The 43,973-nt window shown below is 68.5% G+C and carries 42 protein-coding genes (1 of these 42 only partly in view); 13 read left to right on the forward strand and 29 right to left on the reverse strand.

Annotated features, from left to right (window positions below; all coding sequences use genetic code 11):
• Positions 1–685 carry the 3' portion of a TOBE domain-containing protein gene (locus AC6LJ5_RS06785; protein ID WP_103273689.1) on the forward strand. The gene continues 110 nt to the left of window position 1, outside the view, so only the last 685 of its 795 coding nucleotides appear in the window; the start codon falls outside the window, past its left edge; the stop codon is at positions 683–685.
• Positions 686–773: 88 nt separating this feature from the next.
• On the opposite strand, the gene AC6LJ5_RS06790 is transcribed toward AC6LJ5_RS06785, so the two are convergent.
• From AC6LJ5_RS06790 to AC6LJ5_RS06825, 8 genes are all read right to left on the reverse strand, one after another.
• A complete protein-coding gene (locus AC6LJ5_RS06790) occupies positions 774–1,460 on the reverse strand; it encodes an ATP-binding cassette domain-containing protein (RefSeq protein ID WP_103273688.1) in 687 nt (228 codons plus the stop codon).
• Positions 1,457–2,140: a molybdate ABC transporter permease subunit gene (gene modB, locus AC6LJ5_RS06795; protein ID WP_498140089.1), complete on the reverse strand. Its 684-nt coding sequence runs from the start codon at positions 2,138–2,140 to the stop codon at positions 1,457–1,459. Before modB ends, AC6LJ5_RS06790 begins: the two co-directional genes overlap by 4 nt.
• 22 nt (positions 2,141–2,162) lie before the next feature.
• Positions 2,163–2,933, reverse strand: a complete 771-nt coding sequence (gene modA, locus AC6LJ5_RS06800; protein WP_498140090.1) for a molybdate ABC transporter substrate-binding protein — start codon at positions 2,931–2,933, stop codon at positions 2,163–2,165.
• Positions 2,934–3,055: 122 nt separating this feature from the next.
• Positions 3,056–3,406: an adenosylmethionine decarboxylase gene (speD, locus tag AC6LJ5_RS06805; protein WP_103273685.1), complete on the reverse strand. Its 351-nt coding sequence runs from the start codon at positions 3,404–3,406 to the stop codon at positions 3,056–3,058.
• Positions 3,403–3,564 (reverse strand): hypothetical protein, encoded by a 162-nt coding sequence (locus tag AC6LJ5_RS06810; RefSeq protein ID WP_199770830.1) that lies wholly within the window; start codon positions 3,562–3,564, stop codon positions 3,403–3,405. The genes speD and AC6LJ5_RS06810 overlap by 4 nt, the downstream gene beginning before the upstream one ends.
• A 4-nt stretch (positions 3,565–3,568) precedes the next feature.
• On the reverse strand, positions 3,569–5,038 hold the full coding sequence (locus tag AC6LJ5_RS06815; RefSeq protein WP_498140091.1) for a DUF4178 domain-containing protein: 1,470 nt from the start codon (positions 5,036–5,038) through the stop codon (positions 3,569–3,571).
• Between the two features lie 32 nt (positions 5,039–5,070).
• Positions 5,071–6,090, reverse strand: a complete 1,020-nt coding sequence (locus tag AC6LJ5_RS06820) for an SPFH domain-containing protein (RefSeq protein ID WP_498140092.1) — start codon at positions 6,088–6,090, stop codon at positions 5,071–5,073.
• 38 nt (positions 6,091–6,128) lie between these two features.
• Entirely contained in the window at positions 6,129–6,515 is a 387-nt protein-coding gene (locus tag AC6LJ5_RS06825) for a DUF350 domain-containing protein (protein ID WP_103273682.1), read from the reverse strand.
• Between the two features lie 79 nt (positions 6,516–6,594).
• On the opposite strand from AC6LJ5_RS06825, the gene AC6LJ5_RS06830 reads away from it, so the two are divergent.
• Together AC6LJ5_RS06830 and AC6LJ5_RS06835 are read left to right on the forward strand one after the other, a co-directional pair.
• Positions 6,595–8,106 (forward strand): polyamine aminopropyltransferase, encoded by a 1,512-nt coding sequence (locus tag AC6LJ5_RS06830; RefSeq protein ID WP_498140093.1) that lies wholly within the window; start codon positions 6,595–6,597, stop codon positions 8,104–8,106.
• Complete coding sequence (locus tag AC6LJ5_RS06835) at positions 8,106–9,743, forward strand: FAD-dependent oxidoreductase (protein ID WP_498140094.1); 1,638 nt, start codon at positions 8,106–8,108, stop codon at positions 9,741–9,743. The genes AC6LJ5_RS06830 and AC6LJ5_RS06835 overlap by 1 nt, the downstream gene beginning before the upstream one ends.
• A 67-nt stretch (positions 9,744–9,810) precedes the next feature.
• On the opposite strand, the gene AC6LJ5_RS06840 is transcribed toward AC6LJ5_RS06835, so the two are convergent.
• The 3 genes from AC6LJ5_RS06840 to AC6LJ5_RS06850 all read right to left on the reverse strand — a co-directional run bounded on the left by AC6LJ5_RS06840 (position 9,811) and on the right by AC6LJ5_RS06850 (position 12,941).
• Positions 9,811–10,605: an ABC transporter ATP-binding protein gene (locus AC6LJ5_RS06840; RefSeq protein ID WP_103273679.1), complete on the reverse strand. Its 795-nt coding sequence runs from the start codon at positions 10,603–10,605 to the stop codon at positions 9,811–9,813.
• A 127-nt stretch (positions 10,606–10,732) separates the two neighbouring features.
• Positions 10,733–11,608 (reverse strand): ABC transporter permease, encoded by an 876-nt coding sequence (locus tag AC6LJ5_RS06845; protein ID WP_103273678.1) that lies wholly within the window; start codon positions 11,606–11,608, stop codon positions 10,733–10,735.
• 361 nt (positions 11,609–11,969) lie between these two features.
• Positions 11,970–12,941, reverse strand: a complete 972-nt coding sequence (locus tag AC6LJ5_RS06850; protein ID WP_212321203.1) for an ABC transporter substrate-binding protein — start codon at positions 12,939–12,941, stop codon at positions 11,970–11,972.
• Between the two features lie 289 nt (positions 12,942–13,230).
• Here AC6LJ5_RS06850 and AC6LJ5_RS06855 point away from each other — a divergent pair, with 289 nt between their 5' ends.
• Positions 13,231–14,190 (forward strand): aldo/keto reductase, encoded by a 960-nt coding sequence (locus AC6LJ5_RS06855; protein WP_498140095.1) that lies wholly within the window; start codon positions 13,231–13,233, stop codon positions 14,188–14,190.
• A 12-nt stretch (positions 14,191–14,202) separates the two neighbouring features.
• Here the strand turns inward: AC6LJ5_RS06855 and AC6LJ5_RS06860 are convergent, their stop codons facing one another.
• The 14 genes from AC6LJ5_RS06860 to AC6LJ5_RS06925 form a co-directional block, all read right to left on the reverse strand.
• Complete coding sequence (locus tag AC6LJ5_RS06860) at positions 14,203–16,632, reverse strand: TonB-dependent siderophore receptor (RefSeq protein ID WP_498140096.1); 2,430 nt, start codon at positions 16,630–16,632, stop codon at positions 14,203–14,205.
• A gap of 84 nt (positions 16,633–16,716) precedes the next feature.
• The gene (locus AC6LJ5_RS06865; protein ID WP_498140097.1) at positions 16,717–17,685 is read right to left on the reverse strand and encodes a FecR domain-containing protein; all 969 of its coding nucleotides are present in this window, start codon (positions 17,683–17,685) and stop codon (positions 16,717–16,719) included.
• Positions 17,682–18,182, reverse strand: a complete 501-nt coding sequence (locus tag AC6LJ5_RS06870; RefSeq protein ID WP_498140098.1) for a sigma-70 family RNA polymerase sigma factor — start codon at positions 18,180–18,182, stop codon at positions 17,682–17,684. The genes AC6LJ5_RS06865 and AC6LJ5_RS06870 overlap by 4 nt, the downstream gene beginning before the upstream one ends.
• Positions 18,183–18,265: 83 nt before the next feature.
• A complete protein-coding gene (locus AC6LJ5_RS06875; protein WP_103273675.1) occupies positions 18,266–19,237 on the reverse strand; it encodes a Bug family tripartite tricarboxylate transporter substrate binding protein in 972 nt (323 codons plus the stop codon).
• Positions 19,238–19,418: 181 nt separating this feature from the next.
• On the reverse strand, positions 19,419–20,960 hold the full coding sequence (locus AC6LJ5_RS06880) for a malonate--CoA ligase (protein ID WP_392409060.1): 1,542 nt from the start codon (positions 20,958–20,960) through the stop codon (positions 19,419–19,421).
• 5 nt (positions 20,961–20,965) lie between these two features.
• Entirely contained in the window at positions 20,966–21,757 is a 792-nt protein-coding gene (locus AC6LJ5_RS06885) for an enoyl-CoA hydratase/isomerase family protein (protein ID WP_498140099.1), read from the reverse strand.
• A 104-nt stretch (positions 21,758–21,861) separates the two neighbouring features.
• Entirely contained in the window at positions 21,862–23,160 is a 1,299-nt protein-coding gene (locus tag AC6LJ5_RS06890; protein WP_498140100.1) for a malonyl-CoA decarboxylase domain-containing protein, read from the reverse strand.
• Complete coding sequence (locus AC6LJ5_RS06895; protein ID WP_103273672.1) at positions 23,117–23,866, reverse strand: GntR family transcriptional regulator; 750 nt, start codon at positions 23,864–23,866, stop codon at positions 23,117–23,119. The genes AC6LJ5_RS06890 and AC6LJ5_RS06895 overlap by 44 nt, the downstream gene beginning before the upstream one ends.
• 197 nt (positions 23,867–24,063) lie before the next feature.
• Entirely contained in the window at positions 24,064–24,834 is a 771-nt protein-coding gene (locus AC6LJ5_RS06900; protein WP_392409062.1) for a class I SAM-dependent methyltransferase, read from the reverse strand.
• 263 nt (positions 24,835–25,097) lie between these two features.
• Positions 25,098–26,279, reverse strand: a complete 1,182-nt coding sequence (gene bktB, locus AC6LJ5_RS06905; protein WP_103273670.1) for a beta-ketothiolase BktB — start codon at positions 26,277–26,279, stop codon at positions 25,098–25,100.
• Positions 26,280–26,424: 145 nt separating this feature from the next.
• Complete coding sequence (locus AC6LJ5_RS06910) at positions 26,425–26,799, reverse strand: tautomerase family protein (RefSeq protein WP_103273669.1); 375 nt, start codon at positions 26,797–26,799, stop codon at positions 26,425–26,427.
• Positions 26,800–27,004: 205 nt separating this feature from the next.
• Complete coding sequence (locus AC6LJ5_RS06915) at positions 27,005–28,285, reverse strand: quaternary amine ABC transporter ATP-binding protein (protein ID WP_103273668.1); 1,281 nt, start codon at positions 28,283–28,285, stop codon at positions 27,005–27,007.
• Positions 28,282–29,139 (reverse strand): ABC transporter permease, encoded by an 858-nt coding sequence (locus AC6LJ5_RS06920; protein WP_392409064.1) that lies wholly within the window; start codon positions 29,137–29,139, stop codon positions 28,282–28,284. Before AC6LJ5_RS06920 ends, AC6LJ5_RS06915 begins: the two co-directional genes overlap by 4 nt.
• A 283-nt stretch (positions 29,140–29,422) precedes the next feature.
• The gene (locus AC6LJ5_RS06925) at positions 29,423–30,424 is read right to left on the reverse strand and encodes an ABC transporter substrate-binding protein (RefSeq protein ID WP_498140101.1); all 1,002 of its coding nucleotides are present in this window, start codon (positions 30,422–30,424) and stop codon (positions 29,423–29,425) included.
• 512 nt (positions 30,425–30,936) lie between these two features.
• Here AC6LJ5_RS06925 and AC6LJ5_RS06930 point away from each other — a divergent pair.
• The 8 genes from AC6LJ5_RS06930 to AC6LJ5_RS06965 all read left to right on the forward strand — a co-directional run bounded on the left by AC6LJ5_RS06930 (position 30,937) and on the right by AC6LJ5_RS06965 (position 38,346).
• Positions 30,937–31,296 carry a type II toxin-antitoxin system prevent-host-death family antitoxin gene (locus AC6LJ5_RS06930; protein WP_103273665.1) on the forward strand — a complete coding sequence of 120 codons (360 nt, stop codon included), beginning with the start codon at positions 30,937–30,939 and terminating at the stop codon, positions 31,294–31,296.
• A gap of 71 nt (positions 31,297–31,367) precedes the next feature.
• Positions 31,368–31,976 (forward strand): ATPase, encoded by a 609-nt coding sequence (locus tag AC6LJ5_RS06935; protein WP_233772398.1) that lies wholly within the window; start codon positions 31,368–31,370, stop codon positions 31,974–31,976.
• Positions 31,977–32,130: 154 nt separating this feature from the next.
• Complete coding sequence (locus tag AC6LJ5_RS06940) at positions 32,131–33,327, forward strand: Bcr/CflA family multidrug efflux MFS transporter (protein ID WP_498140102.1); 1,197 nt, start codon at positions 32,131–32,133, stop codon at positions 33,325–33,327.
• 477 nt (positions 33,328–33,804) lie between these two features.
• Entirely contained in the window at positions 33,805–34,041 is a 237-nt protein-coding gene (gene rpmB, locus AC6LJ5_RS06945) for a 50S ribosomal protein L28 (RefSeq protein ID WP_006390601.1), read from the forward strand.
• Between the two features lie 37 nt (positions 34,042–34,078).
• On the forward strand, positions 34,079–34,246 hold the full coding sequence (gene rpmG / locus AC6LJ5_RS06950; protein ID WP_003810296.1) for a 50S ribosomal protein L33: 168 nt from the start codon (positions 34,079–34,081) through the stop codon (positions 34,244–34,246).
• 223 nt (positions 34,247–34,469) lie between these two features.
• A complete protein-coding gene (locus tag AC6LJ5_RS06955) occupies positions 34,470–35,693 on the forward strand; it encodes an ABC transporter substrate-binding protein (protein ID WP_103273662.1) in 1,224 nt (407 codons plus the stop codon).
• Positions 35,693–37,588 (forward strand): ABC transporter permease, encoded by a 1,896-nt coding sequence (locus AC6LJ5_RS06960; protein WP_498140103.1) that lies wholly within the window; start codon positions 35,693–35,695, stop codon positions 37,586–37,588. Before AC6LJ5_RS06955 ends, AC6LJ5_RS06960 begins: the two co-directional genes overlap by 1 nt.
• Positions 37,585–38,346, forward strand: coding sequence for an ABC transporter ATP-binding protein (locus AC6LJ5_RS06965; RefSeq protein ID WP_498140104.1), 762 nt, complete (start codon positions 37,585–37,587; stop codon positions 38,344–38,346). Before AC6LJ5_RS06960 ends, AC6LJ5_RS06965 begins: the two co-directional genes overlap by 4 nt.
• 147 nt (positions 38,347–38,493) lie before the next feature.
• Here AC6LJ5_RS06965 and AC6LJ5_RS06970 read toward each other — a convergent pair whose 3' ends face one another.
• The 4 genes from AC6LJ5_RS06970 to AC6LJ5_RS06985 all read right to left on the reverse strand — a co-directional run bounded on the left by AC6LJ5_RS06970 (position 38,494) and on the right by AC6LJ5_RS06985 (position 43,023).
• A complete protein-coding gene (locus AC6LJ5_RS06970; RefSeq protein WP_498140105.1) occupies positions 38,494–40,272 on the reverse strand; it encodes a SulP family inorganic anion transporter in 1,779 nt (592 codons plus the stop codon).
• Positions 40,273–40,338: 66 nt separating this feature from the next.
• Entirely contained in the window at positions 40,339–41,226 is an 888-nt protein-coding gene (locus AC6LJ5_RS06975; RefSeq protein ID WP_498140106.1) for a phosphonopyruvate hydrolase, read from the reverse strand.
• Between the two features lie 82 nt (positions 41,227–41,308).
• Positions 41,309–41,857: a hemerythrin domain-containing protein gene (locus tag AC6LJ5_RS06980; protein WP_498140107.1), complete on the reverse strand. Its 549-nt coding sequence runs from the start codon at positions 41,855–41,857 to the stop codon at positions 41,309–41,311.
• A gap of 32 nt (positions 41,858–41,889) precedes the next feature.
• Positions 41,890–43,023: a D-alanyl-D-alanine carboxypeptidase family protein gene (locus AC6LJ5_RS06985; RefSeq protein ID WP_103273656.1), complete on the reverse strand. Its 1,134-nt coding sequence runs from the start codon at positions 43,021–43,023 to the stop codon at positions 41,890–41,892.
• 442 nt (positions 43,024–43,465) lie between these two features.
• Between AC6LJ5_RS06985 and AC6LJ5_RS06990 the strand changes: the two genes are divergently transcribed.
• A complete protein-coding gene (locus AC6LJ5_RS06990) occupies positions 43,466–43,924 on the forward strand; it encodes an HU family DNA-binding protein (RefSeq protein WP_103273655.1) in 459 nt (152 codons plus the stop codon).
• Positions 43,925–43,973 lie beyond the last annotated feature (49 nt).

Consider the following 43,973-nt stretch of genomic DNA (forward strand, 5'->3'; position numbering starts at 1 on the left):
CGCCGCGCGCGCCGTGGGCATGAGCTACAAGGGCGCGTGGGACGCCATCGACGCGATGAACAACCTGGCGGGCGAACCGCTGGTGCTGCGGGCGGCCGGCGGCCGGGGCGGCGGCGGCACGCAGCTGACCGACCGGGCGCGCCGCCTGATCGCGACCTTCCGCGCGCTGGAGGCCGAACACCGCAAGTTCATGGAAAACCTGACGCGCGCGGGCCTGGACGCCAGCGGCGACATCGACCTCATGAGGCGCTTCATGCTCAAGACCTCCGCGCGCAACCGCCTGCTGGGCACCGTCATCGGCATCACGCCGGGCGCGGTTAACGACGAAATCCGCCTGCGCATCGCCGGCGGCCAGACCCTCACCGCCACCATCACCCGCGAAAGCACCCAGGAACTGGGCCTGGCCGACGGCAAGGAAGCCATCGCCCTGATCAAGGCATCCTCGGTGATCGTGGGCGTGCCCGGCAAGGGCCTGCGCCTGTCGGCCCGCAACCAGCTGCCGGGCGCCGTCTCGGCCGTGCGCCCCGGCGCGGTGAACAGCGAGATCCTGATCCAGCTCGACGGCGGCGCCACGGTGGCCGCCATCGTCACCAATGAAAGCGCGCAGGAACTGGGCCTGAAACAGGGTTCGCCGGCCGTCGCCATCTTCAAGGCCTCGAACGTCATCCTGGGCGTGCTGGATTAAGCGTCTCGCGCGGGCCCCGGGAACCGGCCCACGGCGGTCTCAGGCCAGCGGGCCAGCGCTGATCAATCAGACGGCGATCCGTTCGCCGTCACAAGCCCACGTCTTCATCCCGGCGGCGCACGCGGCCGTCGCGCAGCTCGAACACCTCGTCGGCCAGCGCCTCGACGTCGGCCGGATCGTGCGTGATCAGCAGCATCGGCACGTCCAGCCTGCGCTGTAGCGCGTCCAATTCCTGCCGCATCTTGCCGCGCAGCTGCGAGTCCAGCGCCGAGAACGGCTCGTCCAGCAACAGGATGTCGGGTTCCAGCATCAGCGCCCGCGCCAGCGCCACGCGCTGCTTCTGGCCGCCCGATATCTCGCTCGGATAGCTGCCCACGATGGCGCCCAGCTCGAAGGCGTCGACCCAGCGCCGCGCCTGCTCGCTGACCTGCTTGCGCGGCGGATTGCGCCAGCCGCGCCGCATGCCGAACGCGATGTTCTGCGCCACCGTCAGGTGCGGGAACAGCGCGTAGTCCTGGAACAGATAGGCCACGCGGCGCGACTGCGGCGGCAGGCATATGCCTTGCGCCGAATCGAACAGCGCGCGGCCGTTGATGTCGATGCGTCCGGCATCCGGCCGCAGCAGGCCGGCCACGGCCCGCAGGGTCAGGCTCTTGCCGGCGCCGGACGGGCCGAACAGCGCGATGCGCTTGGACCTGGACGTGACATCCACGTCCAGCGCGAAATGCCGGTCGCCGGACACCATGCGCTTCCGGATCTGTATGGCGACGCTCATCGTGCCCCCGAATCACGCCGGCCGGACACCGGCACCAGCCGTCCCGCCAGCAGCAGGACCACCACGCAGGTCACGGACGTGACCAGCACCAGCAGGTTGGCGGTGGCGTCATCGCCGGCCTGCACCGCCTCGTAGATGGCGACCGACAGCGTCTGGGTGCGGCCCGGCAGATTGCCGGCGATCATCAGCGTGGCGCCGAATTCGCCCAGCGCCCGCGCGAAGGCCAGCAGCACGCCGGCGACGATGCCGCGCGCGGCCAGCGGCAGCGTCACGCGGAAGAACACCCCCGTCTCGCACACGCCCAGCACCCGCGCCGCGTTCTCCAGCTGCGCGTCGACGTTCTCGAAAGCCGCGCGGGCCGATTTGAACACCAGCGGAAACGCCACCACGGCGGCGGCGATGACGGCGCCCTGCCAGGTGAAGACCAGCTCAATGCCCCAGCCCGCCAGCGTCTCGCCCAGCACGCCGCGCCGACCCAGCAGCACCAGCAGGTAGTAGCCCAGCACCGTGGGCGGCAGCACCAGCGGCAGCGTCAGCAAGGCGTCCAGCAGGTCGCGGCCCCGCCAGCGCCAGCGCGACAGACCATAGGCGGCGGCGGTGCCGGCCACCGCCGCCAGTAATGTGGCCCACCCCGCCACTTTCAAGGAAAGCAGCAGGGGCACCCAGACAGAATCACTCATCGACGCATGCGCTCAAGCGGAATCAGGGCTTCTGGAAGCCGTAGCGCGACAGTATCTCCTGGCCGGCGGGCGAAAGCACGTACGCGACGAAGCTCTGGGCCTCCTTGGCGGCGGCTTCGCGCGCGGTCACGGCGATGGGATAGGTGACGGGCGTCTGCGACGGCACGCGCACGGCGACCTTGACCTTGTCCGCCATGATGGCGGCGTCGGTGGCGAACACGAAGCCGGCGTCGACCTCGCCGCGCGACACATAGTCCAGGCTCTGGCGCACGTTCTGCGCCAGCACGCTCTTGGCCTGCACGGCGTCCCACAGGCCGGCGGCCTGCAACGCGCCCTGCGTGTAGCGGCCGACCGGCACCGAGGCCGGATTGCCGTAGGCGATGCGCTTGACGTCGTCGCGGGTCAGGTCCTTCAACGCGGTGATGTTGGCGCGGCTGTCGGTCGGGACGATCAGCACGACCTGGTTGGCGGCGAAGTCCACGCGCGAGGCGGGCTTGACGGCCTTTTCCTCGACCGCCTTGTCCATGGCCTTCTGGTCGGCCGAGGCGAACACGTCGGCCGGCGCGCCCTTGACGATCTGCTGCAGCAGCACGTCGGAGGCGCCGAAGTTCAGGACCACCTTGGTGCCGGCATGCTCTTTTTCATAGGCGGCGGCCACGTCCTTGAACGCGTTGGTCAGGCTGGCGGCGGCGGACACGACCAGCTCGCCGGCGCTGGCGTTGGCGCCCCACAGGGTGGCCAGCGCGAAGGTGGCGGCCAGGGTCGGGCGCAGGGTCGGACGGTTGACGGACATCTTGCTCTCCAGAGCGATCGGGTTGTCTATTGGTCACGAAATATATATAGGTATATAACGAACGTCAATTTGAACCCTGTAGCGCCTTGAGGCATGTCAAACAAGGGAAAAAGCGCCGCGCGTCAGCCCCGGTCGACGACCGTGACGCGGACCGAGGCCGGCGCCAGCGCGGCGCGCAGGCTGTCCAGCGCGCGCTCGGGCCGGGCCGCGCCGCACATGAACACATCCAGCGCCGCGTAGCCGTGTTCCGGCCAGGTATGGATGCTGATATGGGATTCGCTGAGCATGACCACGCCGGTCACGCCCGCTCCTTCCCCGAAATGATGGAAATGCGCGCTCAGCACGCGCGCGCCGGCGGCGTCGGCGGCCGCCAGCAGCTGGCGCTCCAGCGCGGCCGCGTCGGACAGGCCGGCGGCGGCCACGCCGTGGAAATCGGCCAGCACATGGCGGCCGGGCGTGGCGTGGACCGTCACTTGTGCGACCCGCTGGACCAGCCGGTGCTGCTGGAGGAACCGCCGCCCCAGGTGCTGCCGCTGGTGCCCGTGCCGCCAAAGCGCGCCCCCGGCGCGCTGGCGCCGGTGGTGGCCAGCACCACGATCACGGCATAGACGGTGTAGATGAACTTGCCCATCGTCTTATTCGCCTCTTCCGGAAAGCTTGTCCGCCAGCTTGGCCGGCAGCCACAGGAAGGCCAGCCCGATCAGCGACGGCAGCAGCCGGCCTTCAAGGATGTTGTCGAAATTCAGGAAAGCCAGGACGATGGTCGCGATCCAGGCCCAGCCGGCGTAGGCGCCGGACTTGCCCCCGCCGACCGACGACTTCAGCGCCGCCAGCTCCGGCCGCTTGAACCATTCGGCCAATTGCGCGCCCGACACCGGCGAGGACGCGGACCAGCCCAGTTCGGCCTCGCCCTGCTCGCGCGTGAGCTTGAAATTGCCGGTCTGGTAATCGGTGATCTGGGTGCTGTCGCCGACCTTGACGCGCCAGTTGAACGCGCCCAGCGCCAGATCCACTCGCGACGTGTAGTCGTACAGCTTGCGGTACTGGCGCGATTGCCAGCGCACGGTGGACGCATTGACCTGGCTGGGCCAGGTATCGCAGACCTTGACGCGCTCCCAGCCATCATCGGTCTCGACCAGCCACAGGAAGCCCTTGGCCGGGTTGAACATCAGGTATTCGATCCACTGCGACGGTTCCTCGGGATCCGGGTCCGCGCATTTCATCAGGCCGATCAGGCTGTAGTCGGCGCCGTCGATGCTGGCCGTCTCGCCCAGCGCCAGCGTGGTCTTGATGGACTTGAGCTTGCGCGCCTTCTCGATGACCTCGGCCTTCTCGCCGGCGCAGTCCACGGTCGAACCACAGGACGGGCACACCACCTGGGTGGCCATCGCCGCCACGAAACTGATGGAGCCGCCGCAATTGGGGCAGTCCAGCGCCTTGATCTGGCCGCGGAAACGGCCCGCCGTCTCGCGCACCTGATCGGCGTTGCGCAGCGAGGCGGCCTGCATGTCGGACAGCGCGAACGCGCGGCCGATGTACAGCTCGGGATCGGGCCCGTCGGAATAGTCCAGCGTCAGGAAGGCGTCCAGGCTGCGGAAGTCTGCCACCTTGGCCTGCCAGCCGCCGTCGGCCACGAAGGGCAGCTCGCCCTGCGTGCCGCCGGCCGCGCAGGTGCGGATGTCGGAGGCCACGTAGTTCTGGCCGTCCAGCTTGAAGAAGAAGCCGGGCTTGATCTGGTCGAAGGCCGGCATCTCCCTGGCGGTCTTGGCGCGCCGCCGCCGCGTCACCGCGTACTGGCCGGACGCGTCAGACAGCCAGCCGTCCGAGCCATCCTCGAACCACAGGTACCACTCGTTCCAGAAGCCGTCGTCGTAGCGCATCTGGATGCGGCCGACCACGTCGAAGCGCTTGCTCTCGTACTTGCCGGCCGCGCCCAGGCAGATCGGCGAGTAGTCCTCCAGCACCTCGGCCGCCTCGCCGATGCGGCGCACCGAGGCGGCATCCTTGAGCAGCGTGCTGCGGCAGGCGCCGCAAACCGCCATGACGGAGGCGGCGGACGTGAACGAGACGGGAGCGCCGCACTGCGGGCACAGGACCTGCTGCATGGGTTCGGAGGATGCTCTGGTGCGGTCTGGGATCAGCTGGTGAGTTTCTTGAGCACGTCGGCCTTGGCCGCGTCATAGTCGGCCGCGGTGATCAGGCCCTTGTCGAGCAGGTCCTTGAGCTGCTGCAGCTTCTGCACCGGATCGACGGCGGCCGGCGCCGGCTGCGCGGCAGGCTGGGCGGCCTGCCCTGCCGCCGCCGCGCCCAGCCCCTGCGCCATGGTCTGGCCCAGCGCCGCGCCCGCGGCCAGGCCGGCGCCGATGCCGGCGATGCCGCCTTCGTTCTGCGCCGCCATCGGAATGGCCGTGGCCGTCTGGTACTGGGTGAACTTGGCCAGGTCGCCGGCCATGCCCATGGAAATCCGCGTGTCCAGCGCCTTCTGCAGCTCTTCCGGCAGCGACACGTTCTCGACGGTGAAGTTGTCCAGCTTGACGCCGTAGCGCTCGAAGGTCGGCGCCAGCTGCTCGCTGATGCTCTGCGACATCAGGCCCTGGTTGCCGGCCATGTCCAGGAACGGCACCTTGGAGCCGCCCAGCGCCGTGGTCATTGCGGCGACCACCATGTTGCGCAGCTGCAATTCCAGGTCGTCCACCGTGTACACGTCGCGCGTGCCGCTGACTTCGCGGTAGAACGTGCCGGGATCGGCGATCTGGTACGAGTACACGCCGAAGGCGCGCAGGCGCACCATGCCGAACTCGCTGTCGCGCAGCGTCACCGGCTGGGCCGTGCCCCAGCGCCGGCCCAGCTGCAGGCGCGTGCTGAAGAAGATCACGTCGGACTTGAACGGCGACTCGAACAGCTTGTCCCAGTTCTTCAGGTACGTCAGGATCGGCAGCGTCTGCGTGGTCAGCTTGTACATGCCGGGGCCGAACACGTCGGCCACCTTGCCTTCGTTGACGAACACCGCCATCTGCGACTCGCGCACCGTCAGGCTGGCGCCGTACTGGATTTCGAAATCCTGCATCGGATGGCGCCAGGCGAGCACGCCGTCGCGATCCTCGTTCCACTGCAGGATGTCGATAAATTGCTTGCGGATAAATGAACCGAGACTCATGGCCAGTCCTCCTGTTGCTATTCCGGTGCCGCGCCCGATCAGGTCAGGCAGGCGGCGTTGACGATGCCCGCCGCCAGCGAGACGGCGCCCATCAGCCCGCCCATGGCGACGTTGTTTTCCTGGATGGCGTCATTCATGCCGCGCACGCATTGCGCCACCGCCACGTAGACCACGATCTGCACGACCAGCGCGGCCAGGCCCCAGACCAGGAACATGGTGAAGCTGGCATGGACGGCGATGCTGGAGCAGAGCGTGAGCGAAAAACCCACCAGCGCGCCGCCGTAGGACATCGCCGCGGCGATGTTGCCTTCGCGGATCAGGTCGAATTCCTTGTAGCGCGTCACGCCGGTGTAGATCACCGTGAACAGCCCCAGCATGACAAGCGCCGAGGCGATGTAGATCAGATAGGTCACTGCAGGATGCATGGTTGCTCCTCCCCAATTGCGCGAAGTATATACGGCGCCTTCGATATACTCCGAGTGCATTTTTCCTGTCGGATCCTCCATGCGCGATCGCGTCCTCATCCTGTCGGTCCTCATCGTCGCCTCCTGCGGCCTGGGCTACGAGCTCATCAGCAGCGCGCTCGCCAGCTATTTGCTGGGCGATTCGATCCTGCAGTTCTCCTCGGTCATCGGCTGCTATCTGTTCGCCATGGGCATCGGCTCGTGGTTGTCAAAATATGTAAAAGATGAAGACGTTCTGAATCGCTTCATCGACGTGGAGCTGCTGGTCGCGCTGCTGGGCGGGGTATCGGCCGCCGTGCTGTTCCTGGTGTTCGCCTGGCTGTCGGCGCCGTTCCGCGCCGCGCTCTACGTGGGCGTGTTCGTCATCGGCCTGATGGTGGGCATGGAGATCCCGCTGGTGATGCGCGTGTTCAATCAGCGCAAGGCGGAGTTCCGCGAAATCGTCAGCCGGGTGCTGACCTTCGACTACCTGGGCGCGCTGGCCGTGTCGCTGGTCTTTCCGCTGCTGCTGGCGCCCAAGCTGGGCCTGCTGCGCACCAGCTTCCTGTTCGGCATGCTGAACGCCGGCGTGGCGCTGTGGACCACCTGGCTGTTCCGCGCCGAAGTGCGCCGGCCCGCCGAGCGCGCGGTGCGCGGCGGCGTGGTGCTGGGCCTGTTGACGCTGGGCTTCGTCTATTCCGGCCACATGACGGCCTGGGCGGAAAAGGGCCTGTACGGCGACGACGTGGTCCATGCCGAGACCACGCCCTACCAGCGCCTGGTGGTCACGCGCTGGCACGACGACCTGCGCCTGTACATCAACGGCAACCTGCAATTCTCCTCGCGCGACGAGCACCGCTACCACGAGGCCCTGGTGCATCCCGGCCTGCTGGCCCTGCCCTGGGCCCGCAACGTACTGGTGCTGGGCGGCGGCGACGGGCTGGCGGTGCGCGAGATTCTCAAGCACCCGAACGTCGAACACGTCACGCTGGTGGACCTGGACCCGACCATGACGGGCCTGTTCTCGCGCTCCGAGCCGCTGGTCAAGTTGAACCAGGGCGCGCTCAAGGACCCGCGCGTCACCGTCATCAACGATGACGCCGGCCGCTGGCTGGAAAGCCATGCCGAGGTCTACGACTACATCGTAGTGGACTTCCCCGACCCGTCCAACTTCGGCCTGGGCCGGCTGTACTCTGTGCCGGTCTACCACCTGATGGCGCGCCACCTGGCCGAGAACGGCTACATGGTGATCCAGTCCACCTCGCCGTACTTCGCGCCGCGCTCGTTCTGGAGCGTGGACGCCACGCTCAAGGAAGCCGGCCTGCACACCTGGCCCTACCACGCCTACGTGCCGTCCTTCGGCGACTGGGGCTTCATCCTGGCCGGCAAGCGCCGCGACTACACGCCCGCGGACAAGATCACCGTGCCGGCGCGCTACCTGGACCCGGCCACGTTGCGCGAGCTGTTCCACTTCCCCGCCGACATGCCCGCGCTGGCCATGCCGCCGAACCGCCTGAACGAACAGTCCCTCGTGCGCTACTTCGACGAAGACTGGCGCAAGGTCATCCGCTGATGCAGCGCCGCGCGTTCCTGCTGGGCGCGACCGCCGCGGCCGCCATCGCCGGCGGCGCCGGCTACCTGCGCGCGCGCATCGTCGAGACGCCGGCCCAGGTCCGCTATCCCGGCATGCAGGCCGGCCACGCGCTGCGCGACGGCGCCGCGTTGCCCGAGCCCACGGACGCGCGCGCCTGCGGCGTGGCGATCCTGGGTTCCGGCGTCGCCGGCCTGTCCTGCGCCTGGAAACTGGCGCGCGAGGGCCATGCCGATTTCGTCGTGGTGGCGGGGCCGGAATACGCCGGCAACGCCGCCGGCGGCGCACAGGACGGCCTGGACTATCCGACGGGCGCGCACTACCTGCCCCTGCCCTCGCGCGAATCGACCCACGTGCGCGAGATGCTGGCCGACTTCGGCCTGATCGAGCGCGACGCCGGCGGCGACACGCCCTACTACGACGAAACCGCGCTGGTCCATTCGCCGCAGGAACGACTGCTGCGCGATGGCCGCTGGGAAGACAGCCTGCTGCCGATGCAGGGCCTGCCCGAGGCCGACCTGGCGCAGCACCGCCGCTTCCTGGCCCAGGTGCAGGCCCTGCATACGCGGCGCGGCAACGACGGACGCAAGGTCTTCGCCATCCCGCTGACCCTGTCCTCGCGCGATCCGGCCTGGACCGCGCTGGACGGCATCACCTTCAGGCAATGGCTGGAGCGCGAGGGCTATACCTCGCCAGCCCTGCGCTGGTATCTGGACTATTGCTGCCGCGACGACTACGGCGCGGACACCGGCGCCGTGTCGGCCTGGGCCGGACTGCACTACTTCGCCGCGCGCGACGGCCATGCCGCCAACGCCGCCGAGGGCGCGGTGCTGACCTGGCCGGGCGGCCTGTCGACACTGGTGGCGCGCATGCGCGCGGCGATCAGCGCCAGGCTGGGCCATGAACGCTGGCTGCTGCCCGGAACGGCCGCGCGCATCCGCGAAACGCCCGCCGGCCCGCGCATCGCCTGTGTCACCGATGACGGCGGCGCCTACGCCCTGCGGGCGCGCCGCGCCGTCTGCGCCATGCCGCTGTTCGTGGCGCAGCGCCTGCTGCCCGACATCCGCGCCTATGGCTACGACCCGGCGGTGCACGCTTCGCCGCGCGCGGCCTGGATGGTGTCGAACTTCGTCATGGACGGCTATCCGCTGGAAGCGCCCGGCGAACCGCTGTCCTGGGACAACGTGGTCTACCAGGGCCAGGGACTGGGCTATGTGGTCTCCACGCACCAGCTGCTGCGGGTGGCGCGGTCGCCGCGCAGCGTGTTCACCGCCTACCATGCGCTGAGTCGCCTGGAACCCGCCGACGCGCGCCGCTGGCTCAGCCAGGCCAGCCCCGAGGCCTTGCGCGACGAAGCCGCCGTCGACCTGATCGCCGCCTATGGCGAGGAATTCTGGCGCCGCGCGCGCCGGCTGGACATCACCGTGCGCGGCCATGCGATGGCCACGCCGCATTGCGGCAGCCTGTCCAACGCCGGACTGGCCGCGCTGCGGGACGTCGACGGCCAGATCCTGTTCGCCCACGCCGACCTGTCGGGCTATTCGGTGTTCGAGGAAGCGGCCTGGTGGGGGGTAACGGCGGCGGCTCGCGTCCTGGGCGCGCGCCCCGAAGTCGCCTGACAAAGAAAAAACCCGCCGCCCGCCTTGTGCAGGCCGGCGGCGGGCTGGACGCCACAGCGTCGGTCTTCTAGCCCAGCAGCAACGCGTCGTCCGACAGTTTCTCGCCGCGCACGCGCTCGAACATGGCCAGCAGGTCCGGCACGTCCATGCCGCGGCGCTCGTCGCCGGACACGTCCAGCACCACCTGCCCCTGGTGCAGCATGACCGTGCGCTCGCCCACGTCCAGCGCCTGGCGCATGCTGTGCGTCACCATCATGGTGGTGAGCTTGCTTTCGGCGACGATGCGCGCCGTCAGCTGCAGCACGAAATCGGCGGTGCGCGGATCGAGCGCGGCGGTGTGCTCGTCCAGCAGCAGGATGCGCGACGGCTGCAGCGCCGCCATCAGCAGGCTGACGGCCTGGCGCTGGCCGCCGGACAACAGGCCGATGCGATCGGCCAGGCGGTTTTCCAGGCCCAGGCCCAGCGTCGCCAGCCGCTCGCGGAAGCCTTCGCGCATCGAGGCCTTGACCGCGCGGCTGTAGCCGCGACGGTCGCCGCGCAGCTGCGCCAGCGCCATGTTCTCTTCGATGGTCAGGTCTTCGCAGGTCCCGGCCATCGGGTCCTGGAACACGCGCGCCACCTTGGACGAGCGCGCCCACACCGGCTTGCGCGTCATGTCCACGCCGTCGATGTCGATGCGGCCGGAATCCACCAGCAGGTCGCCCGACACGGCGTTCAGGAAGGTGGACTTGCCGGCGCCGTTCGAGCCGATGACGGTGACGAACTGGCCCGACGGAATCTCCAGCGACAGTCCGCACAGCGCGCGCGTCTCGATCGGCGTGCCGGCGTTGAAAGTGATCTTCAGATCTTTAGCGGACAACATTCTTCAATTCTCCATTCTGCGCATAGTTCCCCCGCACACCGGCCGTCCCCACAAGATCCGGCTCCGCCGGTCCGCAGCTGTGCCCCCTTGAGGGGGAAGCGCGCAGCGCTTCGGGGGTGGGCCATCTCTACTTCAGTTTTTTCTTGAGCATCGGAATGACCAGGGCGATCGTGACCAGCACCGCCGTGACCAGGTTCAGGTCCTGCGCCTTCAGGCCGATGAAGTCGCTGTTCAGCGCCAGCGCGATGAAGAAGCGGTAGACGATGGCGCCGATGATCACGGCCAGCGTGGCCAGGACCAGCTTGCGCGACGGCAGGATGCTCTCGCCCACGATCACCGCGGCCAGGCCGATCACGATAGTGCCGATGCCCATCGAGATGTCCGAGCCGCCCTGGGTCTGCGCGAACAGCGCGCCGGCCATCGCCACCAGCGCGTTCGACAGCGCCATGCCGCCCAGGATCATGCGGCCGGTGTTGACGCCTTGCGCGCGGGCCATGCGGCCGTTGGAGCCGGTGGCGCGCATCGCCAGGCCGGTCTGCGTGGCGAAGAACCAGTCCAGCAGCAGCTTGGCCAGGATCACGACCACCACCAGGATGAGCGGACGGGCCACGTAGTCCGGCAGCCAGGCCGGCTGCAGGATGGAGAACATGGTGGGCTCGGTGATCAGCGGCACGTTGGGCTTGCCCATGATGCGCAGGTTGACCGAGTACAGCGCGATCATCATCAGGATGCTCGCCAGCAGGTCCATGATCTTGAGCTTGACGTTCAGCCAGCCCGTCACCAGGCCGGCGGCCGCGCCGGCGAAGGTGGCCGCGATCGTGGCCAGGAAGGGATCGGTGCCCGCGGCGATCAGCGTGGCACAGACCGCGCCGCCCAGCGGAAAGCTGCCGTCGACCGTCAGGTCCGGAAAGCGCAACAGGCGGAAGGAGATAAACACGCCCAAAGCCACCAGGCTGAAGATCAGCCCGATCTCCAACGCGCCTAACAACGAAAACAATGACATGGGTCAAATCCAATCAGATGAGAAACGAGCATATTAAAGAGTTGAAACGTCGCACTTCTTGCGTTTCGGGGTAAGTTTTACCCGAGCTTTTGCAACGAACATTTCCCCAGCGACGATTTTCGCCTGTTTTCTGCCAAAGCGCGCACGGTCCTGCCCCGGCAGCCCGATTCGGCGGCCGGCTCGTGCGCCCAGGGCGCGCGGATTTCTAGCGGGGACGAGTCCGACGCGGGCATTCCCGCCGGCGGCAGGCGCCGTGCGGCAAGACAGGAAAGCGGCGGGACGGGAAGGCAAGACAGACAGGCAGGTAAAACAAAACCCCGCTCATGCCGCAAGGCATGCGCGGGGTTTCAGGCGGGGCGGCTTACTTCACCACCACCGCGGCCGACTTGATCAGCGCGTCGGACAGCGTGACGCCTTGCTTGGCGGCTGCGCCCGGATTCACATAGAGTTCCAGCTTGGAGCTGGTTTCCGAGGCGATGGCGCCGGGCTTCTCGCCCTTCAGGATGCGCACGACGACCTTGCCGGTCTGCACGCCCAGGTCGCGGTAGTTGATGCCCAGGGCGGCGATGCCGCCGCGCTTGACGCTGTCGGTGTCCGAGGCGACCAGCGGGATCTTGGCGTCGTTGCCGACCTTCACCAGCGACTCGTAGGCCGAGACCACGTTGTTGTCGGTGTTGGTGTAGATGACGTCGACCTTGCCGATCAGGCTGCGCGCGGCCGAGGCCACGTCGACCGAGCGCGGCGCGGCCGCCTCGACCAGGCTCATGCCGTACTTGGGCAGCAGCTCCTGCAGCTTCTTGACCACCACGACCGAGTTGGCCTCGCCCGGGTTGTAGACCATGCCGACGCGCTTGGCGTTGGGCACGATCTTCTTGATCAGGTCGATCTGCTTGTCCAGGGCCAGCAGGTCCGACACGCCGGTGACGTTGGTGCCCGTGGGTTCCATGCTGGCGACCAGCTGGGCGGCGACCGGATCGGTCACGGCCGAGTACACGACCGGCACGTCCTTGGTGGCCGCCACGACGGCCTGGGCCGACGGCGTGGCGATGGCGACGATGGCGTCGGGCTTGTCGCCGACGAACTTGCGGGCGATCTGAGCGGCGGTGCCGTTGTTGCCCTGCGCGCTCTGATACTGCCATTTCAGGTTCTTGCCCGGCTCATAGCCGGCTTGCTTGAGGGCGTCCTGCACGCCGTCACGCACGGCGTCCAGCGCCGGGTGCTCGACGATGGCGGTCACCGCCACCGATTTCTGCTGCGCCGACACGGGCGAGGCGATAGCCATCGCGAGCGCCATGGCGCCAACCGTCAGAAAATGTTTTTTTCCGATCAGCATAGATAAGCTCCTTGAACCTTCGGTGATTGTTCGTTGTTGGACTGTACGCCCAAGGCTGTCTTGGTTCTCTTTACGGCGGCCCCGGCGGCTTCCCGCAGGTCCGTCCGGCCGTAAAAGCCGTATAGTCTAACGTGGCGCAGATCAAAAGCCTTTGCGGGGAATCCCTGAATGGGTGCATGGCGCGCGCCGCGCCCCGGATCCCGGCGCCGCCGCCCGCCCCATTCCCGATACACTGGACAATCGGGACGGTCGTCCGGCCGCCCCCGGCGGCAACACAGAGGGCCTCATCATGATCAAGCGCGCGCTGGGCCGTTCCGGCCTGCAGATCCCTCCCCTGACCTTCGGCGGCAATGTCTTCGGCTGGACCGTCGACGAGGCCGGCGCCTGTTCCCTGCTGGACGCCATGGTCGACGCCGGACTGAACTTCATCGACACCGCCGACGTGTATTCGCGCTGGGCGCCGGGCAACCAGGGCGGCGAATCCGAAACCCTGATCGGCAAGTGGATCAAGCGCTCGGGCCGGCGCAGCCAGGTGCTGATCGCCACCAAGGTCGGCATGGAAATGGGGCCCGGCCGCAAGGGGCTGGCGCCCGCCTACATCCGCCAGTCGCTGGAAGCCTCGCTGTCACGGCTGCAGACGGACTACGTGGACCTGTACCAGTCGCACCAGGACGACCCCGACACGCCGCTGACCGACACGCTGGGCGCCTACGCCCGGCTGATGGAAGCGGGCAAGGTGCGCGCCATCGGCGCGTCCAACTACACGTCCGTGCGCCTGTCCGAGGCCCTGATCGCCAGCGAGCGCCACAACCTGCCGCGCTACGAAAGCGTGCAGCCTGAATACAACCTGTACAAGCGCGAGGGCTTCGAGTCCGGCCTGCAATCGCTGGTGCGGGCGCAGGACATGGGCGTAATCAACTATTTCGCGCTGGCCAGCGGCTTTCTCAGCGGCAAATACCGCAGCGCCGTCGACGCGGGCAAGAGCGTGCGCGGCCGCAAGATCGTCGACACCTATCTGAACGAGCGCGGCCTGCGCATCCTGAAGGCGCTGGACGAAGTGGCCGAGGACGCGAACTGCACGCCGGCCCAGGCCGCGCTGGCCTGGCAGATCGCGCAGCCCGGCATCACCTCGCCCATCGTCAGCGCCACCTCGCTGGAACAACTCGACGAACTGGTCAAGGCCGCCAGCCTGACGCTCAGCCGCGACCAGCTCGCCAAGCTCAGCCGGGCCAGCGACTGGCGCGTCTGAACGCCGGACACGCTAGAAGCGCTGGCTGAGCGTCAGCATCGCGGTCCTGCCTTCGCCGTAGAACACGGAGTTGTAGAAGCCCATGGACCGGTAGTACTTCTTGTCGGCCAGATTGCGGATATTCAACTGCAGCCGGGTCTTGTCGCTGAAGTCGTACTGCGCCATCAAGTCGAACAAGGCATAGGGCTTCTGCACGATGTCGCCCGCCTGCAGACCGTAATAGGTCTGCGCGCTGGTGCGACTCTGCCAGCGCACGCCGCCACCGACGGTCAGCTTGTTCCAGCTGCCGGGCAGGCGATAGGCCGTGCTGGCCTTGAGCAGTTGCTCCGGCTGCGTGGTCTGCACCTTCCTGCCCTCGTTGTCCTTGGACTGCCGGTAGGTATAGCCCAGGAACACGTTCCAGCCCGGAGTCACCTCGCCGGCCAGCTCGGCCTCGAAGCCGCGCGTGCGCGTGCCTTCCAGGATGTAGTACCAGCCGTCGTCATGCACCGGATCGAAGCCGCCGTACTCGGCCACATCCTTCTGGTCCGTCTGGAACACCGCGAGCGACGCGTTCAGCCGCCCATCCAGATAGGCGGCCTTGATGCCCGCCTCGTAGTTGTGGCCATAGGCCGGACCGGCCATGTCCCAGCTGCGGGTCTTGACCATCTGCGGCAGGAAGATGTTGGTGTAGCTGGCGTAAGCGGTGTAGGTATCGTCCAGGTCATACGTGGCGCCCAGATACGGCGTGACCTCGGAATAGGTATGCGTGTAGCCCGCCACGCCGCCGCTGGTCTCGCTGGACTGCCAGCGGGTCCAGCGCGCCCCGGCCAGCAGGTGCAGGCGATCGGCCAGCTGCAGGCGCAAGGTGCCGTAGATGCCCGTCTGCTCGTCACGGTGGGTCTGCGACAGCGCCAGGATGTCCCAGCGCGGCGCGGGCCAGTCGCCGGTCCAGTCCTTCACGTCCGGTATCGGGTAGCCGGCCTGGTCCGACGTGTCCCAGCTCTGGTTCCACGCCTTGATGATCGAATGCGAGAAACCCAGGTTGAACTGGTGCTTGCGGCCCAGCGCATCGAACGCGCCGTCCATCGATCCGCCATACACGTCCTGGTCGCTGCCGCCCTTGAACTTGCGCAGCAGCGGCGGCTTGGAGAACCCGTTCAACGTCACCGGCACGTCCGAGGTGAACAGCAGCGGCGCATCGAAGGTGTTCTCCAGCCGGGTGTACGACAGGCGCGCGTTCCAGCCATTGGAAAAACCGTGCTCGATCTGGGCGAAGTATTCATGGGAATCCGTGTCCCAGCGCGACCACTTCGCGCCCATGGCCTGGCCCTTGGGCCAGTCGATCGGCTTGCCCGAGGCGTCCAGCGCCGGCAGGCCGCCCCAGCTGATGCCGCGCGGACGCGAGCGCTGCACCGAACCGCCCGCGCTGATCGTCGTCGACTCGCCGATATCGGCCTCGACGATGCCATACAGCACGTCCCGCTTCTTGCTGTAGAGATCCATCGTGTCGCCACGGCGCTCTTTCGCGCCGACCAGGCGCCCCCGCACAGAGCCGGAGGCGTTGAACGGCGTCGACAGGTCGATCTCGCCCCGATACGTGTCATGGCTGCCGGCAGAGACCTTGGCCTCTCCGTGGAATTCACGCGTCGGACGCTTGCGGATGAAATTGACCGAACCGCCGGGATTGCCCGTGCCGCTCATCAGGCCAGTGGCGCCACGGATGATCTCCACGTGGTCATAGATGGCCGGATCCAGGTTGCCTTCGCCGAACTGGTACAGGCTGTTCAAGGGCTTGACCACGCCGTCGAACTGAAAGGTATCCATGGAAAAGCCGCGCGAGTAATAGGTCAGGCGCTCAGATTCGGCCTGCTGCACGTTCATGCCGGTGGCGTTCTCCATGACGTCGCGCACGCTGCCGATGGCGCGGTCGTCCATCTGCTGCCGGGTGATGACGCTGGTCGACTGCGGCGTATCGCGCTGCGACAGCACCAGGCCGTTGGCGGACCGCATCCAGTCGGCGGTATACAGGCCCGAGCCTTCGGTCGTCGCTCCCGCTCCCAGCACCACCACCGGCGCCAATTGCGCGGCCTCGGCGCCGGCGCGCCGCAGTTCGAAATCACCGTCCGCGCGGCGATGCGCCTGCAAGGAGGTGCCGGCCAGCAATGCGTCAAACCCCTCCTGCACGCCATGGCTGCCCTGCAGGCCGGGGCTCTGCAGGCCATCAGCCAGGGCGGGATCGAACGACAGCAGTACCTGGGCCTGCCGCGCGAAGCCGGCCAGCGCCGCGCCCAGCGGGCCAGCCGGCACATTGACCCGGACGCGCGGCGCGGCGGTCGCGGGCGTCTGTGCATGGGCCTGGCCGGCCGCCAGCGCGGCGCCGGCCAATGCCGCCATGACCAGCGCGACGCCGGTTTTCATGCGCAAGACGCGCGGACGGAAGGGAGCGGAAGGCAAGGACATATCGTTGGGTTCCAGGCGAAGAAAATCGAGGCTTCACCCGTATGCCAATCGAAAACGCAAAAGTGACAGTCCGGCCTGTGTTTTTCAGGCTCTGCCGCGCAGCACGACCCAATAGCGGGTATAGCGCAGCACCTGCACCGGCAAGGCGCGCTCGACAGCGGCCAGCGCGCGATCGGTGTCCGCCAGGGGGAAGGATCCCGAAATGCGCAGACCCGCCACGGCCGGATCGCAGGCCAGCCGGCCGCGCCGGTAGCGCCCCAGTTCCGCGATGAACGCGTCCAGACGCATGTTGTCGGCATATAGCGCCCCTTGAAGCCAGGCGTCTTCGTGCATCGCGGGTCCGGACGGCCGCGCCGCGCGCGCGTCGAACCAGGCGCCCTCGCCCGCCTCCAGCCGACACGCGCCCGCCGCGCCGGCGGCGGCGGGCTCGATCCGCACCGCGCCGTCATTCACCACCACCCGGACGCGGTCGTCGTGCAGGCGCACCGAGTAGCGGGTGCCCAACGCGAGCACGCGACCCATCGGCGTGTCCACGGCCAGGGGCCGGGCAGGCGTCATCGCGTCCCGGTGCGTGGCGATATGCAGCTCGCCCTGGCGCAGCACGATCAGGCGCAACGCGTCGCTGAAGCGCACGTCGGCCGCGCTGCCGGTATTGAGCGTGAGCAGGCTGCCGTCGTCCAGCGTGGCGACGCGCGTCTGGCCGATACCGGCGGACAGGTCCGAGGTCCAGGCACGCCACGGCAGGCCCGCCGCGGTCAGGCCGCCCGTGCCTGCCGCCAGCGAGAGGATTTTCAAGGCGCGGCGGCGGCCGCCGGAGGCAGGCCGTTCCAGCGCGGCCAGGCCGGCCCGCGCTTGCACCTGGCCGAACTGGCGGCCCAGCGCCTCCACCCTCTCCCAGGCCCGACGATGCCGCGCGTCGGCCGCGAGCCAATCGCGCCACGCGGCCTCGTCGGCCGCGCCGGCCTCCTCCGCGCCCAGCCGCACGAACCACTCGCTGGCCGCGCGTATCACCGACTCGGGCAAGGCGGGCTCCGCCATCGCGCGCGCGCTCACCAGGCCGCCAGGCAATGCTGCATGGCGCGGGCCAGGTACTGCCGCACGGAACTCACCGAGACCTGCATCCGATCGGCGATCTCGGCATGGCGCAGCCCTTCCAGCTGGGCCAGCAGGAACGCCTTGCGCACCTTGCCGGGCAGTCCGTCGAGCAGGCGATCGATTTCGACCAGGGCTTCCAGCGCCAGGGCGCGGCGTTCCGGCGATGGCGCCTGCCCGGCCTCGCAGGCACGCAGCGCGTCCAGATAGGCGCGTTCGATGTCACGGCGGCGAAACAGATTGACCATCAAACCATGCGCGATCGTCACCAGATAGGCGCGAGGCTCGCGGCAGGCATGGGCCTCGCCGGCGCGCAACAGCACTTTCAGAAAGGTGTCGTGGGCCAGGTCCGCGGCATCGAACGGGCAGCCCGTCTTCTTGCGCAGCCAATCGCGCAGCCAGGAGTGATGCTGGATATAGAGCCCTTCGACAGGCGCGGGGGAACCGCTTTGATTCATGGCCATTCGACGGACCGGACTCGAGATATATTAATGATAATAATTATCAATAATAATCCAATCCAGCCCGCCCTGGCGCGACTTCAGTCCAGCTGCACGCCGGAATCCCGCACCACCTTGGCCCAGCGCGCGACCTCGCTGTCGACGAACTGGCCGAAATCGGCGCCCGTCATGCCCGGAATGGCCGAGCCGTTGCTGGTCCAGATCTCCTTGATCTTGGGTGTGTTCAGGGCCTTGGTGATCTCCGCCGTCATGCGGTCCACGGCCTCCTTGGGCGTGCCGGCCGGCGCCCAGATCGCGTACCAGGTGGACACCACGTAGTTCGGCACGCCGGCCTCGGCGGCGGTCGGCACGTCCGGCAGCGACGGCGAACGCTCGGACGCGGCCACGGCCAGCGGCTTGATGGTGCCCGAACGGATATGGTTGGACGACGAGCCCAGTCCATCGAACGCCAGATCGACCTGCCCGCCGATCAACGCCGACAGCATCGGCCCCGCGCCCTGGTAGGGCACGTCCACCAGCTTGATGCCTGTCTGCATGGCGAACAGCTCGCCGGCCAGGTGGTGCGTGCTGCCCTTGCCCGCCGTGCCGAAGTTGATGTCGCCGGGGCGCTTCTTCGCGTAGTCGATGAATTCCTGCAGCGTCTTGACCGGCAGCTTGCTGGCGTTGATCACCACCACCTGCGGCGGCTGCGCCACCAGCGCGACCGGCACGAAGTCCTTCTGAATGTTGTAGTTCAGGCTCTTGTAGAGCGACGGCGCCAGCGCGTGATGGGCGCCGCCCATGAAGAAGGTGTAGCCGTCCGGCCGGGCCTTGGCCGCCACGCCGGCGCCCACGGTGCCGCCGGCGCCGCCCTTGTTGTCGATCACGACCGAATGACCGAGCTGTTGGGTCAGTTGCTGGGCCAGCGGCCGGGCGAAGGTGTCGGTGCCGCCGCCTGCCGGGAACGGCACGATCAGCGTCACGGGGCGTTCGGGCCATTGCGCGGCGGCCTGGCCGCCGGCCATCAGCGCGGCGGCGGCGAACAGGGCCGCCGCAGTCTTGCGGGTCTTCATATTGTCTCCTCTGGCATGCAGCGTGCGGACGGCGCGGAGGTTCCGCATCCCGTCTCGTTCTTCTTTCTAGTACTTGGGAATTATTGGAAAGCTGCGGGTGGGATGAGGGCTGGTGGGCGGATGAGGCTCCTTGGAAAAAAGGCGCCGGCCGGGCGGGCCGGCGCCATCACGGCGTTGCGGGTCAGAGCGCCTTGTAGGTTTCGCGCAGCACGTTCTTCTGCACCTTGCCCATGGCGTTGCGCGGCAGTTCGTCGACCACGTGCAGGCGCTTGGGCACCTTGAAGTTGGCGATGCGCGCCTTAAGTTCGGCCTGCATGGCGTCGGCGTCCAGCGCCGCGCCCGCCTTGGGCACGACCACCGCGACCACGGCCTCGCCGAAGTCCGCGTGCGGCACGCCGATGACGGCGGATTCGGCCACGCCGGGCATGTCGTCGATCAGCGTCTCGATCTCTTTCGGATAGACGTTGAAGCCGCCGGAGATGATCAGGTCCTTGCTGCGTCCGACGATGGACAGGTAATCGGCCGGCACGTCGCGCCCGGCCGATTCGCCGCCCCAGCGGCCCACGTCGCCGGTCTTGAACCAGCCGTCGGCGGTGAATTCCTCGCGCGTCTTTTCCGGCATGCGCCAGTAGCCCGAGAACACATTCGGACCGCGCACCTGCACGTTGCCGATCTCGCCCGGCGCCAGCGCCAGGCCGGCGTCGTCCACCACCCGCACCTGCACGCCCGGCAGCGCCCGTCCGACCGTGCCGGCCAGGCGCTCGCCGTCGCCCGGCGCGTAGGGGTTGGAGGTCAGCATGACCGTTTCGCTCATGCCGTAGCGCTCCAGGATCGCGTGGCCGCTGCGCTGCTTGAAATCGGCGAAGGTCTCGGCCAGCAGCGGCGCGGAGCCGGAGATGAAGAGGCGCATCTTGGCGCAGACCTTGCGGTCGAAGCGCGCATCGGCAAGCAGGCGCACGTAGTAGGTCGGCACGCCCATCATCACCGTGCTGCGCGGCAAATAGCGCAGCGCCTGCTCGATGTCGAGCTTGGGCAGCCAGATCATGCGCGCGCCGGCCAGCAACGCGCCATGCGAGGCCACGAACAGGCCGTGCACGTGGAAGATGGGCAGCATGTGCAGCAGCACGTCGTCGGCGCGCCAGCCCCAGTACTGGTGCAGCACGCGCGCGTTGGACGCGAGGTTGCCGTGCGACAGCATGGCGCCCTTGCTGCGGCCGGTGGTGCCGGACGTGTACAGGATGGCGGCCAGGTCGTCCTCCCGCCGCGCCACGGTCTCGAAACGCTGCGACAGGCCGCCGGCCGCGTCCAGCAGCGTGCCGCTGCGGTCGTCATCCAGCGTGTAGACATGGGCGCAGCCGGCCTTGTCGGCGGCGCGCTGGACCCACTCGCGGTTCTTGCTGGAACACACCACCACGGCGGGCTCGGCGTTTTCCAGGAAATATTCGATCTCGGCCTCGCGGTAGGCGGTGTTCAGCGGCAGGTAGACCAGGCCCGCGCGCAGCGTGGCCAGGTACAGCAGCAGCGCCTCGGGCGACTTCTCGGCCTGCACCGCCACGCGCGAACCCTCGGGCAGCCGGAGCGAGGCCAGCAGGTTGGCCATGCAGGCGGTGGCGCGGTCGATATCGTCCCAGGTGTATTGCAGGTCGGGCGTCTCCAGCGCGACCTTGCTGCGATCGGCGGGGAAGCCGCCTTGCAGGACTGCGTACAGATTGGCGTTGCTCACCTTGTCTAGTCTCCGGTAAAGGTGGGGTCCTCGCCGGCCAGGAAGGCGCGCACGCCTTCCTGGTGGTCGCGGCTCTCGGCGTAGGAAAAATAATCGCGGTATTCGTCTTCGCTCAGCGGGCCGCCTTCGGCCAGCCTGCGCGACAGGCGCTTGTTGATGCGGGCGGCCAGCGGCGCGCCCTGGGCGATACGCTCGGCGCTGCGGCGGGCCTCAGCCGCCACCTGGGCATCGTCGACCACGCGGGTCAGCAGACCCATGGCGCGCGCCTCGTCGGCGCCGAACACGCGGCCTTCCAGCAAAATGGCCAGCGCGGCCGCGCGGCCCGCCAGCGCGATCAGGCCGCGCATCTCGTCGGGCGCCATCGGAAAACCCAGGCGGTTGATCGGCACGCCGAAACGCGCGGACGCGCCGGCGATCCGCAGGTCGCACTGGCTGGCGATCTCCAGTCCGCCTCCCACGCACACGCCCTCGATCTGGGCCACGACCGGATGCGGGCAGGCGGCCACGGCCGCCAGCGCCGGCGCCAGCACCTCGCGGTGATAGCGCTGCACGCCGGCCATGTCGGCGCGCTCGGCGGGGAACTCGCGGATGTCGGCGCCGGCGGCGAAGTTGCCGCCCTCGCCGCGCACGATCACGCAGCGCAGCGCATTGTCGGCCGCCAGCTGGTCGAACACCGCGCGCAGCTCGCCCCACATGCCCACGGTGATGGCGTTGAGCCGCCCCGGATGGGACAGCGTGACCCAGGCCAGATGGCCGTCGATTTCCAGCCGCACGCGGCCGCCCTGCCCTGCGCTCATGTCCGTCCGCCCCTCATGTCCGCTCCGTCCTGGAGCTTGCCTCTTGTTCTTGCACGGTCGTGCTTGCCTAGTCGCCCCGGCGTCACCGCTGTCGCCGCGCCGCCTCAGCCCGCGCGGCTGACGCCCCGGCTGACCTGCGGCTTGCCCTCGCCCAGCCGCGCCAGGTTGTCATCCAGCTCGTCCAGCTCGTACAGGTAGTTCACCATCAGCCCGCAGGACTGCTTCAGGCCCTTGGCCGAGGTGTCCGCGGCCCAGTTCAGGCGCTCGATGCGAGCGCCATTGCCCAGGTGGAAACGCGCCACCGCGTCCAGCGGCGCGCCGTTCTTCATGGATTGCAGGTAGTGCGCCGCCAGTCGGAAGCCGGCGCGCCGCAGCGCCTCCGGCGCCTTGCCCGCGGCCGCGCGCGACAGGTGCGCGACCCAGCGCTGGCCGTCATGGCCGCCGTCGCGCTCGCGTCCCTTGCCGTCGCGCAAGATGCCCTGCACCGCCTTGGCTTCCAGCTTGCCCAGCCAGTCCGAGAAACCGGGGATCGGCGACAGCGTGGCGAAGGACTTGAGCTTGGGCAATTCCTGCAGCAGCTGCTCGACCACGCGCTTGAGCAGGAAATTGCCGAAGCTGATGCCTTTCAGGCCGGGCTGCGTGTTGGAGATGGAATAGAAGATCGCCCAGCGCGCCTTGTCCAGGTCCTGCGGCGGCGCGGAGCTGTCCAGCAGCGCCTGCACATTGCCGGCCATCTGCCCGGCGAAGGCCACTTCGACGAAGATCAGCGGCACGCCCGGCATCTGCGGATGGAAATAGGCATAGCAGCGGCGGTCGGGCGCGACGCGGTGGCGCAGGTCGTCCCACGAGGTGATCTCGTGGACGGCTTCGTAAAGAATCAGTTTCTCCAGCAGCGAGGCGGGCGAGTCCCAGGTCAGCGGACGCAACTCCAGCAGGCCCACGTCGAACCAGGCCGACAGCAGCCCTTCCAGTTCCTTGTCCAGCCCCTGCAGGCCCGCCACCTGCTTGCGCCAGCGCAGCATGTCAGCGCGCAGGTCCACCAGGAAGCGCAAGCCCTGCGACTGGGCGTTCAGGCGCTTGAAGAAGCGCACGCCCTCACCGCCGTCGCCGGCATAGGTGGCGCGCACCTGGGCCAGCGCCGACAGCATCAGGCGGCGTTCCTTGCCGGCCGCGGCGGTGTAAAGCTCGACCCAGCGCCGCGCCAGCTTGTTGGCCGCCACGTCGGTGAGCCGCGCCTCGAACAAGCGGCGGACTTCGGATTCGCTGGGCAACCGGCCGCGTTCCCACAGGCGGCCCAGGCGCGCGATCAGGCCATCGGCGGCGTCATTGGCGGCCTCTTCGTGCAATCCGGTATCGGACTCAGGCGTGCGCGCGACGCGCGCGAGCGATTCGGGTGCGGACATGGGCAGGTTCCTCCATGACGATGGGGCCGGACGGATCGGAGGCGCCGGCGGTCTCGGCCAGCGCCAGGGCGCGCAGCACTTCCAGCTGGCGCATCAAATGATTGCGGGCAAGCGCCTCGGCGCCCTGGGCATCGCGCGCCTTGAGCGCCGCGTAGATGGCCAGGTGCTCGGCGCAGGATTCCTCGATGCGCCCCGGCCAGGACAGGCTGCGATGGCGCGACAGGCTCAGCACCTTGCGCAGTTGTCCCACCATGTCCACCAGCCATTGATTGCCGGCCAGGGCCTGCACGGCTTCGTGGATCAGGTAGTTGGTGTGGTAGTACTCGTCGATGCGGCCGGCCTTGGCATGTCCGGCCAGATCGTCGTGCAAGGGCTGCAACGCGGCCAGTTCGGCATCGTCGGCCTTGCGCGCGGCCTCGAAGGCGCAGCGCCCTTCCAGCATGGCCATGAGCGGGAAGATGTCTTCCAGGTCTTGCGCCGACAGCTCGTTGACGAAGCAGCCCCGGCGCGGCTCCAGCCGCACCAGCCCTTCGGTGGCCAGCACCTTGAGGGCCTCGCGCAGCGGCGTGCGGGAAATGCCCATTTCGCCGGCCAGCCGAAGCTCGTCGATCCATTCGCCGTTGCGCAGGGCGCGCACGCGGATCATGTCGCGCAGGCGATCCGCGACTTCCAGGTACAAGGCTTGCCGGACGATGGGAGCGGTCATGGTCGGACGGCCTGGACTGCGCCGTAATTCATAATTATGAACACGGACATAGTAGACCCCGGCGCGGGGCCGGTAAAGCCCCGCCCGCCCCCGGGACAACCCTGAATGAGGGGAAAGGATGCGTTCCCGTGGACTGGCCCGGGCAGCGCCCCGCCCCGGCAGGATCGCTGCCGGCGCGATAGCGGCTCGGACGCGTCCTACAGGTGCAGAACCCCGTCCACGGCGTGCGCCGTCAACGCCCGCGCCCAGCGGCGCGCCGGCAGGCCGTAGCGCGCCTCGACGATGGCCGCGCGGCCCAGCAGCTCGGCCGGAGTGACGGCCAGGCGCGGCCCCGAGAAGGCCAGCACGATCTGGTTGCCCGCGTCGATCTCGGGCAGCAGTATCACGCGGTCGTCGAAGGCCTTGGACAGGTTGTCGATGTTCTTGCCGAAACTCTCGTGGCGGCCGAACAGGTTGACCGCCAGCACGCCGACCTCGCCCAGCACACGCCGGCAGTCGCGGTAAAACTTGACGCTGTCACGCACCGGCCCCTGGGCCTGGGCGTCGTACAGGTCCACCATCAGCACCGGGCAGCGCCCGGCGTTCAGCGGATCGGCCACCCAGGCACCGGCGTCGGCATGCTCGACCTGCAGCCGGTTCTGGCCGGGCAGGCGGAAGAACATGTGGCCGGCGGCGGTGACGGCCGGGTTCCATTCCACCGCCAGCAGCGGGCTGCGCGTGTGCTTGGCGCAGAAGCGCGCCAGCGAGCCGGCGCCCAGGCCCAGCATGCCGATGGCCTCTTCCTTGGGCGGTTCCAGGAACAGCAGCCAGGCCATCATCTGGCCGGTGTATTCCAGCACCAGCTCGGCCGGGTTCTTGACGCGCATGGCGCCCTGCACCCATTCGGTATTGAAATGGAGGTAGCGCACGCCATCCGATTCGGAAAGCGTGGGCTGGTCGAATTCTGAGGGAGAAGAAGATCTGCGCATGGCCGCGATTGTAGAGGGTGGAGCCCCCCCCGAAGCGCTGCGCGCCTCCCCCAGGGGCATGCCTACGGACCGGAGAGATGGCCCACCCCCGAGGCGCTTGCGCGCCTCCCCCTCAAGGGGGCACGCCTGCGGACCGGCGGAGCCGGATCCGCGGCGTCCCGATGAGGGGCACCCGTTTTCATAGGGGCCCTCCGCTTGTCGGACGCGTTCCTTTCCCGCCTGGTGGGCCGCGTCCGTTCAACGGTTGGTGCGCCGTGGGGGGCTCAGATGCGTTCGAAGATCGCGGCGATGCCCTGGCCGCCGCCGATGCACATGGTCACCAGCGCGTAGCGGCCGCCCACGCGTTGCAGTTCGTGCAGCGCCTTGACGGTGATGATGGCGCCGGTGGCGCCGATGGGGTGGCCCAGGCCGATGCCGCTGCCGTTGGGGTTGACCTTGGCCGGGTCCAGCTTCAGCTCGCGCGACACGGCGCAGGCCTGGGCCGCGAAGGCCTCGTTGGCCTCGATCACGTCAAGCTGGTCCACCGTCAGGCCGGCGCGCTTGAGCGCGGCCTGCGTGGCCGGCACGGGGCCGATGCCCATGATGTTGGGATCGACGCCGGCATGGGCGTAGGCCACCAGCCGGGCCAGCGGCTTGACGCCGCGCTTGGCGGCGACCGAGGCGTTCATCAGGATGACCGCGCCGGCACCGTCATTCAGGCCCGAGGCGTTGCCGGCCGTGACGGTGCCGTTTTCCTTCTGGAACACCGGCTTCAGACCGGCCAGGCTGTCGGCCGTGACGTCGCGGCGCACGTGCTCGTCGGTGTCGAAGACGATGTCGCCCTTGCGCGACTTCAGCGTCACCGGCACGATCTGGTCGCGGAAATGGCCGGCCTCGATCGCGGCGGCCGCGCGGCGGTGCGATTCGGCGGCCAGTGCATCCTGGTCCTGGCGGCTGATGCCGAACTTGGCCGCCACGTTCTCGGCGGTGACGCCCATGTGCATGCGGCCGAAGGGATCGGACAGCGCGCCGGTCATCATGTCCAGCATGACGCTGTCGCCCATGCGCGCGCCCCAGCGCTGCGCCGGCGCGATGTACGGCGCGCGGCTCATGCTCTCGGCGCCGGCGCCCACCGCGATCTCGGCGTCGCCCAGCATGATGGTCTGCGCCGCCGAGACGATGGCCTGCAGGCCCGAGCCGCACAGGCGGTTGACGTTGAAGGCCGGGGTTTCCTTGGCGATGCCGGCGTTGATGGCGGCCACGCGCGACAGATACATGTCGCGCGGCTCGGTATTGATGACGTGGCCCACGGCCACATGGCCGACTTCGTCGCCCTTGACCGCCGCGCGCTCCAGCGCGGCCTTGATGACGGTGGCGCCCAGGTCGCATGGCGGCACGTCCTTGAGCGCGCCGCCGAAATCGCCGATGGCGGTGCGGACGGCGGACGCGACGATGACTTCATTCATGGTGATTCCTCCTGGTTGTTCCGGCCATCATACCCGCGCGGCCGGCTCGCTTGCCGACGCGCCGGCGGCCGATATCCGTTCCAGATCAAGGGACGGAAAGAATGCCGGCCGGCCCGCGCCAGGCGGGCCGGGACAGTCCCACACGCTAGCGGCCGGCCGCCTTGGCGGAAAGGCCGTTGGCCACGCCCATGTCGGTCTTGGGCACGTCGCGGATCAGCACCCGCACGTCTTCGCCGGAAATGCCGATGGCGCCGCACACCGCCTGGTTCAGCGCCGCGATCAGCGCCGCCTTCTTGGCCTCGTCGCGGCCCTCGATCAGCGCCACGTCCACCTGCGCCATGCGCTTGCCGATCTCGCCGGCCACGATCACGTGCCCGGCGGGCACCTCATGCAGCACGATACGCACGCTGGACAGCGGCGCGGCGATGCTCTGGACGACGGCCTCGGAGGCCGCGCGCAGCAGCCCGGATTTTTCGGCGGCCGCGTGGCCTTGCAGGATCTGAATGTTCAGGATGGGCATGACGGAGTTCCACAGCGGACGGGATGAATGAGAAGGTGGTCGCCGCGCGTCGCTGGGTTGCGCGGCGACAGCCATCATAGCCATGGCGCGCCCGCATGCGAAAGGCCCTGGCCCATCATGGATGGAGCCAGGGCCTTGCCCGGACTGACCGTCGCGCCGGCTCGCGCAGCGTGGAAGGCTGGCCGGATGGCGCGCCGGAGGGGCGTCAGGCAGCCTCGTCGCGCCGCTCCGGGCCGGCCTGGACCTCTGCGCCGCCCTCCGGCTGCGGCAGGTCCGGCGCGGCCTCGGCGCCTTCCGCCGGCGCCGTCTCGGACAGGGCCGGCGTCACCAGCTCCACCACCTTCTTGCGCGACAGCATGCCGATGAACTCGTCGTCCTCGCCGGTCACGGCCACCGGCTGATCGCTGTGCACCAGCTGCGCCAGCACCTCGCCCAGGCCCGCGGTCGCGGGCACCGACGCCAGTTCCTCGACGTAGCGCGACACGTCGCGCGCGCCCTCCTGGCCCGCGCGCAACGCCGCCTCGGCGGTCAGCACGCCGGCCAGGCGCTTGCCGTCCAGCACCGGCGCGTATTCATAGTTCATGGCGCGCATCCGTTCCAGCGCGTGCGCCGGACGCGAACGCATGGTCAAGGTCAGCCGGGCCGGGTTGACCGCGTGCGTGGCGTTGAGCACCTTGGTGCGGTTCACGTCCTGCAGGAAGGACTGCACATAGTCGTTGGCCGGGTTCAGCAGGATGTCTTCCGGCGTGCCCTCCTGCACCAGCTCGCCGTCCTTGAGGATGGCGATGCGATTGCCCAGGCGCAACGCCTCGTCCAGGTCATGCGTGATGAACACGATGGTCTTGTTCAGCTTGGCCTGCAATTGCAGCAGCTGGTCCTGCATCTCGCGGCGGATCAGCGGATCCAGCGCGGAAAAGGCCTCGTCCATCAGCAGGATCTCGGCGTCGGTGGCCAGCGCGCGCGCCAGGCCCACGCGCTGCTGCATGCCGCCGGACAGCTGGTGCGGATACTGCTGTTCGAAACCCGACAGGCCAACCTGTTCCAGCCAGTCGCGCGCCCGGCGCTCGCGCTCGGCGCGGCCCACGCCCTGCACCGCCAGGCCATAGGCGGCGTTCTCCAGCACCGTGCGGTGCGGGAACAGGCCGAAGCGCTGGAACACCATGCTCATCTTCTTCTGACGAAAGGTCTCCAGGTCGCGCTTGTTCAGGCTGACCACGTCCACGCCGTCGACCAGGATCTGGCCGGCGCTGGGCTCGATCAGGCGGTTGAAGTGGCGGATCAGCGTGGATTTACCCGAGCCGGACAGGCCCATGATGACGTAGATGCTGCCTTCGTCGATGGACAGGCTGATGTCGCGCAGGCCCAGCGTGTGGCCGCTCTTGGCCAGCAGCTCCTCCTTGCTCATGCCGCCCTGGGCGGCCTGCAGCCATTTAGCGGGATGCGGCCCGAATACCTTGTAGATGCTCTTGACTTCGATCTTGCTCATCGCTGGCCTCCCTTGCGCATGCGCTGTCCATAGGATTGGGTGATGCGGTCGAACAGCACGGCCAGCACCACGATGCCCAGACCGGCCAGCAGGCCACGGCCGACTTCCAGGCGGTTGATGCCGAGCAGCACCTCATAGCCCAGCCCGCGCGCGCCGATCATCGACGCGATGACCACCATCGACAGGGCCATCATCGTGGTCTGGTTGATGCCGGCCATGATGTTGGGCAGGGCCAGCGGCAATTGCACGCCGAAGAGCTGCTGGCGCGGATTGGCGCCGAAGGCGCGCGAGGCTTCCAGCACCTCGCGGTCGACCAGGCGGATGCCCAGGTCGGTCAGGCGGATCAGCGGCGGCACGGCGTAGATGACGGTGGCGATGATGGCGGGGATCTTGCCCAGGCCGAACAGCATCACCACGGGAATCAGGTAGACGAAGCTGGGCATGGTCTGCATCACGTCCAGCACCGGCAGCATGACCGAGCGCAGCCAGTTCACGCGCGCCATCAGCACGCCCAGTGGAATGCCGATCAGCACCGACAGGCCGGCGGCCATGATCATCAGCGCCAGCGTCTGCATGCCGGCGTCCCACATGCCCAGCACGCCGATCACGCACAGCAGCGCGCCCATGGCCAGGCTCAGCCCGATGCGGCGGCTGACCAGCCAGGCAAGGACCACCGTCGCCGCCACCACCGCCCACCAGGGCGAATTGCGCAGCAGCTGCTCCAGCCACACCAGCGCGTGCAGCACGGGTTGCGCCAGGCTTTCCAGCGTATCGGCGTAATTGGTCACCAGGTGATCGACAAAACCGTCGATCGCCGCCCGCACCTGTCGGGCGGGAATGATTTCAGGAAACATGTTCTAGGCTCCGTTTCGGCGCTTGCGCCTCGGGCGCGGCCTGGCGGACCAGACCGCGCCGCAGGCGGCGATGCGCGTACAGCTTGGCGCGGGACAGGCCCGCGCCCTGCCCGCGTTGCGGGCCGGGATCTGCCGGCGGGGCCTTTTCCCCTTGGGGACGTCCCAAGGGGAAAAAGTCCGACCGGGCTGGCCGTCCGGCCGGGGCAGCGCCCGGGAACGGCATTGAGGGGACAACACAAAGCGCGGCGGCGCCGCCATGGACGCCGCCGCGATCGCGGGATGGCTAGAGCGCGCTCTGCACGCGTCCGGCGACGTCGGCGGGGACCCACTTGGCCCAGACGTCGCGATGGTTCTTCAGGAACCACTTGGCCACGGCGGCGGATTCGTCGCCGGATTCTTCCATGTGGGCCAGGGTTTCATTCATGACCGGCAGCGGCACCGACACCTTGGACAGGAACTCGGTCAGCGTGGGCGCCTGCTCCGCGAACTTGGCGTTCACGGCGGTGAAGACGGGATTGTCGGGATAGGCGCTGGGCTCGGGCTTGGCGCACTTGGGCGACGTCAGGCACTTGTGCTTTTCCGCGTCGTAAGGCGGCATGTCGAGCTTGACCAGGTCCATCGCGCCGACCAGCGGCGTGGGCGACCAGTAGTAGAAGACCACGTTCTGCTTGCGCTTGTAGGCCGACATCAGGGCCGCCTTCTGCGCCGCGCCCGTGCCGGGCGAGTACAGGGTGTAGGAATCATCCAGCTTGAGCGCGTGGAACAGGTTGGTGCTGGTCACTTCGCAGCCCCAGCCCGCCGGGCAGCCGTAGAAGCGGCCCTTGCCGGGCTCTTCGGGATCCTTGAACTGGTCCTTGAACTTGGGCAGGTCGGCCGCTGACTTCAGCTCGGGCAGGCGCTCGGCCGTGTAACGCGGGATATACCAGGCTTCGCCGCCCATGTAGAGCTCGCCCACGCGCTTGACCTTGCCGGTCTTTTCGGCGCGCTCCCAGGGATCGGCCACGCTGTTCAGCCAGATCTCGGTGTTGATGTCGAGGTCGCCGCGCTCCAGCGCGGCCAGGGCGGGCAGGGTTTCGGTGGGCTGGGTCTCGGTCTTGCAACCGTAGCCCTTTTCCATGATGAATCGTTCGACATCGACCAGGACCAGATTGGATTCCCAGTTCATGGCGCCGAAATTGACAGGACGCTTGAGTTCGCACTGCGGCGCATCGGCGGCTTGGGCCGTGCCGGCGAAGGCGCACAAGACGGCCACGGCGGCCAGGGTCTTGACGGGGGTGAAACGCATTGGCTTTTGCCTCCATAGGTTCAGGGACACGCGCCGGGCTTGCGGCCTGACGATGCCGTGTAGCTAAGGGGGTTGTGCGGAAGACGGGCAGAACCGCCAATACAAACCGACACTAGCGGCAAGACTGGTCCGCAGGGGCGCGGCGTCTTGCAAGACAGGGGGCTCGAACAAGGACTCGAGAACCCGCAGAAAGAGAACAAACTGAATGAAGAAGCCAGCATCTTAAACGAAATAGACGCTTGACCCAAGCCTGATTCGGAAAAATGCCGAAACATTTCCGAGAAAAATACTCCGGGATAACCCGGAATTCTCAGAAGAAAATTGCCGCGTTGCCCAGGGAAATCGGTGTTCCATTTTTTAGAAATATTTAGTTAATATTTTTCTTGCATGCGTACAAAACTGCCCCCGATCCGGCCGCTGCGCCGCGTCTTCGGATCGTATTTTCCGCAGGCCAAATTGGGAATTTTGGGTAAAATAGCCCCAGATATTCCCGTGCAATCAAGGAGCACACCATGTCCGCCCCCGCCCGGCTCGCCGCCCCCCTGGACCAACTGCCCGTGGCGCCCGCCTCGTCCGTCAAGAAGGACGGCTGGCGCGGCATGATGCGCGCCCTCTCGGCCGAAGGCAGGCTGCTGATCACCAACCACAACCAGCCCGAGGCTGTGATCCTGTCCACCGCCGAATACGCCCGCCTGCTGGAGGCCGCCCGGGCCGCCAACCAGGCCATGCCCGACCCGCTGGCCGAATTGCGCCGCCGCTTCGACGAACGGCTGGCGGCGCTGGACGATGAACAGGCCGGCGACCGCCTGCGCGACCTGATGCGCTCGCCCGGCCGGCTGGACGGCAAGGTCAAGGCGGGATCCACCTACTGATGGCGGGGCCCGGCGACGTCCAGGCTGAAGCAGCCCGAGCTGACGCGGCGCGGCCTGACGCGGCCCGCCCCGTGCTCTTCGTCCTGGCGGGCGTGAACGGCGCGGGCAAGAGCTCCATCGGCGGCCATCTGCTCACCCAGGCGGGCCTGGCCTGGTTCAATCCCGACACCTGCGCGCGCGAGCTGGTCCGGGAACACGGCTATGGACAGGAAGACGCGAACATCGCGGCCTGGAACGAAGGCGTGCGGCGCCTGGACCTGGCCGTGCGGACGCGCAAGACCTACGCCTTCGAAACCACTCTGGGCGGCGACACCATCACGCAGAAGCTGATGGCCGCGTCGGCTTCGCATGACGTGCTGGTCTGGTTCTGCGGCCTGCGCGATGCCGCGCAGCATATCCAGCGGGTGCGCCTGCGCGTGGCGCGCGGCGGACACGACATCCCCGAGGACCGCATCCGCCAGCGCTGCCGCACCTCGCTGCTCAACCTCATCATCCTGATGCCGCGCCTGGCGCAGCTGCGCGCCTACGACAACAGCGTCGACGTGGCCGTGGGCACGGCGGTGCCGGAGCCGCGCCTGGTGCTGGGAATGGACCAGGGCCGGCTGACGTTCCCGATCACGCCCGACGACATCCGCGCCACGCCCGACTGGGCCAAGGCGCTGGTCGCGGCCGCCGGATAAGTCCCCCCTGACGCTGCGCGACCCGATGAATCGGAAAACGCGCACCAACTTCCTGTAAGGCCACGCGTGATACATTTGCCCGCTTGGCGCCAGACACGCAACGGTCGGCAACCGCGCCCTCATGTCCCGCGACCGTTGCTCTCCGTATACCTTCATGTCCCCTACGCACACCTCCCGCGGCCTGCCCGGCTGGCTCATCCTCATGGGCGCGCTGACGGCGATCGGCCCCTTCGCCATCGACATGTACCTGCCGGCGTTCCCGACGATCGCGGCCAATCTGGGCGTGCCGCGCGGCGACGTGGAGCGCACGCTGGCCGCCTACCTGATCGGACTGGCGCTGGCGCAGGTGTTCTACGGCCCGATGGCCGACCGCTACGGCCGCAAGCCGCCGCTGCTGGTGGGCCTGGCGCTGTTCATGCTGGGTTCGCTGGGTTGCGCGCTGGCCGGCTCGGCGCAGGCCCTGACCGGCTGGCGCGTGCTGCAGGCCATGGGCGGGGCGGCCGGCATCGTGATCCCGCGCGCCGTCATTCGCGACCACTACGAAACCCAGGAAGCGGCGCGCGCCATGTCGCTGCTGATGCTGATCATGGGACTGGCGCCGATCCTTGCTCCGCTGGCCGGCGGGCAGTTGCTGACGATCGCCAGCTGGCGCAGCCTGTTCTGGGTGATGGTGGCCGGCGGCGCCATGCTGATGACCGCCGTGATCCTGATCATGAAGGAATCGCTGGCGCCCGAGCGCGTAGTGCCGCTGCGCTGGCAGACCATCCTGCACAATTACCGCGCCCTGTTCGCCCATCGCGGCTTCATGGCGCACAGCCTGGCCGGCGGCTTTGGCCAGGCCGGCATGTTCGCGTACATCATCGGTTCGCCGCGCGTGTTCATCGAACTCTACGGCGTGCCGCCGCAGTATTTCGGCCTGCTGTTCGGCGCCAACGCGCTGTCGCTGATCGTGTGCTCGCAGATCAGCGCGCGCCTGCTGCGTACCCATCCGCCGCGCCTGTTGCAGCGCCGCGCGCTGACCGCGCTGGCCTGCGCCAGCCTGGCCGCCGTGGCGCTGACCGTGGCCGGCTGGATGAGCCTGCCGCTGCTGATGCTCTGCCTGATCGGCTACATGGGCAGCCAGGGCTTCGTGAATCCCAACTCGGCGGCGCTGGCGCTGGCCGAGCAAGGAAAGCGCCTGGGCGCCGCCTCGGCCTTGCTGGGGACGGTTCAACTGTCCTGCGGCGCGCTGGCCGGATTCGCCGTCAGCGCCTGGCAGACCGGCAGCGCCCTGCCCCTGACGACCACGCTGGCGACCTGCGCCTGCCTGTCCTGGATCTCGGGCCGCGTGGCGCAATCGCACACTCGATAGCGCTTTCGCTTGATTTACTTGGCTTTTTCGTATTAGAATCGCAGTCTTCACATGAAGTTTCCCGTGCAGGACTACTATGCTTTGTAGTTCGGCACTCTGACCCCCCAACCGCGCATAGCGGGTTTTTCTTGGCTCAGAGTCCTTTGAAAAGGCCTTTGGCTCATGAAAACTCCGGCGGATCCGGCAGGTCTGGCGAAATCCCTGGCACCAGCGTCCCTGGCGCCAGCCTGGACGAGCCGGCATGCAGAATCGGCCAGCGGGCGGCAGGCAGCGGGTATAAGCACTGGGCGGATACGCTTGGGCGCCGTTGAAAAGCGGCACTGAACGCGTAGCCCCCTCATCCACTAAGACTGGGTGGCCGGCATGAACGGCGCAAGGCTGGAACATCCAGCAGATGCGCAGGTTCCACAGCCCGGCGGCTGACACCCTGTCCACCTCCCGGCGATGCGCGCAAGAACGACACAAAGAGGTGCATCCATGGCACGCGTATGCCAAGTGACCGGCAAAGGCCCGATGGTGGGCAACAATGTTTCGCACGCGAACAACAAGACCAAGCGTCGCTTCCTGCCCAACCTGCAATCGCGCCGGTTCTGGGTTGAAAGCGAAAACCGCTGGGTCCGCCTGCGTGTTTCGGCCAAGGCCATCCGCACGATCGACAAGAACGGCATCGACGCCGTGCTGGCCGACATGCGTGCCCGCGGCGAACTGGCCTAATCGGCCTCCCGCCAATCTGACATACTAGGAGCACGACATGGCCAAAGGTATCCGCGAAAAGATCAAGCTCGAGTCGACCGCCGGCACGGGTCATTTCTACACGACCACCAAGAACAAGCGCAACATGCCCGAGAAGATGCTGATCAAGAAGTTTGATCCCGTCGCTCGCAAGCACGTTGACTACAAGGAAACCAAGCTGAAGTAATTCAGCCGGATTTCCCGAAAATAGCCCCGCCCGCGCGGGGCTATTTTTTTGCCGTGAATTTTTGCCGTGAATGATGGCGCATCGCGCCCGGCGCGCGCCCGCGCAGGCCACGGGACGGCATTTGCTTTGCCTGGACGCCGGCCCCATGTTTCAATTGGGCCGCCAGCGACGGGCGACAGGCGCCCGCCGTCCGCTTGAATCCCACACGATCCCGATTCCCGCCATGCTACGTCCCTGCCTTTCCCTGCTGCGCCGCGCGCTCGCGCCCACGCTCCTGGCCCTGGCGCTGACCCCGGCCGCCCAGGCCAAGGACAAGGAACCGCCGATCCGCATCGGCGAGATCAACAGCTACAAGGCCATCCCCGCCTTCCTGGGACCGTACAAGAAAGGCTGGCAGCTGGCGCTGGAGCAGGTCAACGCCGAAGGCGGCGTGCTCGGCCGCAAGCTGGAAGTGATCTCGCGCGACGACAACGGCAACCCCGGCGATTCGGTGCGCGCCGCGCAGGAGCTGCTGGCGCGCGAAAAGGTCGAGCTGCTGTTCGGCGGCTTCCTGTCCAACACCGGGCTGGCGCTGACCGACTTCGCCAAGCAGCAGCAGGTGTTCTTCCTGGCCGCCGAGCCGTTGACGGACAAGATCACCTGGCAGGAAGGCAACCGCTACACCTACCGGCTGCGTCCGTCCACCTGGATGCACGTGGCCGCGCTGGCGCCCAAGGCGCTGGCCCTGCGCAAGAAGCGCTGGGCCATCGTCTACCCCAACTATGAATACGGCCAATCGGCGGTGGCGACCTTCAAGGCCATGATGAAGTCGTTCCAGTCGGACGTGGAGTTCGTCGCCGAGCAGGCCGTGCCGCTGGGCAAGGTCGACGCCGGCGCCGTGGTCCAGGCCCTGGCCGACGCCAAGCCTGACGCCATCTTCAACGTGCTGTTCGCCGCCGACCTGACGCGCTTCGTGCGCGAAGGCAACACGCGCGGCCTGTTCGAGAACATGCCGGTGGTGTCGGTGCTGTCCGGCGAGCCCGAATACCTGGAACCGCTGGGCGCCGACGCGCCCACGGGATGGATCGTCACCGGCTACCCCTGGTATGCCATCGACACGCCCGCGAACAAGAACTTCGTCGAGGCCTACCGCAAGCGCTACAACGAGACGCCCAAGGTCGGCTCGGTGGTGGGCTACGCCTCGCTAATGTCCATCGCCCAGGGCCTGAAGGCCGCCGGCGCGGTCGACACCGAGAAACTCGTCGACGCCTTCGCCGGGCTGAAGGTCGATACGCCCTACGGCCAGATCCAGTACCGCAAGATCGACCATCAATCCACCATGGGCGTGTACGTGGGCGTGACCGCGGTCGAGGACGGCAAGGGCATCATGAAGGACTTCGCCTACATGGACGGCGCCCGCCTGCAGCCGCCGGACGAGCAAGTGCGCAAGATGCGTCCGGCCCAGTGATGAGCGGTTCCGGGCTGCTGTTGCAGCTGCTCAACGGCCTGGCGGACGCCAGCGCGCTGTTCCTGGTGGCCGCGGGCCTGTCGCTGATCTTCGGCGTCACGCGCGTGGTCAACCTCGCGCACGGCTCGTTCTACATGCTGGGCATCTACCTGGCCTGGACCTTCACCAGTTATTTTGGCGGCGGCGCCGGCTACTGGGCCGGCCTGCTGCTGGCGGCGCTGGCCACCGGCCTCATCGGCGCGGCCGCCGAGCGCCTGGTGCTCAGCCGCCTGTACGGCGCGCCCGAGCTGTTCCAGCTGCTGGCCACCTTCGCGCTGCTGCTCATCATCGGCGACGCCACGCTGGCCCTGTGGGGCCCGGAGGACCTGTTCTCCGCCCGCGCCCCCGGCCTCTCCGGCGCCGTCGAGATCCTGGGCCGCCGCTACCCGCAATACGACCTGCTGCTCATCGCCGCCGGCCCGATCGTGCTGGGCCTGCTGTGGTTGCTGCTGATGCGCACGCGCTGGGGCCGGCTGCTGCGCGCCGCCTCGGAGAACCGCAGCATGCTGGCCGCGCTGGGCGTGAACCAGGCCTGGCTGTTCACGTCGGCCTTCACGCTGGGCGCCTTCCTGGCGGGCCTGGGCGGCGCGCTGGCCGCGCCGCGCACGCCGGCCACGCTGGGGCTGGACCTGGAAGTCATCGCCAGCGCCTTCGTGGTGGTGGTGGTGGGCGGCCTGGGTTCGATCCCCGGCGCCTTCCTGGCCGCGCTGCTGATCAGCCTGGCCAAGTCCCTGTTCGTGTTCCTGGGCCAGGTGCAGATCGGCCCCTGGGTCTTCAATCTGTCCAAGCTGACGCTGCTGGCCGAATTCGCGGTCATGGCCGTGGTGCTGGTGGCGCGGCCCTGGGGCCTGATGGGCAAGCCGCCCGCGCCGGCCGGCCACGCGGCCAAGCCGGAACGCCCGATAGCCCCCGCCGGCAAGCGCCTGCGGCTGGCATATGGCGCGCTGCTGGCGCTGTTGATCGCGGCGCCGCTATTGGGCCAGCAATGGCCGTACCTGGCCATCCTGCTGACCGAGATCCTGATTGCCGCGCTGTTCGCGGCCAGCCTGCATTTCCTGACCGGGCTGGCCGGCATGACCAGTTTCGGCCACGCCGCCTGGTTCGGCCTGGGCGCCTACGGCGCGGCGCTGCTGCTCAAGCTCGGCGCGCTGCCGATGGAGGCCGCGCTGCTGCTGGGGCCGCTGGCCGCGGCGCTGGGCGCGCTGGTGTTCGGCTGGTTCTGCGTGCGCCTGTCCGGCGTCTACCTGGCCATGCTGACGCTGGCCGTGGCGCAGATCCTGTGGGCTACCGCCTTCCAGTGGGACGACGTCACCGGCGGCAGCAACGGACTCACCGGCCTGTGGCCCGCCGCCTGGCTGAGCAGCGGTCCCGGCTACTACTACCTGACGCTGGCGCTGTGCGCGCTGGGCGTCTGGTGGCTGCGACGGCTCGCGTTCGCGCCGCTGGGCTACGCGCTGCGCGGCGTGCGCGACTCGGCCCTGCGCGCCGAAGCGCTGGGCATGGACACGCGCCGCGTGCAATGGGCGGGCTTCGTGGCCGCCTCGCTGGCCGCCGGCATGGCCGGTTCGCTGTACGCCTTTTCCAAGGGCAGCATCGCGCCCGACGCGATGGCCGTCGGCCGCTCGGTCGACGGGCTGGTCATGGTGCTGCTCGGCGGGCTGCAATCGCTGGCCGGTCCGCTGGCCGGCGCGGCGGCCTATACCTGGCTGCAGGACGCGGCCGCGCGCAGCACCGAATACTGGCACGCGCTGCTGGGGCTGGCCATCCTGGCCCTGGTCATGGCGTTTCCCGACGGGCTCGCCGGCGCGGCGGCGCGCTGGACCCGCCGGCTGTCGCTTCGGAGCGCCGCGAAATGAGCGCCCCCGCCCTGCTCCAGGTCCGCGACCTGCGCAAGTCCTTCGGCGGCATCGACGCGCTGGCCGGCGTGTCGTTCACGCTCCAGGCCGGACAGATGCTGGCCCTGATCGGACCTAACGGCGCCGGCAAATCCACCTGCTTCAACGCGCTGGGCGGGCAGGTCCGGCCTGACACGGGTTCGGTGCGCCTGGACGGCCGCGAACTGGTCGGCCTGTCCGCCGCGCGCATCTGCCGCCTCGGCGTGGGCCGCACGTTCCAGACCGCCGCCGTGTTCCGCTCCATGACCGTACTGGAGAACGTGCAGACCGCGCTGCTGTCGCGCGACCGCCTGGTCTTCCATCCCTGGCGCCGGGCTGGCCGCCACGCGGTGGACGAAGCGATGGCGCTGCTGGAACAGACACAGATGGCCGGCAAGGCCAGGCAGGCCTGCGGCGAGCTGGCCTATGGCGACGTCAAGCGCGTGGAGCTGGCCATGGCGCTGGCGCACCGCCCGCGCCTCTTGCTGATGGACGAACCCACGGCGGGCATGGCCACCAATGAACGCCACGCGCTGATGCAGCTGACGCGGCAATTGGCCGACACGCGCGGCATCGCGGTGCTGTTCACCGAGCACAGCCTGGACGTGGTCTTCAAGCACGCCGACCGCATCGCCGTGCTGGTGCGCGGCAGTCTGCTGGCGGAAGGCGAACCGGCCGCGATCGCCGCCGATCCGCGAGTCCAGGCGGCCTATCTGGGCACGGAAGCGCCCGCCGCGTGATCGACCCGGCACAGTCCTCGGTCGGGGCCCGGCTGGGCGGGCAGCGCTCTTGCTGAGCCCTGTTCCTCAGCCCTGTTCCAACCTCACTCTCCAACGCCCTTTTGCTGCTCCCGCTTCCGCCCGCCCCATCCGGCACGCGCGTCATCTTCAGCCGCCCGCTTGCGGGCTGTCCGGCTGACACTCCCAGAAGATCCGGGCCTGACAGCCCGCGCACACCGCGCGGTCCAACCTGGCGTAGATCGCGTGCAGCGCTGTCGCCTTGTCGGGAAAGATGTGGTCTTCGCCCAGCCGTTGCAGGAATCCGGTGCGCCGCCACATCGCCATGACCTCGGGGCGGGGCCGGTGGAAATACAGATCGCCGCCCATCGCGCGCCGCGCGGCCAGCTCATCTTCCCAGACCTCGGCGCCGGCCAGGTCAATGAAGTTCATGCTCTTGGCCATGACCAGCAGATGACGCGGCGCGTCCGGCGCGGCGCGCAGTTCGTGCAGCCGCTGCGCCACGTGCGCGGCCGCGCCGAAATACACCGAGCCCTCCATGCGCAGCAGCTTGAGCTGCGGGCATTCGGGCAGGGCCTCGGACTGCGGCGGCTGCGCCATCACGACGAAGCGGCGGTCCAGCCCGCGCCCATCGAAGCCCATGATGCGCATGGCGGGCCGCGACGTGCGGTGCAGATAGGCCATCAGCGACAGCACCGTGCCCAGCAGGATCGCCACTTCCATCCGTATCGTCACGGTGGCCGCCAGGGTCGCCGCCGCGATCGCCGCCTCGCCGCGCTGCGTGGCCAGCAGGCGTCGCCAGCGGGGCGCATCCAGCAGCGTCCAGGCTACCAGCAGCAGCAGGCCCGCGATGGCGGCATGCGGAATCAACGCCAGCAGCGGCGCCGACAGAGCCACCAGCGCCACCAGCAGCAAGGCCGAGAACACCGCCGCCAGCGGCGTCCTGGCGCCGGCCTCGAAGTTGGGCACGGAGCGGTTCAGCGAACCGCAGGACAGGTAGCACGAGAAGAAGCCGCCGACGATGTTGGACAGGCCCTGCCCCATGAATTCGCGGTTCGCGTCGATGCGCTGGCCCGAGCGCGCCGCCACGGCCTTGGCGATGGAGATGGACTGCGCCAGCGCCACGATGGTCAGCGCGAAGGCCAGGCTGAGCAGGTCGGGCAGCGCGCGCCAGTCCACGCTGGGCACGTGGAACGGCGGCCAGGGCTGGGCGATGGCGCCCAGCACCGGCACGCCGGCGCCGCCCCACGCATTCCAGGCCGCCGCCGCCATCGTGCCGGCGGCCAGGCCGGCCAGCATATAGGGCTTGCGCTTGTCCAGCCGGCGCACCAGCAGCGCCGCGCCCAGCGTCGCCAGCGTCACGATGATGGAACCGGCCTGCGCCTGGCCGGCATGCGAGGCCAGGTTGAGCAGCAACGAGCCCGCGCCATGCGAATCCGGGGCGGGCAGGCCCAGCGCATCCTTCAGCGCATGCACGGCGATCAGCACCGCCGCGCCGCTGGTGAAGCCGAACAGCGCCGACGGCGAAATGAAATGCGCCAGCGAACCCAACCGCAGCGCGCCCACCAGCCACTGCATCAGGCCGACCAGCACGGTCACGGCCAGCGCCAGCTGGATATAGGCGGGACTGCCGGCCGCGGCCAGCGGCGCCAGCACGGCGAACAGCGCCAGCGAATTGGCGTTGGTCGGCCCCGACATCACATGGCGGCTGGACCCGGCCAGGGCCGCCACCGCACAGGGAATGATGGCCGAGTACAGGCCGTACTCCGGCGGCAGGCCCGCCAGCGTGGCGAAAGCCACGCCCTGCGGCAGCACCAGCAGCGCCCCCAGCAGCCCGGCCGCCAGATCGGCGCGCAGCGTGGCCGGACCGACATCCGCCACCCAATCGCCAAACAGCCGGCCCAGCCAGGCCCGCCCTTGAAACGCCATGCTTCCCCCGGTCTTTCTTGTCTTGCGGCCTGCCGACAGGCGCCGGCGGCCCGCGCCCCAAAGGCGCTAGCGCAGGAACCTGCGCTCCAGTTCTCGCATGGCGGCATCGCCCTGCAGCGCCATGATATCGCCTACGGTCGGCAACATCGCATTCACTTCGTGAACGCCGCCGTCGCGCCGGATGCGGGCAAACACGTCGCGCATGGCACCCACGGCCGCGCGGATGGCATGGTTGCCATAGATCACCAGCCCGACCTTGCCCAGCGCCTGGATATCGCGCTCGCGCAGCTGCGGATAGGCGGTGGGCACCAGCACCAGCGGCGCGCGGCCCTGCCAGGCGGCGACGAAAGCCAGTACCTCGTCCGGCGCGGTCTGCTTGGAATGAATCAGGATGGCGTCGGCGCCCGCTTCTTCATACGCCGCCGCGCGCGCCAGCGCCTCGGCCTGCCCCAGCCCGGCGATCAGCGCCTCGCAGCGGGCGATGACACAGAAGTCCGGATCGCGCCGCGCGGCCAGCGCGGCCTCGATCTTGCCCTGGAATTCAGGCACGCGCGCCAGTTCCTGGCGGCCGCCGGCGCGCAGGCTGGTGTCCTTGGGGAAGGTCTTGTCCTCCATCACCACCGCCGACACGCCCGCGGCCTCGTACTGCGGCAGCAGGTAGGCGACGTTGATGGCGTTGCCGAAACCCGTATCGATGTCGGCGATCACCGGCGCCGGCGAGGCGGCGGCCATGGCCCGCATCATGTCCAGGTGCTGCACCGGCGACAGGATGCTCGCGTCCGGCACCGCATGGCTGGCCGACAGTTCGAAACCGCTGCCCCAGACCGCGTCGAAGCCGGCCTCGGCGGCCAACAGGGCCGACAGCGGGTTGTGCGCCGACATGGCATGAGCCAGCACGGGGTCGGTCAGCAGACGACGGAAACGGGCGTTGCGGCTGGGAACGGGATCGATCATGGCGCGGATAGCCTCCGTGATCCGGCGCGGTGCGCGCCGGCTGTCCCGCATCGTAGCGCCTGGCGACTGGCGGCGCAGCGGCTCAGGCGGCGCCGCCGCCTCGGCGCGCGCGCATGGCCCGGCCGATATCGGCCAGCACATCATCGGCGATGAGCCGCGCCGCCAGCGGCAGCAGCTCGTCTTCCTCGCGGCGGATATGGCCGGCATAGGCCTCGGCGAATTCCCGCGCCTGCGCGGGCGTCAGGCTGGCGGGCTTGCCCGCCGCGATCTCGGCCAGCGCGCCGCGCAGCGGCTCCCACAGCGCGGCCAGCCGGCGGTGGTCGGCCTTCAGTCCCTGCACCAACGCGTGCAGGCAGACCGCATCGGAACCGGCCATGGCCTCGATCAGCGCCGGGAACAGGTCTTCTTCCTCGTCCTCGTGGTGATGGACTGCGGCCGTCTCGAAATAGCGCAGCAGGCTGGCCGCCGCGCTCTGCGCGCTGGCGTCGCTGCCATGCTCGGGCAGATGCCCGGCCAGCCGGCTGAGCGTGGCGCACTGACGGGCGATGCGGCCATGACAGGCCGACAGCAGGGCCAGGGGCTGGTCGGGTCCGGGCGCGGGCGCCGGCCCGCCGGGAAAACTCACGGCCATGGCGATCTCACAATCATGCGGGCCTCCTTTGCTCAGCCCGTGGTTTCACGCCACCACAGGCGGATCGAATCCCAGGCGCGGCCGGCGAATCCGGCCTGTTCGACGGGTTCCAGCGCCAGCACCGGAAACTGCCGCGCCGGCTTGCCGTCCACCATGACGCGCAACTCGCCGACTTCGGCCTGCGCCGCGATCGGCGCGACCAGCGGCTCGCGCGGCGCCCACACCGGTTCGACCTTGGCGCCGGCCGGCACGGTCACATACAGATCGCGCGCGAAGCCGGCCTTCAGGCTGTCGGCCTGGCCTTTCCAGACTTCGGGCATGGCCACGGGCTGGCCCTTGGCGTAGAGCTTGACGGTATTGAACCCCTGGAAGCCCCATTCCAGCAACTCGCGGCTTTCCTTGGTGCGCTGTTTTTCCGATTCCACGCCCACCACCACCGTGATCAGGCGACGCTGGTCGGCGCCATTGGGCCGGCGCGCGGTGGCCACCAGGCAGTAGCCGGCGGCATCGGTATGGCCGGTCTTCAGGCCGTCCACGCTCGGATCCAGCCACAGCAGGCGATTGCGGTTGGACTGGGTGATGTTGTTGTAGGTGAACTGCTTGGCCGAATCGTAGGTCCGGTACAGCTCGGGGTAATCGCGGATGAAGCGCGTGGCCAGCACCGACAGATCGCTGACGGTGGAGTACGTGGCCGGATCGGACAGGCCGTGCGGACTGGCGAAATGCGTGCCGTGCAGCCCCAGCGCCACGGCGGTCTGATTCATGCGCTCGACGAAGGCCTCCACGCTGCCGGACACGGCTTCGGCCAGCGCCACGGCGGCGTCATTGCCCGACTGCACCATCAGCCCGCGCAACAGATTGTCCACCGTGACCAGCGAGCCGGGCTCCAGGAACATCTTCGAGCTGCCCGCCGGCACCTTCCAGGCCCGCGTGGACACGCGCACCTTCTGCTCCGGTTTCAGCGTACCGTCCTGCAGCGCGCCGAACACGATATAGGCCGTCATGATCTTGGTCAGCGAAGCCGGCTCGATGCGCGCGGTGGCGGCGTGCGAGGCGATCACCTGGCCGCTGGTTTCGTCCAGCAGCAGCCACGCCTTGGCCGACAGCTCCGGCGCCGGCAACGCCTGCGCCCATGCGCCGGACGCGAAGGCCGAGGCGGCCAGCATGGCGACCGCAAACTTTTGCACGACCCGGCCGCCTCGCTGGAAAAGGCTTGAAAGACGCCCCCGCCGGGCCCGCGGGTTCACGTCCCGATCATGCCGCGGGGGAACATACTTATTCATCGACAACATAGACTGCTCTGCTTCCTTGCATGCTTGCGTGAGTGCCGGCGCAACGCGCGGCGCAGGCATTTGAACATGCTCGCGGCGCTTGGTTCAGCGCGCCGCATCCCGTCATTCACGCTGCTTGCGACGCCGGGCAAATGTCACGACATCTTGCAAGACCCCTTGTTTTAAGAGGTTTGCTGCGTGGAAAACAACAAAGATTGATCGAAACCCCTTCGGAAAGCCGCATAAACAGCGACTCTTCCGCTATCATCGGGCGCGTGGCGTTCGTTGCCGATACCCGGCTCGCGCTGCTCTAGTCCTCAACATACGGATTTTGACCATGGCCACGAAAGCTAAAGCTCCTGCCAAGAAAGTCACCAAGCCCGCCGCCAAGGCGCCCGCGAAGAAGGCTACCGCCGCCAAGCCCGCTGTGAAGCCCGCAGCGAAGAAGGTCGTCGCCGCCAAGAAGGTCGCTGCCGCCCCCAAGGCCATCAAGGCCGCCCTGAACAAGACCCAGCTCATCGCCTATCTGGTCGAGCAATCGGGCGTTGAAGCCAAGTCGGTCAAGGCCGTCCTGGCCAGCCTGGAAACCTCGGTGCTGGGCTCGGTGGACAAGAAGGGCGCCGGCGAATTCACGCTGCCCGGCCTGTTCAAGGTCTCCGTGCAGAAGGTTCCCGCCAAGGCCAAGCGCTTCGGCAAGGATCCGTTCACCGGTGAAGAGCGCTGGTTCCCCGCCAAGCCGGCTTCGGTGAAGGTGAAGGTTCGCCCGCTCAAGAAGCTGAAGGACGCCGCGCAGTAATTTCCGCGCAGTATCCGGTCAAGCCGGGAAAGGCCCGCCTCGCAAGAGG

This window comes from Achromobacter sp. 1011791174, assembly GCF_059760925.1.

Coding starts and splice junctions, on each gene's coding strand:
- AC6LJ5_RS06920 (WP_392409064.1), bottom strand. CDS start 29,139: ATGTTTCCTGAAATCATTCCCGCCCGACAGGTGCGGGCGGCGATCGAC.
- AC6LJ5_RS06845 (WP_103273678.1), bottom strand. CDS start 11,608: ATGTCATTGTTTTCGTTGTTAGGCGCGTTGGAGATCGGGCTGATCTTC.
- AC6LJ5_RS06885 (WP_498140099.1), bottom strand. CDS start 21,757: ATGAGCGCAGGGCAGGGCGGCCGCGTGCGGCTGGAAATCGACGGCCAT.
- AC6LJ5_RS06960 (WP_498140103.1), top strand. CDS start 35,693: ATGAGCGGTTCCGGGCTGCTGTTGCAGCTGCTCAACGGCCTGGCGGAC.
- AC6LJ5_RS06910 (WP_103273669.1), bottom strand. CDS start 26,799: ATGCCCATCCTGAACATTCAGATCCTGCAAGGCCACGCGGCCGCCGAA.
- AC6LJ5_RS06875 (WP_103273675.1), bottom strand. CDS start 19,237: ATGAAGACCCGCAAGACTGCGGCGGCCCTGTTCGCCGCCGCCGCGCTG.
- AC6LJ5_RS06970 (WP_498140105.1), bottom strand. CDS start 40,272: ATGGCGTTTCAAGGGCGGGCCTGGCTGGGCCGGCTGTTTGGCGATTGG.
- AC6LJ5_RS06980 (WP_498140107.1), bottom strand. CDS start 41,857: ATGGCCGTGAGTTTTCCCGGCGGGCCGGCGCCCGCGCCCGGACCCGAC.
- AC6LJ5_RS06830 (WP_498140093.1), top strand. CDS start 6,595: ATGCGCGATCGCGTCCTCATCCTGTCGGTCCTCATCGTCGCCTCCTGC.
- AC6LJ5_RS06810 (WP_199770830.1), bottom strand. CDS start 3,564: ATGGGCAAGTTCATCTACACCGTCTATGCCGTGATCGTGGTGCTGGCC.
- AC6LJ5_RS06900 (WP_392409062.1), bottom strand. CDS start 24,834: ATGCGCAGATCTTCTTCTCCCTCAGAATTCGACCAGCCCACGCTTTCC.
- AC6LJ5_RS06855 (WP_498140095.1), top strand. CDS start 13,231: ATGATCAAGCGCGCGCTGGGCCGTTCCGGCCTGCAGATCCCTCCCCTG.
- AC6LJ5_RS06835 (WP_498140094.1), top strand. CDS start 8,106: ATGCAGCGCCGCGCGTTCCTGCTGGGCGCGACCGCCGCGGCCGCCATC.
- AC6LJ5_RS06940 (WP_498140102.1), top strand. CDS start 32,131: ATGTCCCCTACGCACACCTCCCGCGGCCTGCCCGGCTGGCTCATCCTC.
- AC6LJ5_RS06820 (WP_498140092.1), bottom strand. CDS start 6,090: ATGAGTCTCGGTTCATTTATCCGCAAGCAATTTATCGACATCCTGCAG.
- modA (WP_498140090.1), bottom strand. CDS start 2,933: ATGTCCGTCAACCGTCCGACCCTGCGCCCGACCCTGGCCGCCACCTTC.
- AC6LJ5_RS06930 (WP_103273665.1), top strand. CDS start 30,937: ATGTCCGCCCCCGCCCGGCTCGCCGCCCCCCTGGACCAACTGCCCGTG.
- AC6LJ5_RS06790 (WP_103273688.1), bottom strand. CDS start 1,460: ATGAGCGTCGCCATACAGATCCGGAAGCGCATGGTGTCCGGCGACCGG.
- AC6LJ5_RS06965 (WP_498140104.1), top strand. CDS start 37,585: ATGAGCGCCCCCGCCCTGCTCCAGGTCCGCGACCTGCGCAAGTCCTTC.
- AC6LJ5_RS06990 (WP_103273655.1), top strand. CDS start 43,466: ATGGCCACGAAAGCTAAAGCTCCTGCCAAGAAAGTCACCAAGCCCGCC.
- modB (WP_498140089.1), bottom strand. CDS start 2,140: ATGAGTGATTCTGTCTGGGTGCCCCTGCTGCTTTCCTTGAAAGTGGCG.
- AC6LJ5_RS06890 (WP_498140100.1), bottom strand. CDS start 23,160: ATGTCCGCACCCGAATCGCTCGCGCGCGTCGCGCGCACGCCTGAGTCC.
- rpmB (WP_006390601.1), top strand. CDS start 33,805: ATGGCACGCGTATGCCAAGTGACCGGCAAAGGCCCGATGGTGGGCAAC.
- rpmG (WP_003810296.1), top strand. CDS start 34,079: ATGGCCAAAGGTATCCGCGAAAAGATCAAGCTCGAGTCGACCGCCGGC.
- AC6LJ5_RS06955 (WP_103273662.1), top strand. CDS start 34,470: ATGCTACGTCCCTGCCTTTCCCTGCTGCGCCGCGCGCTCGCGCCCACG.
- AC6LJ5_RS06870 (WP_498140098.1), bottom strand. CDS start 18,182: ATGAATCAAAGCGGTTCCCCCGCGCCTGTCGAAGGGCTCTATATCCAG.
- AC6LJ5_RS06895 (WP_103273672.1), bottom strand. CDS start 23,866: ATGACCGCTCCCATCGTCCGGCAAGCCTTGTACCTGGAAGTCGCGGAT.
- AC6LJ5_RS06815 (WP_498140091.1), bottom strand. CDS start 5,038: ATGCAGCAGGTCCTGTGCCCGCAGTGCGGCGCTCCCGTCTCGTTCACG.
- bktB (WP_103273670.1), bottom strand. CDS start 26,279: ATGAATGAAGTCATCGTCGCGTCCGCCGTCCGCACCGCCATCGGCGAT.
- AC6LJ5_RS06825 (WP_103273682.1), bottom strand. CDS start 6,515: ATGCATCCTGCAGTGACCTATCTGATCTACATCGCCTCGGCGCTTGTC.
- AC6LJ5_RS06925 (WP_498140101.1), bottom strand. CDS start 30,424: ATGCGTTTCACCCCCGTCAAGACCCTGGCCGCCGTGGCCGTCTTGTGC.
- AC6LJ5_RS06850 (WP_212321203.1), bottom strand. CDS start 12,941: ATGCTGATCGGAAAAAAACATTTTCTGACGGTTGGCGCCATGGCGCTC.
- AC6LJ5_RS06860 (WP_498140096.1), bottom strand. CDS start 16,632: ATGTCCTTGCCTTCCGCTCCCTTCCGTCCGCGCGTCTTGCGCATGAAA.
- AC6LJ5_RS06840 (WP_103273679.1), bottom strand. CDS start 10,605: ATGTTGTCCGCTAAAGATCTGAAGATCACTTTCAACGCCGGCACGCCG.
- AC6LJ5_RS06915 (WP_103273668.1), bottom strand. CDS start 28,285: ATGAGCAAGATCGAAGTCAAGAGCATCTACAAGGTATTCGGGCCGCAT.
- AC6LJ5_RS06975 (WP_498140106.1), bottom strand. CDS start 41,226: ATGATCGATCCCGTTCCCAGCCGCAACGCCCGTTTCCGTCGTCTGCTG.
- AC6LJ5_RS06985 (WP_103273656.1), bottom strand. CDS start 43,023: ATGCTGGCCGCCTCGGCCTTCGCGTCCGGCGCATGGGCGCAGGCGTTG.